At 70.3% G+C, this 56,053-nt stretch carries 55 protein-coding genes, 1 tRNA gene and 2 pseudogenes (2 of these 58 only partly in view); 38 read left to right on the top strand and 20 right to left on the bottom strand.

Going from position 1 to position 56,053, the window contains the following annotated elements; all coding sequences use genetic code 11:
- The 3 genes in view from ACZ63I_RS01705 to ACZ63I_RS01715 are tightly spaced (each overlapping or abutting the next) and all read right to left on the bottom strand, a layout consistent with a single transcriptional unit that may run on beyond the window.
- Positions 1-480, bottom strand: partial view of a C39 family peptidase gene (locus ACZ63I_RS01705; RefSeq protein ID WP_469334337.1) — the 5' portion only. The gene continues 132 nt to the left of window position 1, outside the view; only the first 480 of its 612 coding nucleotides appear in the window; it begins with the start codon at positions 478-480; its stop codon lies off the left edge, out of view.
- Positions 470-1,465, bottom strand: coding sequence for a threonine/serine dehydratase (locus tag ACZ63I_RS01710; RefSeq protein ID WP_469334339.1), 996 nt, complete (start codon positions 1,463-1,465; stop codon positions 470-472). The genes ACZ63I_RS01705 and ACZ63I_RS01710 overlap by 11 nt, the downstream gene beginning before the upstream one ends.
- Positions 1,462-2,418 (bottom strand): D-alanine--D-alanine ligase family protein, encoded by a 957-nt coding sequence (locus ACZ63I_RS01715; protein WP_469334341.1) that lies wholly within the window; start codon positions 2,416-2,418, stop codon positions 1,462-1,464. Before ACZ63I_RS01715 ends, ACZ63I_RS01710 begins: the two co-directional genes overlap by 4 nt.
- Before the next feature lie 134 nt (positions 2,419-2,552).
- Here ACZ63I_RS01715 and ACZ63I_RS01720 point away from each other — a divergent pair, with 134 nt between their 5' ends.
- On the top strand, positions 2,553-3,953 hold the full coding sequence (locus tag ACZ63I_RS01720) for a UDP-N-acetylmuramoyl-tripeptide--D-alanyl-D-alanine ligase (RefSeq protein WP_469334343.1): 1,401 nt from the start codon (positions 2,553-2,555) through the stop codon (positions 3,951-3,953).
- 237 nt (positions 3,954-4,190) lie between these two features.
- On the opposite strand, the gene ACZ63I_RS01725 is transcribed toward ACZ63I_RS01720, so the two are convergent.
- The 4 genes from ACZ63I_RS01725 to ACZ63I_RS01740 all read right to left on the bottom strand — a co-directional run bounded on the left by ACZ63I_RS01725 (position 4,191) and on the right by ACZ63I_RS01740 (position 5,966).
- Entirely contained in the window at positions 4,191-4,358 is a 168-nt protein-coding gene (locus tag ACZ63I_RS01725) for a hypothetical protein (protein ID WP_469334345.1), read from the bottom strand.
- 128 nt (positions 4,359-4,486) lie between these two features.
- The gene (locus ACZ63I_RS01730) at positions 4,487-4,798 is read right to left on the bottom strand and encodes a DUF6415 family natural product biosynthesis protein (RefSeq protein ID WP_469334347.1); all 312 of its coding nucleotides are present in this window, start codon (positions 4,796-4,798) and stop codon (positions 4,487-4,489) included.
- Between the two features lie 119 nt (positions 4,799-4,917).
- Positions 4,918-5,301, bottom strand: coding sequence for an ATP-binding protein (locus ACZ63I_RS01735; RefSeq protein WP_469334349.1), 384 nt, complete (start codon positions 5,299-5,301; stop codon positions 4,918-4,920).
- A 308-nt stretch (positions 5,302-5,609) separates the two neighbouring features.
- Positions 5,610-5,966: a DUF6415 family natural product biosynthesis protein gene (locus tag ACZ63I_RS01740; protein WP_469334351.1), complete on the bottom strand. Its 357-nt coding sequence runs from the start codon at positions 5,964-5,966 to the stop codon at positions 5,610-5,612.
- 162 nt (positions 5,967-6,128) lie between these two features.
- Here ACZ63I_RS01740 and ACZ63I_RS01745 point away from each other — a divergent pair, with 162 nt between their 5' ends.
- The 3 genes and pseudogenes from ACZ63I_RS01745 to ACZ63I_RS01755 all read left to right on the top strand — a co-directional run.
- Complete coding sequence (locus ACZ63I_RS01745; RefSeq protein WP_469334353.1) at positions 6,129-7,580, top strand: helix-turn-helix domain-containing protein; 1,452 nt, start codon at positions 6,129-6,131, stop codon at positions 7,578-7,580.
- A gap of 10 nt (positions 7,581-7,590) precedes the next feature.
- Positions 7,591-8,076: a hypothetical protein gene (locus ACZ63I_RS01750; RefSeq protein WP_469334355.1), complete on the top strand. Its 486-nt coding sequence runs from the start codon at positions 7,591-7,593 to the stop codon at positions 8,074-8,076.
- A 163-nt stretch (positions 8,077-8,239) separates the two neighbouring features.
- Positions 8,240-8,398: pseudogene (locus ACZ63I_RS01755) on the top strand (DUF5655 domain-containing protein); the annotation flags it as partial.
- Positions 8,399-8,627: 229 nt separating this feature from the next.
- On the opposite strand, the gene ACZ63I_RS01760 reads toward ACZ63I_RS01755, so the two are convergent.
- From ACZ63I_RS01760 to ACZ63I_RS01775, 4 genes and pseudogenes are all read right to left on the bottom strand, one after another.
- A complete protein-coding gene (locus ACZ63I_RS01760) occupies positions 8,628-8,816 on the bottom strand; it encodes a hypothetical protein (RefSeq protein ID WP_469334356.1) in 189 nt (62 codons plus the stop codon).
- A 472-nt stretch (positions 8,817-9,288) separates the two neighbouring features.
- Positions 9,289-9,468 carry a hypothetical protein gene (locus ACZ63I_RS01765; RefSeq protein WP_469334358.1) on the bottom strand — a complete coding sequence of 60 codons (180 nt, stop codon included), beginning with the start codon at positions 9,466-9,468 and terminating at the stop codon, positions 9,289-9,291.
- A gap of 622 nt (positions 9,469-10,090) precedes the next feature.
- Positions 10,091-10,753: pseudogene (locus ACZ63I_RS01770) on the bottom strand (zinc finger domain-containing protein); the annotation flags it as partial.
- 7 nt (positions 10,754-10,760) lie between these two features.
- A complete protein-coding gene (locus ACZ63I_RS01775; RefSeq protein WP_469334360.1) occupies positions 10,761-11,669 on the bottom strand; it encodes a helix-turn-helix domain-containing protein in 909 nt (302 codons plus the stop codon).
- 1,048 nt (positions 11,670-12,717) lie between these two features.
- Between ACZ63I_RS01775 and ACZ63I_RS01780 the strand changes: the two genes are divergently transcribed.
- From ACZ63I_RS01780 to ACZ63I_RS01800, 5 genes are all read left to right on the top strand, one after another.
- The gene (locus tag ACZ63I_RS01780; protein WP_469334362.1) at positions 12,718-12,984 is read left to right on the top strand and encodes a helix-turn-helix domain-containing protein; all 267 of its coding nucleotides are present in this window, start codon (positions 12,718-12,720) and stop codon (positions 12,982-12,984) included.
- Positions 12,981-14,189: a tyrosine-type recombinase/integrase gene (locus ACZ63I_RS01785; protein ID WP_469335515.1), complete on the top strand. Its 1,209-nt coding sequence runs from the start codon at positions 12,981-12,983 to the stop codon at positions 14,187-14,189. The genes ACZ63I_RS01780 and ACZ63I_RS01785 overlap by 4 nt, the downstream gene beginning before the upstream one ends.
- Positions 14,190-14,406: 217 nt before the next feature.
- Positions 14,407-14,730, top strand: coding sequence for a transposase family protein (locus tag ACZ63I_RS01790; RefSeq protein WP_469335517.1), 324 nt, complete (start codon positions 14,407-14,409; stop codon positions 14,728-14,730).
- Positions 14,731-15,026: 296 nt separating this feature from the next.
- The gene (locus ACZ63I_RS01795; RefSeq protein ID WP_469334364.1) at positions 15,027-15,497 is read left to right on the top strand and encodes a DUF4240 domain-containing protein; all 471 of its coding nucleotides are present in this window, start codon (positions 15,027-15,029) and stop codon (positions 15,495-15,497) included.
- A gap of 60 nt (positions 15,498-15,557) precedes the next feature.
- Complete coding sequence (locus ACZ63I_RS01800) at positions 15,558-16,250, top strand: hypothetical protein (RefSeq protein WP_469334366.1); 693 nt, start codon at positions 15,558-15,560, stop codon at positions 16,248-16,250.
- Positions 16,251-16,504: 254 nt separating this feature from the next.
- On the opposite strand, the gene ACZ63I_RS01805 is transcribed toward ACZ63I_RS01800, so the two are convergent.
- Positions 16,505-16,578 (bottom strand) — tRNA-Gly (locus tag ACZ63I_RS01805).
- 470 nt (positions 16,579-17,048) lie between these two features.
- Between ACZ63I_RS01805 and dcd the strand changes: the two genes are divergently transcribed.
- Together dcd and ACZ63I_RS01815 are read left to right on the top strand one after the other, a co-directional pair.
- Complete coding sequence (dcd, locus tag ACZ63I_RS01810; protein WP_041987775.1) at positions 17,049-17,624, top strand: dCTP deaminase; 576 nt, start codon at positions 17,049-17,051, stop codon at positions 17,622-17,624.
- Between the two features lie 7 nt (positions 17,625-17,631).
- Positions 17,632-18,129 carry a phosphoribosyltransferase gene (locus tag ACZ63I_RS01815; RefSeq protein WP_469334368.1) on the top strand — a complete coding sequence of 166 codons (498 nt, stop codon included), beginning with the start codon at positions 17,632-17,634 and terminating at the stop codon, positions 18,127-18,129.
- Positions 18,130-18,148: 19 nt separating this feature from the next.
- Here the strand turns inward: ACZ63I_RS01815 and ACZ63I_RS01820 are convergent, their stop codons facing one another.
- The 3 genes from ACZ63I_RS01820 to ACZ63I_RS01830 form a co-directional block, all read right to left on the bottom strand.
- Complete coding sequence (locus ACZ63I_RS01820) at positions 18,149-19,033, bottom strand: Yip1 family protein (RefSeq protein WP_469334370.1); 885 nt, start codon at positions 19,031-19,033, stop codon at positions 18,149-18,151.
- 225 nt (positions 19,034-19,258) lie between these two features.
- On the bottom strand, positions 19,259-21,553 hold the full coding sequence (locus ACZ63I_RS01825) for a (Fe-S)-binding protein (protein WP_469334372.1): 2,295 nt from the start codon (positions 21,551-21,553) through the stop codon (positions 19,259-19,261).
- Positions 21,554-21,652: 99 nt separating this feature from the next.
- The gene (locus ACZ63I_RS01830; protein ID WP_469334374.1) at positions 21,653-22,336 is read right to left on the bottom strand and encodes a sugar transferase; all 684 of its coding nucleotides are present in this window, start codon (positions 22,334-22,336) and stop codon (positions 21,653-21,655) included.
- 396 nt (positions 22,337-22,732) lie between these two features.
- On the opposite strand from ACZ63I_RS01830, the gene dnaK reads away from it, so the two are divergent.
- The 4 genes from dnaK to ACZ63I_RS01850 are packed head-to-tail and all read left to right on the top strand — an operon-like array spanning position 22,733 to position 26,971.
- A complete protein-coding gene (gene dnaK / locus ACZ63I_RS01835; RefSeq protein WP_041987787.1) occupies positions 22,733-24,589 on the top strand; it encodes a molecular chaperone DnaK in 1,857 nt (618 codons plus the stop codon).
- The gene (grpE, locus tag ACZ63I_RS01840) at positions 24,586-25,260 is read left to right on the top strand and encodes a nucleotide exchange factor GrpE (RefSeq protein ID WP_469334375.1); all 675 of its coding nucleotides are present in this window, start codon (positions 24,586-24,588) and stop codon (positions 25,258-25,260) included. The genes dnaK and grpE overlap by 4 nt, the downstream gene beginning before the upstream one ends.
- Before the next feature lie 45 nt (positions 25,261-25,305).
- Positions 25,306-26,496: a molecular chaperone DnaJ gene (dnaJ, locus tag ACZ63I_RS01845; protein WP_469334377.1), complete on the top strand. Its 1,191-nt coding sequence runs from the start codon at positions 25,306-25,308 to the stop codon at positions 26,494-26,496.
- Between the two features lie 4 nt (positions 26,497-26,500).
- The gene (locus ACZ63I_RS01850; protein ID WP_469334378.1) at positions 26,501-26,971 is read left to right on the top strand and encodes a heat shock protein transcriptional repressor HspR; all 471 of its coding nucleotides are present in this window, start codon (positions 26,501-26,503) and stop codon (positions 26,969-26,971) included.
- A 57-nt stretch (positions 26,972-27,028) separates the two neighbouring features.
- On the opposite strand, the gene ACZ63I_RS01855 is transcribed toward ACZ63I_RS01850, so the two are convergent.
- Both ACZ63I_RS01855 and ACZ63I_RS01860 read right to left on the bottom strand, forming a co-directional pair.
- Entirely contained in the window at positions 27,029-28,006 is a 978-nt protein-coding gene (locus ACZ63I_RS01855; RefSeq protein WP_469334380.1) for a helix-turn-helix transcriptional regulator, read from the bottom strand.
- 137 nt (positions 28,007-28,143) lie between these two features.
- The gene (locus ACZ63I_RS01860) at positions 28,144-29,127 is read right to left on the bottom strand and encodes a helix-turn-helix transcriptional regulator (protein WP_469334382.1); all 984 of its coding nucleotides are present in this window, start codon (positions 29,125-29,127) and stop codon (positions 28,144-28,146) included.
- Positions 29,128-29,254: 127 nt separating this feature from the next.
- On the opposite strand from ACZ63I_RS01860, the gene ACZ63I_RS01865 reads away from it, so the two are divergent.
- Entirely contained in the window at positions 29,255-29,566 is a 312-nt protein-coding gene (locus ACZ63I_RS01865) for a hypothetical protein (protein WP_469334384.1), read from the top strand.
- Positions 29,563-29,883, top strand: a complete 321-nt coding sequence (locus ACZ63I_RS01870; protein ID WP_041987799.1) for a hypothetical protein — start codon at positions 29,563-29,565, stop codon at positions 29,881-29,883. The genes ACZ63I_RS01865 and ACZ63I_RS01870 overlap by 4 nt, the downstream gene beginning before the upstream one ends.
- A gap of 121 nt (positions 29,884-30,004) precedes the next feature.
- Here the strand turns inward: ACZ63I_RS01870 and ACZ63I_RS01875 are convergent, their stop codons facing one another.
- Positions 30,005-30,427 (bottom strand): pyridoxamine 5'-phosphate oxidase family protein, encoded by a 423-nt coding sequence (locus ACZ63I_RS01875; protein WP_469334386.1) that lies wholly within the window; start codon positions 30,425-30,427, stop codon positions 30,005-30,007.
- 137 nt (positions 30,428-30,564) lie between these two features.
- Between ACZ63I_RS01875 and clpB the strand changes: the two genes are divergently transcribed.
- Complete coding sequence (gene clpB, locus ACZ63I_RS01880) at positions 30,565-33,207, top strand: ATP-dependent chaperone ClpB (protein ID WP_469334388.1); 2,643 nt, start codon at positions 30,565-30,567, stop codon at positions 33,205-33,207.
- A 224-nt stretch (positions 33,208-33,431) separates the two neighbouring features.
- Positions 33,432-33,959: a type III secretion system chaperone family protein gene (locus tag ACZ63I_RS01885; RefSeq protein ID WP_041987803.1), complete on the top strand. Its 528-nt coding sequence runs from the start codon at positions 33,432-33,434 to the stop codon at positions 33,957-33,959.
- A gap of 126 nt (positions 33,960-34,085) precedes the next feature.
- Here ACZ63I_RS01885 and ACZ63I_RS01890 read toward each other — a convergent pair whose 3' ends face one another.
- Positions 34,086-35,273, bottom strand: a complete 1,188-nt coding sequence (locus ACZ63I_RS01890) for a pyridoxal phosphate-dependent aminotransferase (protein ID WP_469334390.1) — start codon at positions 35,271-35,273, stop codon at positions 34,086-34,088.
- Positions 35,274-36,085: 812 nt separating this feature from the next.
- Between ACZ63I_RS01890 and ACZ63I_RS01895 the strand changes: the two genes are divergently transcribed.
- The 19 genes from ACZ63I_RS01895 (at position 36,086) to ACZ63I_RS01985 (ending at position 55,201) form a co-directional block, all read left to right on the top strand.
- A complete protein-coding gene (locus ACZ63I_RS01895; RefSeq protein WP_469334392.1) occupies positions 36,086-36,613 on the top strand; it encodes a DUF2617 family protein in 528 nt (175 codons plus the stop codon).
- A gap of 54 nt (positions 36,614-36,667) precedes the next feature.
- Positions 36,668-38,296 (top strand): polyamine aminopropyltransferase, encoded by a 1,629-nt coding sequence (locus ACZ63I_RS01900; protein WP_469334394.1) that lies wholly within the window; start codon positions 36,668-36,670, stop codon positions 38,294-38,296.
- Positions 38,297-38,329: 33 nt separating this feature from the next.
- A complete protein-coding gene (locus ACZ63I_RS01905) occupies positions 38,330-39,340 on the top strand; it encodes an SRPBCC domain-containing protein (protein WP_469334396.1) in 1,011 nt (336 codons plus the stop codon).
- A gap of 17 nt (positions 39,341-39,357) precedes the next feature.
- Entirely contained in the window at positions 39,358-40,155 is a 798-nt protein-coding gene (locus ACZ63I_RS01910) for an aldose epimerase family protein (protein ID WP_469334398.1), read from the top strand.
- A 105-nt stretch (positions 40,156-40,260) separates the two neighbouring features.
- Positions 40,261-40,800, top strand: coding sequence for an orotate phosphoribosyltransferase (pyrE, locus tag ACZ63I_RS01915; protein WP_469334400.1), 540 nt, complete (start codon positions 40,261-40,263; stop codon positions 40,798-40,800).
- Between the two features lie 201 nt (positions 40,801-41,001).
- Positions 41,002-42,033 (top strand): class II fructose-bisphosphate aldolase, encoded by a 1,032-nt coding sequence (fbaA, locus tag ACZ63I_RS01920; protein ID WP_469334402.1) that lies wholly within the window; start codon positions 41,002-41,004, stop codon positions 42,031-42,033.
- Between the two features lie 99 nt (positions 42,034-42,132).
- Complete coding sequence (locus ACZ63I_RS01925) at positions 42,133-43,314, top strand: MalY/PatB family protein (RefSeq protein WP_469334404.1); 1,182 nt, start codon at positions 42,133-42,135, stop codon at positions 43,312-43,314.
- Positions 43,315-43,380: 66 nt separating this feature from the next.
- Positions 43,381-44,874 carry an MFS transporter gene (locus ACZ63I_RS01930; RefSeq protein WP_469334406.1) on the top strand — a complete coding sequence of 498 codons (1,494 nt, stop codon included), beginning with the start codon at positions 43,381-43,383 and terminating at the stop codon, positions 44,872-44,874.
- Positions 44,875-44,885: 11 nt separating this feature from the next.
- Positions 44,886-45,299 (top strand): DUF3151 domain-containing protein, encoded by a 414-nt coding sequence (locus ACZ63I_RS01935; RefSeq protein ID WP_469334408.1) that lies wholly within the window; start codon positions 44,886-44,888, stop codon positions 45,297-45,299.
- 253 nt (positions 45,300-45,552) lie between these two features.
- Positions 45,553-46,209 carry a DUF3152 domain-containing protein gene (locus ACZ63I_RS01940; protein WP_469334410.1) on the top strand — a complete coding sequence of 219 codons (657 nt, stop codon included), beginning with the start codon at positions 45,553-45,555 and terminating at the stop codon, positions 46,207-46,209.
- A 96-nt stretch (positions 46,210-46,305) separates the two neighbouring features.
- Positions 46,306-47,154, top strand: a complete 849-nt coding sequence (locus ACZ63I_RS01945) for a tryptophan 2,3-dioxygenase (RefSeq protein WP_469334412.1) — start codon at positions 46,306-46,308, stop codon at positions 47,152-47,154.
- Positions 47,147-48,544 (top strand): kynureninase, encoded by a 1,398-nt coding sequence (gene kynU, locus ACZ63I_RS01950; RefSeq protein WP_469334414.1) that lies wholly within the window; start codon positions 47,147-47,149, stop codon positions 48,542-48,544. The genes ACZ63I_RS01945 and kynU overlap by 8 nt, the downstream gene beginning before the upstream one ends.
- A gap of 127 nt (positions 48,545-48,671) precedes the next feature.
- Entirely contained in the window at positions 48,672-49,166 is a 495-nt protein-coding gene (locus tag ACZ63I_RS01955) for a rhodanese-like domain-containing protein (RefSeq protein WP_469334416.1), read from the top strand.
- A 110-nt stretch (positions 49,167-49,276) separates the two neighbouring features.
- Entirely contained in the window at positions 49,277-50,161 is an 885-nt protein-coding gene (locus ACZ63I_RS01960; RefSeq protein WP_469334418.1) for an alpha/beta hydrolase, read from the top strand.
- Between the two features lie 48 nt (positions 50,162-50,209).
- Positions 50,210-51,112, top strand: a complete 903-nt coding sequence (locus ACZ63I_RS01965) for an NmrA family NAD(P)-binding protein (RefSeq protein WP_469334420.1) — start codon at positions 50,210-50,212, stop codon at positions 51,110-51,112.
- A gap of 806 nt (positions 51,113-51,918) precedes the next feature.
- Positions 51,919-53,256, top strand: coding sequence for a sensor histidine kinase (locus ACZ63I_RS01970; protein WP_469334422.1), 1,338 nt, complete (start codon positions 51,919-51,921; stop codon positions 53,254-53,256).
- Positions 53,253-53,912, top strand: coding sequence for a response regulator (locus ACZ63I_RS01975; RefSeq protein ID WP_469334424.1), 660 nt, complete (start codon positions 53,253-53,255; stop codon positions 53,910-53,912). Before ACZ63I_RS01970 ends, ACZ63I_RS01975 begins: the two co-directional genes overlap by 4 nt.
- A gap of 126 nt (positions 53,913-54,038) precedes the next feature.
- Entirely contained in the window at positions 54,039-54,632 is a 594-nt protein-coding gene (locus tag ACZ63I_RS01980; protein WP_469334426.1) for a Uma2 family endonuclease, read from the top strand.
- Positions 54,629-55,201, top strand: a complete 573-nt coding sequence (locus ACZ63I_RS01985) for a Uma2 family endonuclease (RefSeq protein ID WP_469334428.1) — start codon at positions 54,629-54,631, stop codon at positions 55,199-55,201. The genes ACZ63I_RS01980 and ACZ63I_RS01985 overlap by 4 nt, the downstream gene beginning before the upstream one ends.
- A 64-nt stretch (positions 55,202-55,265) precedes the next feature.
- Here the strand turns inward: ACZ63I_RS01985 and ACZ63I_RS01990 are convergent, their stop codons facing one another.
- A protein-coding gene (locus tag ACZ63I_RS01990; protein ID WP_469334430.1) for an ABC transporter permease crosses the window boundary here: on the bottom strand, positions 55,266-56,053 show its 3' portion. 844 nt of this gene lie beyond the right edge of the window; 788 of the gene's 1,632 nt are visible here — the last part of the coding sequence; the start codon falls outside the window, past its right edge — the gene reads right to left on this strand; it ends in the stop codon at positions 55,266-55,268.

The following is a 56,053-nucleotide window of genomic DNA, read 5'->3' on the forward strand; positions in this document are numbered from 1 at the left end:
GAGGACGAGGTGGCCGCCCTTGCCGGGGGCTGGGTTCTCGGGGCGGCGGATCTCCTTGTGGACGGAGGCCATGACGAGGCGCCCGTCGTCGAGGAGGGAGAGAAGGTCGGGCACCGTCAGGGTGGGGTGTACCTCTGCGCGCAGAGGGTGAACGTCCTGCACGTACTGGACGAAGGGGGCGTAGATCAGGCCGTGGATCGTCCCGGTGTCCGGGTCTTCGGTGTACGCGCCGTATTTGCGGGCTCCGTCGAGGAGTTCGAAGAGGGTGGGTGCGTTGCCGGTGCGGGCGAGGAGTGCCATGCGTAGGCAGGCGATGCCGCACATGTGGCCGCACCATCGGGCGTAGGTGTCGAGGTCGGGGGCGCCGGATTCGGCCCAGCGGCGATCAGCGTCGTGGGTGCGGCCTTCGTAGGCGAAGGCGGCGATCAGGTCCGGGCTGGCGTACTGGGTGATCGTGGGGAACGGGTGGTCATCGGGCACGTGAGGGTTCCTTCCGGTGGGCGCTCTGGCTGATCAGCCGGTGGAAGGTGGGCAGGTCCACACCACCGCCGGAGATCACCACCCCGATCATCCCCGACTCGTGGGGGACGAGGCCGGCAAGGACAGCGGCGAGGGCGCAGGCGCCGCTGGGTTCGGCTACGACTTTCAGGTGCCGGAACGCGAACGCCATGGCGGTGGTGATGTCGCGGTCGGTGACGGTCACGACGGCGTCGAGGAGGCGGGAGTTGACGGCCCAGGTCAGCGGTGAGGGGCTGTTGTGCCCGAGGCCGTCGGCGATGGTGGCGGGTACGTCGGGCAGGGCGATGCGCTGGCCGCAGCGCAGGGAAAGCAGCGTGTCGGCGCCCTCCTGCGGTTCCACGCCGATGACCCTGATGCCGGGGTAGAGGTGCTTGGCGATGGTGGCGGTTCCGGCGGCAAGGCCGCCGCCGCCGACGGGGACGACGAGTGTCTCGATCTCGGGGTGGTCGGTGAGGAGTTCCAGCGCGGCGGTCCCGGCACCGGCCATGACGTGCCGGGAGTTCGCCGAGGGGACGACGGCCAGGCCGTCACGGGCAGCGATCTCGGCGACGAGGGCGTCGCGGTTCTCGGAGTCCCGCCGATAGGTGACGACTTTGCCACCCAGCGCGCGGATGCCTTCGACTTTCGGGGCCGGGGCGTCGGCGGGGATGACGACCGTGGCCGGCACTTCGAGGAGCCGGCCGGCGAGGGCGAGTGCCTGGGCGTGGTTCCCGGAGGAGGCACCGATCAGGCCCCCGGCGCGTTCGGCCTTCGGGAGGGATGAGGCGTGGTGGTATGCGCCGCGGAACTTGAAGCTGCCGGTGCGCTGGAGGCTTTCGGCCTTGCACACCACCGGCCAGCCCGCGGCCTGGTCGAGGGAGAGCGCGGAGAGGGCCGGGGTGCGGGCGGCGACCGGGGCGAGGTTGGCGGCGGCGTCCTCGACGTCGCGGGCGGTCAGTTCGGTCACGGCCGGTACCCCGCGTGGGTGGTGGCGGTGGCGAGGATCGTGCGCACGAGTTGGTCGTAGTCGATGCCCGCCGCGTCCGCCATGGTGGCGAGGTTCCCGGTGCGGGAGAGGCCGGGCAGGGTGTTGATCTCCAGCCAGACCGGTCCGCCCGGGGTGATGATGAAGTCGGAACGGGAGTATCCGGTGCAAGCGAGGGCTCTGTGCGCGGTGAGCGCGGCGTCGGTGATCGCGTCGAGAGTGGTGGCCGGGAGTTCGGCCGGGCACCGGTAGCGGTATCTGTCCTTGTCGCGCTTGGTGGCGTAGTCGTAGAACTCGGCGCCGACAGGCAGGGTCTCCAGCGGCGGCAGCGCCGCGGGTGTGCCTTCGACCTCCAGGATGCCGCAGGTTACCGGTGTGCCCGTGGTGAACGGCTCGGCGAACCAGCCGTCGTCGGCCTTCACCCCGGACAGCGCTGCGGCGAGTTCGACGTCGTCATGACAGACCGTCATTCCGATGCTGCCGCCTTCGGAAAGGGGCTTGAGAATCAGCGGGAAGACGATCGTGCCGGTGATGGCCCGCGTGATCGTGTCGCGGTCGCGGGGCGGGAGAACCACGGACGGCAGGACCGTAACGCCGGCGGCGGCAGCGACGGTCTTGGCGAGCGTCTTGTGCATGCCGATGGCGGACGCCGTCACGCCCGAGCCGGTGTAGGGGATGTTGAGAGATTCCAGTAAGCCCTGGAGCTTGCCATCCTCGGCGTACTGTCCGGCGATGGCCAGGAACGCGACGTCGGCGCTGCGGATCTGGTCGGTGAAGGTGGTATCGGCGGCGTCGAGCAGCGTGGCGCTGTAGCCCTGTCGGGCGAGGGATTCCTGGGCGGCGCGGCCGGACAACAGAGACCGCTCCCGTTCGGTGGACCTCCCGCCGGACACGACGGCGATTCGGGCGGCGGGTTCGAGAGACTGCGTCGTCATCAGTTAGTGCTCCTGTTTCGGGGTGGTCTGGCCGGTCTCGGATGTGCCAGCCGGTGAAGGCGCTACGGTCGGAGGACTGAGCCGAGCGGCTGTCTGCCGTGCCGGGCAAGTCCTGCTGATGCGGAGTTCGTTACGTGATCCCTTTTTCGCTCGAAGCCGTCGCGACCGCCGTCGGCGGCCGTCTGTGTGACGTACCGGATTCCTCCGTGCTGATGACGGCGCCCGCGGTCGTCGACTCGCGCACGGTCGAGCCCGGTGGACTGTTCGCCGCGCTGCCTGGTGAGCAGGCAGACGGGCACGCCTTCGCGGTGAATGCGGTGAAAGCCGGTGCGGTGGCGGTCCTCGCCACCCGTCCCGTCGGTGTCCCGGCCGTGGTCGTCGATGACGTGCTGGACGCGCTCGCGGCACTGGCCCGCGCCGTGCTGGGCGCCGTGCCGGAAGCGACCGTGATCGGGCTGACCGGCTCGGCGGGCAAGACCAGTACGAAGGACCTGATCGCCCAGGTGCTCCCGGAACTCGGTGAGACGATCGCGACGGTGAAGTCGTTCAACGGTGAGATCGGTATGCCGCTGACGGTGACGCACGTGAGCCGCGGCGTTCGTTACGTCGTGCTGGAGATGGGCGCCCGTGGCGTGGGTCACATCACCCACCTGACACGTATCGCCCCGCCCACGGTCGGCCTGGTCCTCAACGTGGGGACCGCCCACGTCGGCGAGTTCGGCGGCCGTGAGCAGATCGCGAAGGCCAAGGGCGAACTCGTCGAAGCACTTCCGGCGGACGGACTGGCTGTCCTCAATGCCGACGATCCGCTGGTCGCCGCCATGGCGTCGCGTACCCGCGCCAGGGTGCTCACCTTCGGTATCGAGAACGAGGCCGATGTGAGGGCCGTGGACGTCGCCCTCGACACCTCGGGCCGGGCCTCGTTCACCCTGACGGCCACCGGCGCCAAGGCGCGGGTCGACCTGTCCCTTTACGGCGAGCACCACGTGGCGAACGCACTTGCTGCCGCCGCCGTCGCGATCGGGCTGGGCGCCGGCGTGGAGAAGACGGCGGCGGCGCTCTCCCGCGCGGTCCTGGTGGCGTCGGGGCGCATGGAGGTCACCGACAGGCCCGACGGAGTGCGAGTCATCAACGACGCGTTCAACGCGAACCCCGACTCGATGAAGGCGGCATTCAGCACCCTGCAGTCCATGGCGGACGGGCGCCGGACCATCGCGGTCCTGGGAGAGATGAAGGAACTCGGCGCCGACGGAAGCGACGAACACCGCCACGTCGGCCGTCTCGCCGCCGCGGCAGGCATCCACGTACTCATCGCGGTCGGCGACGACGACGCGCGGACGATGGCCGACGCCGCCCAGCAGGAGAACCCGCAGTTGGAGGTGGTGGCCGCCCGCGACCGCGACCACGCCCTGACCCTGGCTAGCGACCTGATCCAGCCCGGGGACATCGTCCTGGTCAAGGGCTCGCACAGCGTCGAGCTGGAGCACACGGCAGAACGTCTGGCCCATGCCGGCACGGTGACCCACGGACGCTAAGAGTTGGGACATCAGAAGCGCTGCCATTCGGCGTTGACGTTGTATTCGTGGCCAAGGACGGCGGTCGGTTCGCCGTCCTTGGAGCGGGCGGCCGAATTCGTCCGTGATGCCACGACCTTGGCTCGGACGGCGACCACGTGGGATGGGGCGCGGCGTGACAACGGGACTCCTGTGTCGTTGGTTGTCGGTGCCCCCGGTTGTGAGGGGAGCGAGAGCGGGTTCGGCGGGTGTGCTGAGCTACTTCTTCTTGTCCGTCTTGTCCGTCTTGTCTTTCGTGGCGGCGGCTCGGCGTTCTGCGCGGTTGCCGTTCGCATTGGGTGTTGCTGCGGCCGATGACTTGTTCTTGCGGACGGACACGCCGTCCGAGGCGCCGGCGGTACCGACGTTGCGCTTGAACCTGCTCATCCATCTGCTCCTTGGTGTGTGGTGTGGTGGGTAACCGGCATTGGTTACAACGGGGTTGGAGGTTTCTGCGTGGGCTGTGGAGGGGGGGGAGGACTCGCGGCATGGGGGCTGCTGGAAGCGGGAGGTCTTCATGCGATTTCCTTGACGCTCTTGGTCTCCGCGAGCCGTTCCAGCAGGTCGTTGACGACCCCAGCCATTCGTCGAAGGTGGCCGAGGGCCTGGCGGTAGCCACCCGGGAGGACCTCGGGGTGCAGTGTGTGTGCACGCCGAAGAAGACCGCGCACCTGGGCGTCCCCGTCGCCAGCGGCGTTGGCGATGGCGACGAGCTGCATGAGATCGGCGCGCAAGCGCTCGGCGATCTCTCCGAACTCGCTCTCGCGGGGGTTCTGGTCGCCCAGGACGTCACCGACGTCGTCCACGATCTCCTCCAACGGCTTCACATCACGAAGCAGGCAGGCGATACGAGCCAGGCCCTCAGCATCGACGGTTGGCGACCACTGCCCGGCCGGCGGTAGTACGGGTCGGCTGATCTCGGCGAGGGCAGTAGAGGAGGAGCGCATCAGCAGCGCCTGACGGCGTATGTGCACCAGGTGCAGGTGCCTTTACGGCCCCAGTCGCTGGCGAGATAGGTGACGAGCTGCATGCCGCGTCCGCCCTCGTCGTCCGGACCCGCCTCCCGTACCTCCGGAGCGCCGGACGAGTGATCATCGACCTCGATCAGAATGTCACCAGAGGTGTCACAAGTGACCTGGCACAAGATGGAGTTGACGTTGCCGTGGACGATGGCGTTGGTGACGATCTCGCTGACCAGCAGCTGCACCGTCCCGACCACGTCCCGGTCCCTGACGCCGGCCCTTCCGAGCACAGCCGCCGTCATCCGACGCGCGGCCTTCACACGCCTCGGATCGGCATCGAACGACATCGCACTGTGCGCACTCCTCATCGGCTCTCCAATTCGCCGTCTCGCTACCCGCCGGGATCGTGTCGAGGCGGGCCGGTAAACGCCGGGAGAGGAGGGCGGTAGCGCGGTGTGCCCGAGGCGTCCGACGCATAGGAATTCCCTCCGAGTTCGTCCAGGGCCGAGCTCTCACCGGGACACGGGTCGCGTTTTTCTGGCGTCGCTGTCGCCTGCCGCAGCGGTCGCTCAGTTCCGCTGTCGGCCGTGCGGGGCAGGGCGTTGTGCTGTTGGTCTACTACCGCCTCTGCCCGGCACCGTGCAGACCTCGGCGCTGATCCAGGAAGTCATGATCTTCATCCGGGTATCGCCAGGCGCTGAAAGTGGCGGCACAGCTCATCGACTGAGCGGGCGAGAAGTGTGGCGTGCCGTACAGGTCCGAGCGAGCAGGGGCCGGCCGCCAGACGCCGCCGGGCTTCACCGATTCCCGCTTGGGCACACGCCACGTCTCGTGGCCCAGCTACGTCACACCGCTGTGCCAACTCCGGGATGAGCAGGTTGAGGTGCCCGCGAAGTTGGAGAGTGAGCGAGCTCAGTGCCTCGCCGGAGGGAGCCTCGGCGCCGTCGTTGAGCAGAGCGGCTGCAGCGGCGGTCATCGTGGAGATGTCGAGCGGGACCGTGCTCTGCGTCGCAGGATAAGTGGTCTCGTCCATGGCATGCTCCCCGGCTCGTCGGTTTGTGCGTTGTGCAATCAGGTTCGACCGGAACGCGCAACTGCGGGATGACCGGCGGGGGTTACCGAGGCGGTAATACACTCGTTGACGCTCCAGCAAGACGCGCTCGCGTGCGTAGGATCACCCTGGAGGTCGGCTCACATGGACGCCACGACACCTGGCCCGCTCGCCCCCGACGTTCTCGACAGAGCAGACGTACGAGCAGCCCTCGCGGAGCACGACTTCGCGGCCGTCTTCACCTTGATCAAGAAGTGGGGCGGTCTTTCCCAGAACCGCATCGCATCCGCCTGCCAACTCACCCCCGGCAAGGTGTCCACGATCGCCAGCGGCAGCCAGCGCGTCACCAGCTTCGACGTGGTGCGGCGGATCGCCGACGGACTACGCATCCCAGGGCACATGCTCGGGCTCGCACCGCGCCCCTGGGAGCACCAGCAGCAGACCCAGCTCCCGCCAGAGTCGCCGGGCGCACGATCGGCAGCCAGCGAGGTCCCGTGGAGGCCGGATGCCACAATCGACCTGGCAGCGAACCTGACGAGGAGCGATCTCGTGATGGACCGTCGCGCAATCACGCGCGCCCTTGCCGGAGCGGCTGTAACCGGCGGCGCGCTGCTCGAATCCTTGGAGGGCTGGCTCCAGCCGGCTGCCGCACTGGCCGCACCGGCCCGGCGTGGCCGACTCGGACTTCGCGAGACAGACGAACTGGAGACCACCGCACGCGCGTTCCGGCAGTGGGACCATCGGTACGGCGGCGGGCTCCGCCGCAAGGCGGTCCTCGGGCAGCTTTCCGAGGTGGCCGGCGCGCTCGACGAGCACCAGGCACCCGAGGTGGAGACGCGCCTCTACCGGATCATGGCGCAGCTCGCCGGAACCGCGGCGACCATGGCATGGGACAGCGGTCTCCACCGACGGGCGCAGGAGTACTACCGCCTGGCTCTGCGATCGGCGCACGCAGGTGCCGACCCGGTGTTCGGTGCCAACGTCCTTGCCGGCATGGCCCGTCAGATGCTCTACCGTGATCGCCCGGACGACGCGCTTCAGCTCATCCAGCTTGCTCAGGAAGGTGCCCGGGACGTGATCGGGCCTCGCGTGCGGGCCATGCTCCACACGCGCGAGGCGTGGGCGTACGCCGCACAGGGCCGCACCGCCGGATTCCAACGGGCCACCGCGAAGGCGGCCGAAGCCCTCGCCGACGCGTCTTCCAGTGAAGAAGAGCCATACTGGATCGCCTACTTCGGCGAGGCCGAGCTGGCGGGAGTCACCGGCGGCCGACTGCTCGATCTCGCGCGTCAGGATCCCCGGCAGCACGCGGAACGGGCGGCCGATGAAATCCGTACGGCGCTCTCTTCGCGTGGCCCGGAAGCAGGCCGCTCTCATGCGCTCGACCGGATCGGCCTCGCCGAGTGCCGTTTCCTCGTCGGGGACGTCGGCGGCGGCGCGGAGGAGACCCACCGCGCGGTCGCCGCCGCGAGGCTCACCCAGTCCGGCCGGGTCCGTACGCAGCTCGGGCAGCTTTACCCGTACACCGTGGGCCACCAGGCGTCGCGGCCAGTGCGCGAGGCGCGCGATAGTATCCGCGACCTGCTGTCGAGCTGAGGAGAGCGGCGTGACGACGCTGGCCGTGACCGGACACATGGACCTGACCGAGGAGAGCGTGCCGTTCGTACGGTCCGCACTACGTCACCTACTGGAGTCGTACCGCGAGGATTTGACCGGGGTGTCGTGCATCGCCGCCGGGGCCGACGCGTTGTTCGCGGAGGAAGTCATTGCGATCGGTGGCCGGCTTGTCGTCGTGATCCCCTCCCGGGACTACCGGGCGAAGAAAGTGAAGCCCGACCATGCGGCGGTCTTCGACCATCTCGTTGAGACTGCCGCGGACGTGGTGACGTTGCCTCACGAGACAGCGAATCGGGCGGCGTACGAGGCGGCGAACAGTGAACTGCTGACGCGCGCAGACCGGCTTGTCGCGGTGTGGGACGGAACTCCGCCGTCGGGCAAGGGCGGGGGCACCGCTGACACCGTCGAGGAGGCGCGAGCGGCGGGGCTGGGCGTAGACGTCGTGTGGCCTGACGGGGCGGCACGCCGGGCGTGACGAGAGAGCGCCTCGTCCGGTCCGGAGACTGGTTAAGGGGTGCAGGTGCAGTTTCGCTGTGGACCGCCGTGTAGGCGAGGCGGCTGCCTGATCGGCTACTCGGGTCGGTGCTGGATGTCACCCAGCGGGGGGCACGATTCCGCGCCGATGATCTGTGCCCTTGCGGCCGGGCGATGCTCGCGCGGCGGAGGATGCCCAGGGCACGTCGACGGCGGTTCTGGCGAGCGCGGTGAACGAGGCACTCCTCGGGCTCGGGGACCGTGTGCACCGTATTCAGCGCAAGCAGTACCGGGCCTATCAGCGTCTGCGGAACTTCGCGTGCCAGGGTCAGGGAGCCCTCGACGACCCGTTCGGCCAGTTCGGGGTCCTCCTGCCGTAGCCGGGTGAGCTGGACTTCTGCTGAGTTGGCCTTTCGCCATGCTGGCGAGGCCATGCGAGATTCCCTGCCGTTCAACGGTTGAACGGCAGGGCCCTTCAACCGTTGAACGGCCGTGCTGGTCAACCGTTGAACTGACCGATGGTCCGGGATTCCGGCTTGTGGACGCTGGGAATCACGAGCCGTGGTGTTCGACAAGCCGGGCGGCGGCTTGACGTGTGGTGTCGGCGGCATGCCGTACCGCAGCGATGGCTGCTTCGAGTTGGGGCGCGTCTGCACCGGAGTTGGGGGCCTCGACGGCCTGGTTGAGGTTGCTGCCGGCCCAGCCGAGGCGGCGTCGGCTGTCGAACAGGGCTGTGATCATGTCGCGTTCGTCGGCGATTTCGGCGCTGGTGCGGTCGAGGTCGCGTGCGGCGGCGAGTGCGGAGCGGGCAAGGAATCCGGCGACGGACAGATTGCACTGGGCGGCGGCGGACCTGATCAGAGTGAACTCGCCTTCGTTGAAGCGTGTGTTGGGCTGGTGCAGGCGCTTCTTCTCGCACGGTTGGCGCGGGCGCTGGCGGGCGCGAGGAGCGCGCTGACGGCGTGCTCGGCGGGCAGTCTGCTTATCCTCCTGTCCAGGCTTCGATCCGCCCTCGGTCGAAGCCTGCGGGACCTGCGCCCCCCGGTGCAGGTCCCCTCCCGCCCCCTTGGGGGCGGGTTCGGCGGAAGCTACGCTTCCGCCCCAACTTGCTCGCTCCGAGACCGAGTTGGAGTTTCCCTGGCCGGGCTGGTGGGCGGGGGGCTTCTGCGCGCTAGTCATCGGTTCGGTACCTTGTCGTGCGTGGTTGTGGATGTCAGGTGGTGGCTTCGATGCATAGTTCCTGCATGACAAGGCCCAGGCGGTCGTTCCCGCTGCCATTGAGGCCCTCGTTGCGGAGGATCTCCCGCAGTTGAACCCCGGTGACGGTCTCGTTGCCGTCCCGCCCCAGCAGCGCCGAAACCTGGGGCCGGACCCGCGAGACGAGCTGCTTCACCGACGGCGCCGGTCCCTCGACGCGCCCTTCGCCTGCTTCGTTAAGGGCCGGTTTCCCTTGCCCTTCGCCCCCTGCTTCCGCCGCGCGGGGACCGCGCGAACGCACTCTCGGTCCCCGTGATCCTCGTTCCCCGTCTCGGTCCCCACGCGTGTGGTTCTGCGGTCCCGGTTCCCGTGACGCACGGTCCCCGTGACGGCGAGAAGCTGGTCCCGGTCCCCACGGCGGACGGTCTCCGCGCTGGTGCTATTGCGGTCCCGGTCCCCGCAGTGAGCTGCGGCAGGCTGCTACGTACTCGCCCGACCAGCGGATTCGTGAGCCAGTCCGGCGCTTTCGCCAGGACGCTGCCCGGTCCCCGCGTCATGCTTTTCGCTTTCGGGGACCGGTCCCCTCTCGGTCCCGGCTGCCCGGTCCCCGGTGGGTTCGGTGTCAGCGCGGGGACCGGCGCCGGGGACCGAGGTGCTCTGGGCCCGAAGTGAGGGGACCGCCACTCCTGCCGCATCAGCCTGCTCGTCCTGCCTCGTGGTCCATGGGGAGGGGACGGCGACGCTGGCGAGGTCGGGTGCGTGTCTGCGGACGGCGAGCCGGTCGAGGAGTTCCGCGCGCCGCGCAGGGGCGGTGTGTTGCGTGCGGCGAGGTCGAGACGGCTCGGATGGGCTGTGTCGCGGGGGACGTTGCCCCTGGCTCCGCCATCGGGGCCGACGCGCCTGCTGCGGCAGGGCTGTCCCTTGGCGGCGTGGCACCACTCGCAGCGGACACCGAGGGCGTCCGGTCGGCCCTGTGCGATGGCTGTCTCGCGGGCCGCGCGGATGGGCCGGTAGGGGACCAGTTGCGTGCGGACGGCCGGGGGTATGCACGAGCCGATCTCCCGCAGCCGCGCTTCCAGGTCAGGGCGTGCCCCGCCGCTGGTGATGGCCTGGCGCTGGGTGGGCTCGGCGCTGCCGTTGGCCACGGCCCGCCTGGTGCGGGCCAGTTCGGCGGTCCAGGCAGCCTGGTCGTTCGGATCGGCGGACGGGGTGGGGTCGGTGTGCCGCTGGAGACGGTCGCGGCGGTAGCCGTTCCACCGGCGGGCGATGTCCGCGGGGAGGATCGGGTAGGGCGAGTTGAGGATGTGTTCCCGTGCGACGAGGCGGGTGTCCCACCCGTGCCCGGTGTCCAGTGGCACCTCGCCGAGCAGGTGGTGCCACTGGGCAATCTGGTCCCGGGCTTCCCCGGTGTCGGTGCGGATGAGCCGCGGGTCGAGCCGGCCGATGTAGGCCAGCAGAGCGCCGACTTCGTTGGGGATCACCGGGGTGCTACTCCGTTCCGGTCGGCTCGTCGAGGGCGGCGAGCAGGGCGGCGGTGTGGGCCTCGGCGCGGGTCAACCCTCCGGCGGAAGAGGGGCCTTGGCCGGGTGTGACGTAGAGGTTCGGGCGACTGGGATTGGGGCTGTGCTCGCGGGCGATCCAGGACCGCCAGTCGGCCGCCCACGCTCCTGCCGTGCGGGGCTGGAAGTCAGCACGGTGAGCACGCCACTTCGCGTCAGCGGCGGCGAGGCCGTCCTCGCCGAGGCGGTCGAGGTGCCCCTGCCGGCTGGCCCAGGCGTGGGTGTCCGGGGTGACCTGCCACTCGCTGGCCGAGGTGACGGCGGTAGCACTACTGCTGCTGTACCTACTTCGGTTCACCTTCGGTTTACTACGGTTCTGGGGGTCGGATTCAGACCCTTGAAGGGGTCGGGATCCGACCCGTCGGGGGGTCAGATTCCGATGTGAGGGGACAGATTCCGACCCGGGCGGAATCTGACGAGGAGGGTCGGATTCCGACCCGTCCCTGGGCCAGATTCCGTACTTCCGCAGTCGCTTTCCGTCCACCTCAGGCTCCGGATCGGAGGCAGCCGGCGGCTCGACATACGCCTCGGGGGCGTCCTTCGTGGCTGCGGCGAGTTTGGTGAGCCATGCGGCAGTGCGCGGCAGCCGGTAGACCGTGCTGCGCTGCGGGCCGACGAAGGTGTCCAGCGTCTGCAGCTCGCCGCTCTCCGCGAGGGCGGTCAGAGCGCTGCGCACGGCGTTGCGGCTTGCGTTCGTCCGCTGCATGAGAGAAGCGATCGAGGCCCAGGCGATGCACTGCTCGTCCGGCACCCGGTCGGCGATCGACAGCAGGACCAAGCGCGCGGTTCCCCGGCTGGAGCTGCGCTCCCACACCCATTCACGCGCGTCTTTGCTCATCGGCCGCCCCGGCGGCCGTCAGCGGTCGAACCAGGCGGCGAGGTGGGGCGGGTCGCCACGGTGGCCTGGACGTTCGGCCGTTCAGCCTCCGGGAGCGGTTCTCCTGTGCGCGGTTGCTCTCTGCGGGCGGGCAGGTGGCCGGCCCTCGGGGTACGGGAGGCGGCTACGGCGGGCTGGGCCGTAGGGTCGGGCATGGCGGTTCCTTACCCGGTGGCCAATGGGCTGGCACCCATGGCGCACCGTCGTGTTCGTCGCGGAAGGGCGAATCGGCAGGGGACTTGGTGGCTCCCGGTGCTCTGCGCGCCGGGAGCCGGCCTCATTTCCGGGCGGGCGAATCCAAGAAGCCACACCTACGCCGCAAAAGTCCAGCATTCACCGGAGAAAGCGGACAGCTGTCGGCGAACACCTGCTGCGGGGGCCTCTCGATAACGGTAGACCAGAATCTCCGGTTGACGAAAAAGCCCGGCACCGGCAAAGCCAGAAGCATCACACCGCAGAAACCTTGCGCGGCCGCCGTGGCCCGAGCTACAGCACATAACTCCACGTCAGGCCACACGCAAACAGCTGCCGACGACAACCTTCTCCCGCCACGGAGTGGCCGGCTCAACTCACCGGTGACATTGAAACGGGGCGCAACATAGCCGCAGAACGCCGGTTAACCAAACCGGCGAACGCGAGGTACACATTTGGTCATGAGAAACAGACCCGCTCCAATAAGCTCGCTACGAGTACCGGCCGCCCGAACCATTGAATTCCTCCGCCCGCAAAAGGCATCGGCCGGCGTCAACTCGCCGATCGAGCAACAGCTTTGGGCCGCCTGTTGACCCGCACCGTCGCGTGCCGCATCGAACGCACACGACGCCCCGGTATCGACGACCTCGTCGTCATTGCAGGCGCGTTGCGCGTCTCGCCCCTCGCACTCCTGTGGGAGCCGACCGCCCCCTAGCCGGGTCGGCCCTCACCGTCCTTCCGCGATCAACACCCAAGGCGCCGCCCAGGGATGCCAGTCCCGCGCGCCGGAACAGGACCGTTCTTGAACCGTTTCGACATGCCCTCGCACGGGCCCTCCGTCCGGACCGCTGCCTGGAAGGAGGTGAGCAACGAACCCGATCGCCTCCTCACCGTGGCTGACGCCGCCGAACGGCTCGGTACCGGTGAGCGGTTCATACGCCGCCTGATCCACGAGCGTCGTATCCGCTACGTCAAGATCGGCAAGTACGTCCGCATCGCCGAGAGCGTCCTTCGCGACTACGTGGGCGAGCGGACCGTCGAGCCCGTCCGCAGTACGCGGTCCCGTCACGGGAGAGCGGTCTGACCGCCCGCGCCCGTGGGGCTTCGCGTCGCCGCTTCGGCGCGATACGCAAGCTGCCGTCCGGCCGGTACCAGGCCCGGTACCCCGGCACCGACGGCGTGTTGCGCCCAGCTCCCGATACGTACGAGACGAAGCGCGACGCCGAGGTCTTCCTCGCACAGATCCAGGCCGACCAGACGCGTGGCGACTGGATCGACCCGGCCGACGGCGAGGTGCTGTTCGCCGAGTACGCCACCCGCTGGATCGACGAACGGGGCCTCGCACCCACGACGGACGAGCTGTATCGCCGGCTCCTGCGACTCCACCTGGAGCCGACGTTCGGTGCTCTGTATGTCAACGCCATCAGCCCGGCCCGCGTCAGGTCCTGGCGCGCGGAGCGGCTGCGGGCCACGGGCAGGACCACGGTCGCCAAGTCGTACCGGCTACTGAAAGCCATCATGGAGACCGCGGTCGACGACGACATGATTCGCAAGAATCCGTGCCGTATCCGCGGCGCGGGACGCGAAGAGGCCGACGAACGTCCCGTCGCGACGGTGGCCCAGGTCTTCGCCCTTGCCGATGTCATCGGTCTGCGCTGGCGGCTGTTGGTCCTCCTCGGCGCGTTCGCCTCGATGCGTCCGGAGGAACTCGCCGAACTCCGCCGAGACGACATCGACCTCGACGCCGGCTCTCTATGGGTACGCCGTGCCGCGCCCGAGTTGAACACCGGCCACCGCGTCATCGGCGACCCCAAGTCCCGTGCCGGCAAACGGGAGATCGTCCTACCCGCCTTCCTGTACGAAGACCTCCGTCGTCACCTGGAATGGTTCGCCGAGCCAGGACCCGACGGGCTGGTCTTCGTCGGAGAGAAGGGCGCGCCCCTGCGCGGTACGACCTTCGGGCGCAAGTGGCGAAGAGCCCGGGACCAAGCGGGCCTACCCGGGGGCTTCCGCTTCTACGACCTGCGGCACACCGGCAACACCCTCGCCGCCGACACCGGGGCCAAGCTGAAGGACCTCATGGTCCGCGCGGGCCAGTCCTCCGAGAAGGCGCAGCTGATCTACCAGCACTCCACCAAGGAGCACCAGCGCCGGCTCGCCGCTGACATCGACCACGACGTCCGCCGCCAGACACAGCGACCCCACCAGAGCAGCGGCGGAGGTGCGACCATTCATCCTCTTGTGCCACGCCCACCTGCGTCTGGCACGCCGCTCGCGCGACGTAGATAGCCCGGTCGGCGCGGATCCGTGATGGTGGGGCGACCGGCCTCTGGTACATGGGCCAGTTGAGGGTTCTGGCACACATTCCGTGAGGGCGATCACGGGCGTCTGCCACGGTGACGTCGCGTCATCTGGGACTGTGGTGCGGTGTGATGACCTCATAGGGGTGCTGTTCCCGCAGTTCAGGTCGGCCTTGGTGGAGCGGGTGTTCACGGAGCGCGGTGTGGTGCACATCGTTGCGAGAACCCTCGATGGCACGGCTTGGTGCACGGACTGCGAGTCTCTGTCGAGTCATGTGCACAGTTGCTACGATCGCCAGCTGGCCGACACTCCGGTCGGTGACCAGCCGGTGGTGATCGCACTGACCGTGCGGCGGCTGTACTGCGATATCGCCTTGTGCGGGCGTCGTACGTTCGTTGAGCAGGTCGCGGGTCTGACGTTCAGGTACGGGAGAAGGACTCCGGCCTCGCATCGTGTCCTGACGGTCGTTGCAGTTGCCCTCGCAGGCCGGGCCGGACACGCTGCTGCGGGCGATCATGGCCGTGCCTGATCCGCTCCGGTCAGCACCTCAAAGGCTGGATCATCGCTGTCCGCACCGCGGACCTGACCCGTCTGCATGCCTTCACCACAGGTCTGGAGAAGGACTGGGATGCCGTGCTCCAGGGCCTGAGTACACGCTGGAACTCCGGCCCGTCGAGGGCCGCGTAAATCAGATCAAGCTGGTCAAACGCCAGATGCTCGGACGCGCCAAGCTCCCCCTGCTCCGCAAACGCGTCCTTCTCACAGCCGCAGCAAACCGGTGACCCGGAGCCAGGAGTGTCAGACCACTGCGGCATGCTCGCCGGCATGAACGAAGACGCCTTCTGGCAGCTCATCGAGGACTGCAGGCCCACGGAACCTGACCCGGACGCCGAAATCCTTGCAGCCACGCTCACCGAGCGGCTTGCCCAGTCTCCGTTGTCGCTGGTCATCGGCTTTGCCGAACAACTGTCGTGGGCGCTCTACCGGCTGGACCGCAAGGAGTACGGACACGACCTGAGCGGAGATGTCTTCCTCTACACCCGAGCCGCGGTCGTCGCCGCCGGCCGCACCGAATTCGACAGCGTCCTCCAGGACCTATCGGCCTTCACTCCTTACGCCGCCGACCTCATCTGGGCCGAGCCCCTGCTCTACACCCCGGACCGGGCATACAAACGCATCACCGGGGAGGAGTGGGACCGCGATACCCGCTACTCCTACGAATCCCGCTCCAACACGGAGGGCTGGGCTGATCAAACGCCATGGCCTGCGGGTGGTGACGAACTCCAGCGTCGTTGATCGTCCTCACGGAATGTGTGCCAGAACCCAGTTGAGACGCCGTCTGTCAGAGGCAGCGGATTGGATCAGCGCATGACCTCATACGACGTCGCGCGTCGACTGCCTGCCATCGGTGACCTGCGGAACCTGTCCCGTTCGTTGGCGGTGCTCGACACGATCCTCAGCCCTGACTGGGAGTACCGGTACTTCTCCTTCAACTCCGCCTGGGCGGACGGTGAGGAGATGGCCTCGATGCGCAACGGCTCGGGGGACGAGTACTCCATCGTCTTCTCGGCGGCAGGTGCCTACGTGCGCGGCTTCGATCACGAGTCGCCGATGAGCCTGGGCGCAAACGACGGTGCGGTCTGGCCGGGCGTGATCGACGGTGTTCCCTCGGCCTTCCGCTCGTGTGTGGAGGAGCCGGCTTTCAGCAACGGGGACCATGTGCCGGCCGTGACGGCCTGCATATGGCGAGAGACGGCCGACACTCGGTGGAGACACGGAACGATTGACTTCCCAGCAGGCTACGACGACCCCGACGGCGCGAACCGGCTGTTCCGCCTCCTCGCCGACCCTTCTCCCAAGGCGTACCAGCGATTCGCCGAGGACTACTACGAGGTCCCCGTGAACCTCGCAGCGGTCGGCCACGTGTACGCGTTGCGACCGCTGACCCCCGCGCTCGTGTCGGGCCTGAACGCGGCGACCATCCTGTCGGACGTGGCTGAGGAAATCCGAGGGATTGGCTATCCGGGGCCGGAGCGCAGTCCCTTCTGAGCGTTGCACGCGTCAGGGAGAACCTTGCGAACGGTTCCTTGTGCCCCGCTCAAGGCTCACCTGCGGCCTGTGATGCAGGTCACTTAAAGTGCGTCTCGCTAAATGAGATGACGAGGCGTCCTGTGTCGTCCAACGGGGCCCGTCAGCGTCATTCGGCCTGGTCGGAGGGGCCGTTATGGCACGCGAATGGCACGAGCCCTAGAAATGGTCTAGACAACAAAGGAGGCCCAAGTCGCTGACTTGGGCCTTCGTCGTGGAGCGGGTGACGAGAATCGAACTCGCGCTCTGAGCTTGGGAAGCTCATGTTCTACCATTAAACTACACCCGCGCGGACAGCCTGATGGGGCGTCGCGTCGTCGCATACTCTACCTCACCCCTCGGTTCCCGGTGCAGTCCGGGGCGGGGGGTGCGTGTTGTTCGGGGGGTGGATGGGGGCGGTGGGGGCGGGAGTTGGGGCGTAGGTTGGGTGTCGGAGTGCCGGGGCGTTCGGTGTTCCCTTCATCCCCTAATGTGGCGTTCGTCCGCGTTTGCTTGGGGAAGGGAACCGATGGATTTGATGGAGCGCACCGTCGTCCGCTGTGCCGATGGGCATGTGTTCAGTACTGCGTCGTTCCCGATGCAGCAGCTTGAGGCCGGGCGGATCGGGCCCGGGCGGCTTATTCGGTGTCCGCGGTGTGCTCGGTTGCGGCATGCCGTGCCTGTGGAGGTTCGGCGGGGCTGAGGCGCGGTGGCGCCGGTGTGGGGTGCGTGGGCCGGCCGGATTCGGGTGGTCCGCGTGTTCCCCCGTATCCTCGGGGCGTGCTTCTCTCCGACAAGGACATCCGGGCCGAGCTCGACTCCGGACGCGTACGCCTCGATCCGTACGACGCCTCGATGGTGCAGCCGTCGAGCATCGATGTGCGGCTCGACCGGTTCTTCCGCGTGTTCGAGAATCACCTGTATCCGCACATCGATCCCGCCGTCGAGCAGGCCGATCTGACGCGGTTGGTGGAGCCCGAGGGGGACGACGCGTTCATCCTGCATCCCGGGGAGTTCGTGCTCGCGTCCACGTACGAGGTCATCTCGCTGCCCGACGACATCGCCTCCCGGCTGGAGGGGAAGTCCTCGCTCGGGCGGCTGGGGCTGGTGACGCATTCGACCGCCGGGTTCATCGACCCCGGGTTCTCCGGGCACGTCACCCTTGAGCTGTCGAACATGGCCACGCTGCCCATCAAGCTCTGGCCGGGGATGAAGATCGGGCAGCTCTGCCTGTTCCGGCTCAGTTCGCCGGCGGAGTTCCCGTACGGTTCCGAGCGCTACGGCTCGCGGTACCAGGGGCAGCGGGGGCCCACGGCCTCGCGGTCCTATTTGAATTTTCACCGAACTCAGGTGTGATGGTCGCATGAGTCAGCAGCGGGAGAATCTGTCGTACGAGAAGTTCGGCCGCGCCGTGCGTGAACTCGCGCAGAGCGTCGCCGACGACGGGTACGAGCCCGACGTCGTGCTGAGCATCGCCCGCGGCGGGGTGTTCGTGGCCGGCGGGCTCGCGTACGCGCTCGACTGCAAGAACATCCACCTGGTCAACGTGGAGTTCTACACCGGCGTCGGAACCACCCTCGCGATGCCCGTGATGCTCGCGCCCGTGCCCAACGTCGTCGACTTCTCCAACAAGAAGGTCCTCATCGCCGACGACGTCGCCGACACCGGCAAGACGCTCAAGCTGGTGCACGACTTCTGCCGGGCGCATGTCGCCGAGGTGCGCAGCGCCGTCATATACGAGAAGCCGCAGTCGTCGGTGAAGTGCGAGTACGTGTGGAAGCGCACCGACGCGTGGATCAACTTCCCCTGGAGCGTCGAGCAGCCTGTCGTGCGGCGTACCGGACAGGTGCTCGACGCCTGAGGGGTTTCCTCGGGGTTCCCTACAGGGTGCCCAGCTTGATCAGGGAGAGCAGCGCGATCAGCTCGATCGCCGACGCGCCCAGCGCCTTCGGCCACGGCAGGTCGTGCGACTTGCCCACCATCGCCGTGAACAGCGCGCCCGCCCCGATCCACGTCAGCCAGCCCAGCACCTGGACGATGCTGTTCTCGCCGCCCAGGAAGACGCCCACGATCAGGCGCGGGGCGTCGGTGATCGACATGATCAGCATGGACAGGCCCACCGTCGGCTGCCACGCGCCGTCGCCGCCGAGCTGGCGGGCGAGCGTGTGCGTCACCACGCCCAGGATCAGACCGCCCACCACGAACGCCACGGCCGTCGTCAGGACGTACGGGATCGCCGTCGAGAGCGTCGCGCTTATGGCGTCCTCGCGGGCCGTGTCGAAGCCGAAGAGCGCGAGCAGCCCGTAGAGGAACGTCACCGTCAGCGCGGGGCCCCACACCGGGTAGTCGCGCATCTGGAGGAACGTCATGCGCGGCCGCAACACGATGCCGCTCAGCAGGTCCCGCCAGCCCAGCCGCGGGCCCGACGGCGCCGCAGCGGCGCCCGCGCGGTACGTCGCGCCGTCGCCGTACGGGTCGTCACCGATGCTGAACGCCTGTGTGTGACCCGGGTTGTTGGCGTACGGGTCCACGCCGCCGCCCTGCTGCGGGTGCTGCGGGTGCTGGGGCTGCTGGTACGGGTCGCCGAAGTACTCCGGCTCACCGTTGTAGCCCCCCTGCCCCGGCGGCGGCCCGCTCTGCGGCCACTGCTGCTGGCCGTACTGAGGCGGCGCCTGCCGCCCGTACGGCTGCTGCTGTTGCTGCCGTTGCGGGTGTTGCTGCGACGTGCGGTTGTCCCGGCCGCGTCCGTTCCTGAATCCAGCCACGCAATCGAACGTACCCGCTCCCGGCGGGCCCAGCGGGCGCGGACGGCGAACGCGCGTACCTTTGCGGCCGACCTGTGACATCCCCTAGGGGGACACCGGGGGGACCCTGGGGGGCTGCCAGGGCGTCGCCGAGGGGCTACTCGCCCACACGTAACGCGGCCGGGCCCGCTCCCCATCCAGGCCCGGCCGTCCCCACCACGAGCTGGTTACTGCACCACGAGCCGGCTACTGCGCCGGCTCCGGTTCCGCCACCTTCTCCGTCTCCGGCTCCGCCGGCGTCCGCACCGAGTCGAGCAGCAACTGAGCCACGTCGACCACCTGGAGCGACTCCTTCGCCTTGCCGCCCGTGGCGGAGCCACTGTCCGGTGCGGCCTTCTTGGCGTTGACCGAGTCGGTCAGCATCACCAGGCAGAACGGGCACGCCGTCGACACGATGTCCGGGTTCAGCGACAGCGCCTCGTCCACCCGCTCGTTGTTGATGCGCTTGCCGATCCGCTCCTCCATCCACATCCGCGCGCCGCCCGCGCCGCAGCAGAAGCCCCGCTCCTTGTGGCGGTGCATCTCCTCGCTGCGCAGTCCCGGCACCTTCGCGATGATCTCGCGCGGCGGGGTGTAGATCTTGTTGTGCCGGCCCAGGTAGCAGGGGTCGTGGTACGTGATGAGCCCCTCGACCGGGGTCACCGGCACCAGCTTCGCCTCGTCCACCAGGTGCTGGAGCAACTGGGTGTGGTGGATGACCTCGTACTCGCCGCCGAGCTGCGGGTACTCGTTGGCGATGGTGTTGAAGCAGTGCGGGCAGGTCGCGACGATCTTCTTCGCCGACCTGGGCTTCTTCGACTCGGCCGTGGCACGGCCCTCGTCGTCCAGCTCCTCGCCGAAGGCCATGTTCAGCATCGCCACGTTCTCCTGGCCGAGCTGCTGGAACAGCGGCTCGTTGCCCAGGCGCCTGGCCGAGTCGCCCGTGCACTTCTCGTCGCCGCCCATGATCGCGAACTTGACGCCCGCGATGTGCAGCAGCTCCGCGAAGGCCTTCGTGGTCTTCTTCGCCCGGTCCTCCAGCGAGCCCGCGCAGCCGACCCAGTACAGGTAGTCGACCTCCGACAGGTCCTCGATGTCCTGGCCGACGACGGGCACCTCGAAGTCGACCTCCTTCGTCCACTCCAGCCGCTGCTTCTTCTGCAGCCCCCAGGGGTTGCCCTTCTTCTCCAGGTTCTTGAGCATCGTCCCCGCCTCGCTCGGGAAGGCGCTCTCGATCATCACCTGGTAGCGGCGCATGTCGACGATGTGGTCGATGTGCTCGATGTCGACGGGGCACTGCTCCACGCACGCGCCGCAGGTGGTGCAGGACCACAGCACGTCCGGGTCGATGACGCCGTTCTCTTCGAGCGTGCCGATCAGCGGGCGTTCGGCCTCGGCGAGCGCCGCGGCCGGTACGCCGGCGAGCTGCTCGGCCGACGCCTTCTCCTCGCCCTCCATGGTCTTGCCGCCGCCCGCCAGCAGATACGGGGCCTTGGCGTGCGCGTGGTCGCGCAGCGACATGATCAGCAGCTTCGGGGAGAGCGGCTTGCCGGTGTTCCAGGCGGGGCACTGCGACTGGCAGCGGCCGCATTCGGTGCAGGTGGAGAAGTCGAGGATGCCCTTCCAGGAGAAGTGCTCGATCTGCGAGACGCCGAACACGTCGTCCTCGCCCGGGTCCTCGAAGTTGATCTCCTTGCCCGCGGAGACCATCGGGAGCAGCGGGCCCAGCGCCGTACCGCCCTGCGCGTCGCGCTTGAACCAGATGTTCGGGAAGGCCAGGAAGCGGTGCCAGGCGACGCCCATGTCGGTCTTGAGCGCGACGGTGATCATCCAGATGAACGAGGTCGCGAGTTTGATCAGCGCGACCACGTAGACCAGGTTCTGCAGGGTGCTCAGGCTGAGTCCCCGGAAGGCGGCGACCAGCGGGTACGACACGACGTACGCGGCGCCGTAGCTGTCGGTGTGGTGCAGGGCGCCTTCGAGGCCGCGCAGCGTCAGGATGCACAGGCCGATGATCAGGATGACGGCCTCGACGAAGTACGCCTGGCCGAAGTTGGATCCGGCGAAGCGGGACTTGCGGCCCGCGCGGCCGGGCAGCGAGAGCTGGCGGATGACGATGAGCGTCAGGATGCCGAGCGTGGTGAGGATGCCGATGAGTTCGACGAACACCTCGTACGGGGTCCAGTCGCCGATGACCGGCAGCAGCCAGTCGGCCTGGAAGAGCTGGCCGAAGGCGTTGATCAGGGTCAGTACGAGGGTGAAGAAGCCGACCGCCACGAACCAGTGCGCGACGCCGATGACGCCCCACTTGTTCATCCGGGTGTGGCCGAGGAACTCCTTGGCCACGGTCAGGGTGCGCCGGCCGGGTTCGTCGGTCCTGGTCCCTGCCGGTACGGGCTGGCCGAGCTGGGTGAAGCGGTAGATCTGCGCGATGGCTCGGGCGAACAGCGCGACGCCGACGACGGCGAGTACCAGCGACACGATGATCGCGGCGAGTTGCATGGGGGCTCCTCGGGCCTGCGAGGTGGGAAATCCCGCGAGCTGGGAAATCCCGCACGCTACTAAGCGGTAACTTAATCAGTCCGTCCTGAGCGTACCCACTTATCTCACCGCGATGTAGCGGCGCAACCGGTGATCTGTGTCGCTCAGTGCGGCATGGGTGCTCATTTGAGCACATCGGACTTCGGTGGCGTGACGCGCCTCGGCGCGGGCGGGTCGGGCGAGCTGGAGCGCCGGTACCGAGCGGGCCAGGATCAGCAGGTCAAGACCGATCCAGTGGTGCTCGACGTAGTGCTGGTCGAGCAGCGGCGCCTCGTCCCAGGGCAGCGCCGAGTGCCGCCGCACCTGGGCGAGGCCGGTCAGCCCCGGCCGTACGCTCTGCCGCCAGCGCGGCGCCGCGCCCGGCGAGCCGACGACCAGCGGCGCCGGTCCTACGAGCGACATCTGGCCGCGTACGACGTGGGGCAGCCGGGAGAGCAGGTCGAGCCGGAACCGGCGGGTGCGCAACGAGCGGACGATGAAGGGGTGGCCGTCGCGGCCGGTGCGGTAGTCGCTCGCGAGGATGCCGCCGGGCGGCCGGGTCGCGGCGACGGCGAGCGCGGCGACGGCGAGTACGGGGGCGGAGACCGCCAGCAGGACGGAGCCGAGCGTCAGATCCAGCAGCCGTTTGGCGTCCGGCAGGCGCCGTTCGGGGGTCGGGAGAAACCGCTTGGGGGTCGGGAGCAGCCGTTCGGGGGTCGGGAGGAACCGTTCGGAGGTCGGGAGGAACCGTTTGGCGTCCGACAAGATCCGTGCGGGGTCCGACCGGAGCCGTTCCGGGGCCGGCCGGACTCCTCTCGGGGCCGGCCGGAATCCTTTCGGGGGCGGCGGGCACCCTTTGGGGTCTGCCAGGAACCGTTCGGGGGTCGGCGTTCGTTTGTCGTAACGACCCATCCGGAATCGAGCCATAAGCCGTACCTGCCTGTTCTGTCCTGTTTGTGGGACTTGTCATAGAACGATCGCACGGCGATACGGCTCGGCCCGGGTTAGCGGCCATTCCGGGGCCGTGTCAGGGCAGGTCAGCTCCGGTGCTGCGGGGTGGCGGCACAATAGTTGAGCCCCCTTGGCTCATGTCCTTTGACTCTCGCGGATCTGTCGTGCATCCTTGAGCCTGTTCCACTCAAGTCAGTTGGAGGAATCGAAATGGCACGTGCGGTCGGCATCGACCTGGGCACGACTAACTCCGTCGTCAGCGTTCTCGAAGGCGGCGAGCCCACCGTCATCACCAACGCCGAAGGCGCCAGGACCACGCCGTCCGTCGTCGCCTTCGCCAAGAACGGCGAGGTGCTCGTCGGCGAGGTGGCCAAGCGCCAGGCAGTCACGAACGTCGACAGGACCATCCGGTCGGTCAAGCGCCACATGGGCACCGACTGGAAGATCAACCTCGACGGCAAGGACTTCAACCCGCAGCAGATCTCGGCCTTCGTGCTGCAGAAGCTGAAGCGGGACGCGGAGTCGTACCTGGGGGAGAAGGTCACCGACGCGGTGATCACCGTCCCGGCGTACTTCAACGACTCCGAGCGCCAGGCGACGAAGGAGGCCGGCGAGATCGCGGGCCTGAACGTCCTGCGTATCGTCAACGAGCCGACGGCGGCCGCCCTGGCCTACGGCCTGGACAAGGACGACCAGACGATCCTGGTCTTCGACCTCGGTGGCGGCACCTTCGACGTGTCGCTGCTGGAGATCGGTGACGGCGTCGTCGAGGTGAAGGCCACCAACGGTGACAACCACCTCGGTGGTGACGACTGGGACCAGCGCGTCGTCGACTACCTGGTGAAGCAGTTCGCCAACGGGCACGGCGTGGACCTGTCCAAGGACAAGATGGCTCTCCAGCGTCTCCGCGAGGCCGCGGAGAAGGCGAAGATCGAGCTGTCGTCCTCGACGGAGACCACGATCAACCTGCCGTACATCACGGCGTCGGCCGAGGGGCCCCTGCACCTCGACGAGAAGGTCACGCGCTCGCAGTTCCAGCAGCTCACGTCCGACCTGCTGGACCGCTGCAAGACGCCGTTCCACAACGTCATCAAGGACGCCGGCATCCAGTTGTCCGAGATCGACCACGTGGTGCTGGTGGGCGGTTCCACCCGTATGCCGGCCGTGGCCGAGCTGGTCAAGGAGCTGACCGGCGGCCGTGACGCCAACAAGGGCGTCAACCCGGACGAGGTCGTGGCCATCGGTGCCGCGCTCCAGGCCGGTGTGCTCAAGGGTGAGGTCAAGGACGTCCTGCTCCTCGACGTGACCCCGCTGTCCCTGGGTATCGAGACCAAGGGCGGCATCATGACCAAGCTCATCGAGCGCAACACCACGATCCCGACGAAGCGCTCCGAGATCTTCACGACGGCCGAGGACAACCAGCCGTCGGTGCAGATCCAGGTCTACCAGGGCGAGCGCGAGATCGCGGCGTACAACAAGAAGCTCGGGATGTTCGAGCTGACCGGTCTGCCGCCGGCCCCGCGCGGCGTGCCGCAGATCGAGGTCACCTTCGACATCGACGCGAACGGCATCATGCACGTCGGCGCCAAGGACCTCGGCACCGGCAAGGAGCAGAAGATGACCGTCACCGGCGGCTCCTCGCTGCCGAAGGACGAGGTCGACCGGATGCGCCAGGAGGCGGAGCAGTACGCGGACGAGGACCACAAGCGCCGCGAGTCCGCCGAGACGCGCAACCAGGCCGAGCAGCTCGTCTACCAGACGGAGAAGTTCCTCAAGGACAACGAGGACAAGGTCCCCGGTGACGTGAAGACCGAGGTCGAGGAGTCCATCGCCGAGCTGAAGGAGAAGCTCAAGGGCGAGGACACCGCCGAGATCCGCACGTCGACCGAGAAGGTCGCCGCCGTCTCGCAGAAGCTCGGCCAGGCCATGTACGCCAACGCGCAGGCGGACGGCGCCACGGAGGCCCCGGCCGACGGCGGCACCGAGCAGCAGGCCAAGCAGGACGACGACGTGGTCGACGCCGAGATCGTCGACGACGAGCGCGACACGAAGGGTGGGGCGGCGTGACCGAGGAGACTCCGGGCTTCGACGAGAAGCCCGACGTCCCCTCCGGCGCCTCCTCGGATGACGCCACGCCGCACGCCGCCGAGCCGGACTCCGACAAGGAGCCGGGCCCGGCGGCCCCGGCCGGGGACGCAGCACAGCAGATCGCTCTGACAGCCCAGTTGGACCAGGCCCGGATGGCGCTCGGTGAGCGCACGGCGGACCTCCAGCGGCTGCAGGCGGAGTACCAGAACTACCGCCGTCGGGTGGAGCGGGACCGGATCCAGGTCAAGGAGATCGCCGTCGCGAATCTGCTGACCGAACTCCTCCCCGTGCTCGACGACATCGGCCGGGCGCGTGACCACGACGAACTCGTCGGCGGCTTCAAGTCCGTCGGTGAGTCGCTGGAGAACGTGGCGGCCAAGCTCGGACTGCAGACGTTCGGCAAGGAGGGCGAGCCCTTCGACCCGACGATCCACGAGGCGCTGATGCACTCGTATGCGCCGGATGTCACGGAGACGACGTGCGTCGCGATCCTGCAGCCTGGGTACCGGTTCGGCGAGCGGACCATCAGGCCCGCGCGGGTCGCGGTGGCCGAGCCCCAGCCGGGGGCCCAGCCGAAGGCGGCCGACGAGCAGGGCAACCCGGCCGGTGACGTCGACAGCAAGGAGAGCGGTGGCCCGGACGAGGGCTGACGCGGTAGTGACAGCAGTGACAGGCGGAGAGGAGGGACGTCGGGAATGAGCACGAAGGACTTCGTGGAGAAGGACTACTACAAGGTTCTCGGCGTCCCCAAGGACGCCACAGAGGCCGAGATCAAGAAGGCGTACCGGAAGCTCGCCCGCGAGTTCCACCCGGACGCCAACAAGGGCGACGCCAAGGCCGAGGACCGCTTCAAGGAGATCTCCGAGGCCAACGACGTACTGGGCGACGCGAAGCGCCGCAAGGAGTACGACGAGGCGCGCGCCCTGTTCGGCAACGGCGGCTTCCGTCCGGGCCCCGGCGCGGGCGGCGGTTCGTTCAACTTCGACCTGGGGGACCTCTTCGGAGGCGGCCCGCAGGGCGGCGGCGGACAGCAGCCCGGCGGCGCCGGCGGTTTCGGCGGCGGCCTCGGGGACGTGTTCGGCGGTCTGTTCAACAGGGGCGGCGCGGGCACGCGTACGCAGCCGCGCCGCGGCCAGGACATCGAGTCCGAGGTGACGCTCAGCTTCACCGAGGCGGTCGACGGGTCCACGGTCCCGCTGCGGATGTCCAGCCAGGCGCCCTGCAAGGCGTGTTCGGGCACCGGCGACAAGAACGGCACCCCCAGGGTCTGCCCGACCTGTGTCGGCACGGGCCAGGTCTCGCGCGGCACCGGCGGCGGATTCTCGCTGACCGACCCGTGCGTGGACTGCAAGGGCCGCGGGCTCATCGCCCAGGACCCCTGCGAGGTCTGCAAGGGCAGCGGGCGCGCCAAGTCGTCGCGGTCCATCCAGGTCCGCATCCCGGCGGGCGTCAGTGACGGGCAGCGGATCAGGCTGCGCGGCAAGGGCACCCCGGGCGAGCGGGGCGGCCCGGCCGGCGATCTGTACGTGGTCGTGCATGTGCACGCCCACCCGGTGTTCGGCCGCAAGGGCGACAACCTCACCGTCACCGTGCCCGTCACCTTCGCGGAGGCGGCGCTCGGCGGCGAGGTGAAGGTGCCGACCCTGGGCGGTCCCGCAGTGACCCTGAAACTCCCGGCCGGCACCCCCAACGGCCGGACCATGCGCGCCCGCGGCAAGGGCGCGGTACGTAAGGACGGCACGCGCGGCGACCTGCTGGTCACCGTCGAGGTGGTCGTCCCCAAGGACCTCGGCGCGCAGGCACGTGACGCGCTGGAGGCCTATCGGAAGGCGACCGGAGACGAGGACCCGCGGGCGGAGTTGTTCCAGGCCGCGAAGGGAGCATGACGTCATGGACAGGGACGGTCGGCGCAGCCGGCCCTCGGCGTTCACGAGGGCCTACGAACTGACCGAGGAGACGCCGGTGTACGTCATCTCGGTGGCGGCCCAGCTCTCCGGTCTGCACCCGCAGACACTCAGGCAGTACGACCGGCTCGGCCTGGTCTCCCCGGACCGCACGGCGGGCCGGGGCCGGCGTTACTCGGCCCGCGACATCGAACTGCTCCGCCAGGTGCAGCAGTTGTCGCAGGACGAGGGCATCAACCTCGCCGGTATCAAGCGCATCATCGAGCTGGAGAACCAGGTCGCCGCGCTCCAGGCCAGGGTCGCCGAGCTGGCGGCTGCCGTGGACGGCGCCGCTGCCGCGATGCAGCAGCGCGAGGCGCAGGTGCACGCGTCGTACCGCCGGGACCTCGTGCCGTACCAGGACGTGCAGTCGGCGTCGGCGCTGGTGGTGTGGCGCCCGAAGCGGGCCACGGACTGAGCCGCCGCCCGGACAAGCGAACGGCTACTGGACTGGGCCCCGCCACCACGGCGGGGCTCAGTCCAGTTCGCGTTCCTCGCACGTCGCCCACCAGTGGGTGAGCTGGTAGACCGTACGGAAGCCCAACCGCCCCCGCAGGTCCGTCAGATGGGCGTTGACCGTACGGGCGCTGTAGCCCAGGGTCTTGGCGATCTGCTGCTGGTCGTGGCCCGCGCACAGTTCGCGCAGGATGGCGCGCTGGAGCTGCGTGCTGACCACGGGGGCGCCGGACGGCGCGGGTGCCAGCCACTCGTCGGCCCGTACCCACTGCTGCTCGAAGACATCGGCGAGGAAGGCGCAGACGGCGGGGTCCCGCACCTGCCAGGCCCCTTCGGCGGCCGGGCGGCCCTCCAGCCGGTCCACCAGGAAGGCCAGTCTGCGGTCGAAGATGATCATCAGCAGGAACGGGCTGGCCAGCGTGCGGAACTGGCCGCCCTTCGGCCGCAGCGTCCTGACCCGCTCGTGGACGGCCGGGTTGGTCTTGTTGCTCGCGCGGTAGAGCGTGCGGACCGACACGCCGCGCTCCAGCAGCTCGGTGTCCCGGCCCTCCGCCAAGGCCAGAGAACGGCGCGTACGGGGCCCCGGCTGGGCGCAGAGCATTTCCTCCCGCGCGCTGTCGCAGGCGGCAGCTATGGACCGGTTGACGGCGTCCTTGCCCTCCACGAAGAGCGCGCCGGGCGAAGGAGCGGCACCGGGGCGGGCTGCGGCGTGGCGTGCGCGCAAGTCGTCCACGGCGGAGTGCAGTTCGGCGACGAGTCCGACGGAGTGGGTCAGGGCGTCCCGTACGGATCCGCGCAGCCGGTGCTCCACGTTGTCCAGGTCCAGCACGCTGACGAGGCCGCTCGCCGGGTCCGTACGGGCGATTCCGCGGCTGTGCAGGGCCGCGAGGCCCTCGGTGTCGGGCGGTACGTTCTCACCGGCCGCCAGGCGCGCGTACAACTCCCGTGCCGCGAGGGGCAGCAGGCTGTCTCGCGCGGGCTCGGCTTCTCGCGCCATCCGCCGTTGTCCCCACCTTCCAAAACCGGAACTTCTGACGTGCGAAGCGTCCGCCGTCTTGCCGTCGGGTCGCCGGTCGTGAAGCGTAGCTCCACGTGAAACGGGTCAGCCCCCGGTGGCACCCGCCGGCACCCCCCTCAGTTCTTCTCGTCAAGGATCCCCGACTGCGCTATCAGGAAACCGAGTTGTGCGCGGCTGCCGCTGCCGAGCGAGGCCGCGAGCTTCGCGATGTGCGCACGGCAGGTGCGGACGTTCATGCCGAGCCGCCGGGCGATCGTCTCGTCGACCAGGCCCTCGATGAGCAGCTTCGCGATGGACCGCTGGACGTCGGTGATGCCCTCGGGGTCGGGGGCGGAGGCGATGGGTTCGAGCAGCGGGGTGGCGCGCTGCCACAGGTGCTCGAAGACCTTGGTGAGGTACGACACCAGGCCGGGGTGGCGCAGTTCGAGCGCGACCGTGTTGTCGTTGCGGGCCGGGATGAAGGCCACGGTGTCGTCGCAGATGATCAGCCGCTCCACGAGCTGTTCGAGCGTGCGTATCTCGATCTTCGTGCCGGCCATGTGCTCGACGTAGGCGAAGGTGCTCTGGGTGTAGCGCACCGTGTGCTGGTACAGCGTGCGCATGCTGATGCCCCGGTCGACCAGCGGTTTCTGCCGCGCTATCGCCTGGCTGAGCACGTTCTCGCTGCGCCCGCCGCCCGGCTGGATGGTCAGCACTTCCGTCCTGCTCTCGGCGGCGGCCACATCGAGCGCGTTGTTGATGCGGTTGGACCCTTCGAGCACCGTGATGGCGTGGATGTTGGGCGGTGCCTGCGCGCTGAGGACGATGAACTGCTCGAAGGAGTCGGCGAGGTCGACCGTCTGCCGGCGGCGCTCCTGGATCTCCCGCTCGATGGGGTGCAGCCGCTGCGCCAGTGCGGTGGCGGGAGCGACCGGACGCAGCCAGTCGGGGTCGTCGGGATCCGGGTGCAACAGGGCGAAATCGATCAGGCAAGGGGCCGATTCGACCTCGTGCCTACCGATACGTCCGGAGCGCAGAGCCTGGGTGTAGATCCGTGTCCCCTCGGCACACAGTTCCGTAAGAGCGTGCCGATGTGTCTCATTTGAGTAAGTCGTACTCAATTCTCCACCCCTCAGGTTGCTGTACCTGCAGGAACATGATGCATCGCTCCTGTGGCGTTGGGGTCTACCAATGAGTCATTGTCGTGACGGACGGGGAGAGGAACTACTTAGTGAGGACGTAGCCGTTATGGGCAGGAGATTGCTTCGTTCGGCGCTGGTCGTCGCCTTTGCCGCTCCGGTGGCACTGGGCGGACTGAGCGCGCTCGACATGGGCTGGGGCAGTGCTCCGGCTGGTGTCCGGGTCGCGGCGGAGCAGACGCACGTGTCCGGAGCGGTCACGACGCTGGGCACGGCGGACATGGGCTGGGGCCACCGCGCGGCGGCCGCCGTGCCGGTGACACCGCCGGACATGGGCTGGGACACCACCCCCGCCGATGTCGCGCCTGTCACACCGCCCGACATGGGTTGGGACACCACCCCGGCAGACGTAGTCGCATGAACGTCCCATCGGATGACCGGGTCCTCCGGCGCGAGATGGCTACCGCCTATCGCTCCGGATGGCACTTCATCGATCTCGTCACCGCGATCTCACACCGCGGCGAATCGGTGACGGTCACCCTCTTCGGCGAACCGATCGTCGTCGTACGCGAAGAGGACGAAGAGGTACGTGCCTACCGCCTCCTGCGAAGGCCGCGGGGCGCGCCGCAACCGGTGCGGTGTGTCATCAGGTACGACATGATCTTCGTCAACCTCGACCAGCGTGACCACCAGCTCGTCGAGCCACAAACCAACACGGCCACCCCCCGCAGTGCCTGAACGATTCCCCCGTCGTTCAAGATCGTTCAGGCGCTTCCCCCACACAACGGCGCCATCGTGGACCTGAAACACGATGGCGCCGTTGTGCTGCCCGCGTTCACTTCGCGGCCGGTGGCCGGTTTCAGCCGCGCCCCATCGTCCGGTCGACGGTGATCTCGATGACCACCCGGTCCGGGTTGGGCGAGGGCGTGCGCCCGTAGCGCGCCGTGTAGCGGCCCACCGCTTCGGCGACGGCGCCGGCGTCCGTACGTACCGTCGCGCGCCCTTCGAGCGTCGACCAGCGGCGTCCCTCGGCCTGGCAGACGGCGACCCGCGCGCCGCTCGCCGCCGACTGTGCCGCCAGTACGTTGCGGACCTTCTTGCTGTGCTTGTTCGCGATGACGCGCGCGATCCCCGCCTCTTGGTCGTACGTGACGCCCACCGGGACCAGATGCGGGGTGCCGTCGGGGCGCGCCGTGGTCAGGGTGCAGACATGGCGCTCGCTCCAGAAGGCGAGGAACTCCGGGCTGTGTTCGCGACTGTGTTCGCGCTGGTCGTCGGACATGCGGCAAATCGTAGGCGGGGAAGGCCGCCGTTTCAGGCTTGAGTGGAATAGACTCAACTTTGCGTACGCTGAGACTGTCAGGCCCAGTGGAGACGTGGACACCCCAGCAAGATCCGCGCAAGGAGGAGAGAGCGCACGTGGACGCCGAGCTGACCAACAGGAGCCGGGACGCGATCAACGCGGCCAGCAGCCGCGCCGTATCGGCAGGACACCCCGATCTGACCCCAGCACATCTGCTGCTCGCCCTGCTCGAAGGGCAGGACAACGAGAACATCATCGACCTGCTGGCGGCGGTCGATGCCGACCTGGCCGCTGTACGGTCAGGGGCGGAACGGCTGCTGGCCGGACAGCCCAGCGTGACCGGCTCCACCGTCGCGCCGCCGCAGCCCGACCGGGAGACGCTGGCCGTCGTCGCCGACGCCGCGCAGCGCGCGAAGGAGCTGGGGGACGAATACCTCTCCACCGAGCATCTGCTCATCGGGATCGCCGCCAAGGGCGGTCGCGCCGGGGAACTGCTGCAGCAGCAGGGGGCCTCGGCCAGGAAACTGCTGGACGCGTTCGAGAAGGCAAGGGGAGGGCGCCGGGTGAGCACACCCGACCCGGAGGGTCAGTACAAGGCTCTGGAGAAGTTCGGCACCGATTTCACCGCCGCGGCCCGCGAGGGCAAGCTGGACCCGGTCATCGGCCGGGACCACGAGATCCGGCGCGTGGTGCAGGTGCTGTCACGCCGTACGAAGAACAACCCGGTGCTGATCGGCGAGCCCGGCGTCGGCAAGACGGCCGTCGTCGAGGGGCTGGCGCAGCGCATCGTCAAAGGCGACGTACCGGAGTCGCTGAAGAACAAGCGCCTGGTCTCGCTCGACCTCGGCGCGATGGTCGCCGGCGCCAAGTACCGGGGCGAGTTCGAGGAGCGGCTGAAGACCGTCCTCTCCGAGATCAAGGAGAGCGACGGGCAGATCATCACCTTCATCGACGAGCTGCACACCGTCGTCGGCGCGGGCGCGGGCGGTGACTCCGCGATGGACGCGGGCAACATGCTCAAGCCGATGCTGGCCCGCGGCGAGCTGCGGATGGTCGGCGCGACGACGCTGGACGAGTACCGCGAGCGGATCGAGAAGGACGCGGCGCTGGAGCGGCGCTTCCAGCAGGTGCTGGTCGCCGAGCCGAGCGTCGAGGACACCATCGCGATCCTGCGCGGGCTCAAGGGCCGCTACGAGGCCCACCACAAGGTGCAGATCGCTGACGCGTCGCTGGTCGCCGCCGCCGCGCTGTCCGACCGGTACATCACCTCGCGCTTCCTGCCCGACAAGGCCATCGACCTCGTGGACGAGGCGGCGTCCCGGCTGCGGATGGAGATCGACTCGTCCCCGCTGGAGATCGACGAGCTGCAGCGCTCCGTCGACCGGCTGCGGATGGAGGAGCTGGCCCTCAAGAACGAGTCGGACCCCGCGTCCAAGCAGCGCCTGGAGAAGCTGCGCCGCGACCTCGCCGACCGCGAGGAGGAGCTGCGCGGCCTCAACGCCCGCTGGGAGAAGGAGAAAGAGGGCCTCAACCGCGTCGGTGAGCTGAAGGAACAGCTCGACGACCTGCGCGGCCAGGCCGAACGCGCCCAGCGCGACGGCGACTTCGACACCGCCTCCAAGCTGCTGTACGGGGAGATTCCGGGCCTGGAGCGCGAGTTGGAGGAGGCGGCGGAGGCGGAGCAGGAAGCTGCTCTGGACACCATGGTCAAGGAGGAGGTCGGCCCGGACGACATCGCGGACGTGGTCGGCGCCTGGACCGGTATCCCGGCCGGCCGGCTGCTGGAGGGGGAGACGCAGAAGCTGCTGCGGATGGAGCAGGAGCTGGGCAAGCGGCTGATCGGCCAGACCGAGGCCGTACGGGCCGTCTCCGACGCCGTGCGCCGCACCCGGGCCGGCATCGCCGACCCGGACCGCCCGACCGGCTCGTTCCTCTTCCTCGGCCCGACCGGTGTCGGCAAGACCGAACTGGCCAAGGCGCTCGCCGACTTCCTCTTCGACGACGAGCGGGCCATGGTCCGTATCGACATGAGCGAGTACGGCGAGAAGCACTCGGTGGCCCGGCTCGTCGGCGCGCCTCCCGGCTACGTCGGGTACGAGGAGGGCGGCCAGCTCACCGAGGCCGTCAGGCGCCGCCCGTACTCCGTCGTCCTGCTGGACGAGGTCGAGAAGGCCCACCCCGAGGTCTTCGACGTCCTGCTCCAGGTCCTGGACGACGGCCGGCTCACCGACGGGCAGGGCCGTACGGTCGACTTCCGCAACACGATCCTGGTCCTGACGTCGAACCTCGGCAGCCAGTACCTGGTCGACCCGCTGCCGTCGGAGGAGACCAAGAAGCAGCAGGTGCTGGAGCTGGTCCGGTCGTCCTTCAAGCCCGAGTTCCTGAACCGGCTGGACGACCTGGTGGTCTTCTCGGCCCTGGCCAAGGAGGAGCTGGCGGAGATCGCCCGGCTCCAGATCGACCGGCTCGCCAAGCGCCTCGCCGAACGCAGGCTCACCCTGGACGTCACCCCGGAGGCGCTGTCCTGGCTGGCCGTGGAGGGCATGGACCCGGCGTACGGCGCGCGGCCGCTGCGCCGGCTGATCCAGACGGCGATCGGCGACCAGCTCGCCAAGGAGATCCTGGCGGGCGAGATCAAGGACGGCGACACGGTGCGGGTGGACCGGTTCGACGACGGGCTGATCGTGGGCCCGACGACGGGGGCCGATGCGCCGCCCGCCACGGAGGCCCCGGTGGAGAGCCCGCCGAAGACGCTCTGACGGCGGCCGCCGCGAGGCGCGGCCGCCGCGAGGCGCGGCCACCACGGGGCGCGGCCACCACGGGTCGGACACAGCCCGACACGGGCCGCATGCTCCGGGTGGGCCTGGGCAGGCGACGGGAGACTGTCCCTGCCCCGGCCCACAGCCGAGCGGCGCCGACCGGGCTTGCCACTCCCCGCCCGCGATGGGGGAGGATGGCAGGAACCGTACGAAGGGAATTCTCGGTGAGCATCGACCCGTCCTCGATTCCGAATTTCGGGGGCCAGCCCCAACCGCAGGCTGCAGGACCGGCGGGCCCCGTCGTCCCCGACCAGGATCTGGTCAAGCAGCTCCTCGAACAGATGGAGCTGAAGTACGTAGTCGACGACGAGGGTGACCTCGCGGCGCCGTGGGAGGAATTCCGTACGTACTTCATGTTCCGCGGCGAGGACGACCAGCAGGTCTTCTCGGTGCGGACGTTCTACGACCGGCCGCACCCCATGGGTGACAAGGCCAAGATCCTCGACGCGATCGACGACTGGAACCGCCGCACCCTGTGGCCCAAGGTCTACAGCCACGTCCACGAGGAGGGCGACGGCCCGCCCACCGTCCGCCTCATCGGCGAGGCCCAGATGCTGATCGGCACGGGCGTGAGCCTGGAGCACTTCGTGTCCTCCACGGTGAGCTGGGTCCGCGCCTCCATCGAGTTCGACAAGTGGCTCGTGGAGCAGTTCGGCCTGGAACCGGGCGACGAAAAGCCCGAAGACGTCTGACCGACGCGGAACCACACCCCGGCCGGGGCGCCGATCACCACGATCGGCGCCCCGGCCGGGTTTTTTCCGCCCGAATCCTTTCCGCCCGAATCCTTTCCGCCCGGTTCGTTTCGGCCCGTGGTCCGCTCAGGGCGCGAGTGTCTTGAGGCGGGTGGCTGCTTCCGTCAGGACGTCGGTGCGTTTGCAGAAGGCGAAGCGGACGAAGGGGGCTCCCTGGTCGCGGTGGTCGTAGAAGACCGCGTTGGGGACGGCCACCACGCCGCAGCGGTCCGGGAGGGCTCGGCAGAAGGCGAAGCCGTCCGTTTCGCCCAGGGGGCGGATGTCGGTGGTGACGAAGTACGTGCCGGCCGGGCGGTAGACGTCGAAGCCGGCCGCTGTCAGGCCCGCCGACAGCAGGTCGCGTTTGGCGCGGAGGTCGGTGCGGAGGTCGTCGAAGTAGCTGTCAGGCAGGCGCAGGGCCTCGGCCACGGCGTACTGGAAGGGGCCAGCCGAGACGTACGTCAGGAACTGCTTGGCCGCTCGTACCGTCGTGACCAGTTCCGGGGTGCTCGTCACCCAGCCGACCTTCCAGCCGGTGAACGAGAACGTCTTGCCGGCCGAGCTGATCGTGACCGTGCGCTCGCGCATGCCGGGGAAGGTGGCGATCGGGAGGTGTTCGCCGTCGAAGACCAGGTGCTCGTAGACCTCGTCGGTCACCACCAGCAGGTCGCGCTCGACGGCGAGTTCGGCGATCGCGGCCAGTTCGGCGCGGGTGAGGACGGTGCCGGTCGGGTTGTGCGGGGTGTTGAGCAGGATCAGCCGGGTGTTGTCGGTGACCGCGTCCCGCAGCTCGTCCAGGTCCAGGTGGTACGCGCCGTCGCGGGGGCGCAGCGTGACGGGGACGCGTACGCCGCCCGCCATGCCGATGCAGGCCGCGTACGAGTCGTAGTACGGCTCAAGGGCGATGACCTCGTCGCCCGGCTCGACCAGGGCGAGCAGCGCGGCGGCGACCGCCTCGGTGGCGCCCGCGGTGACCAGGACCTCGGTGTCCGGGTCGAACGCCAGGTCGTAGCGCCGCTGTTGGTGGTCGGCGACGGCGGCGCGCAGCTCAGGGACGCCGGGGCCCGGCGGGTACTGGTTGCCCTTGCCGTCGCGCAGGGTGCGTACCGCGGCCTCCCTGATCTCCTCGGGGCCGTCGGTGTCGGGGAAGCCCTGGCCGAGGTTGATCGCGCCGGTGCGCACGGCGAGCGCGGACATCTCGGCGAAGATCGTCGTGCCGAACTCGGTGAGTCGGCGGTTGAGCAGCGGGCGCCGTCCCGGATCGCGTGCGGTCATGGCGGCCATCCTGTGCCGAACCTCTGTAGTTGCTCAAGTCAGCTTTCGGTGCGCCGGGCCCTGGGGACAACCCAGTCAGTCAGGAAGCCGGCCCGATCCGGAGCCGGTACGGCGGGGTCACGGGGGCTTCGCTGCGGGGGGACGGAAGGACGGTGAGGACGATGGCACTGGGACTGGTGGTAGTACTGGTCGCGGTCGCGTTCATCGGATTCGTGGCGAAGCTCGGCGGTCGCGACAGTTCGCGGCGCGGGCCGATGAGGAAAGGCGCGAAGCGCCGCTCAAGTAACCGGAGCTGGTGGGCGGGGAGCGGGTCCGGCGCGGGGGCGTCGTACTACACCCAGAACGACGCGGGCTCCGGCGGGCATGCGGGCGGTCACTCCGGTGGCCATTCCGGTGGTCATTCCTGCGGCGGTGGTCATTCCTGCGGTGGCGGCTCGTCCTGCGGGGGCGGTTCGTCCTGCGGCGGCGGCGGGGGATGCGGCGGAAGCGGCTGACACGGGGCAGCCGATCCGCGGTGCCGAGGACGACGCCCGGCGGAGGTCAACCTCCGCCGGGCATCGCCCTGTCGGGGTGCCGGCGGCGGGGAACAGATGAACCGCACCACCCCCGAGGGGATGGAAACCCCGTCAAGTTGGGTAAAAACGCTGTGAGCCCGGCACACTTCATGATTCCCTCGCAGTTGAGAGCCTCCAGCCCTCGGACCTCACGCGGAGCCGAGCAGGCGATCTCCCCACAGTTCCCTCGCTAGTTCGTCGCTCATCCTTCCGGGATGCCGCCGGTCCATCCGTCAAGCGTGTCTGCGGAGCCGACCCATGCTCACGACCCTCAATACCGCCTACACCGACACCCGCGCCGCCGATCTGGCCTGGGCGTTGGGCCGGGATCCGCTGCCGGCGCTCGCCGTCCTCGATCTCGACCTGAGCGGAGCGAGACTCCAGCTCAGACTGCTCGGCGCCTCCCACCAGGTCCTGCTGGAGGAGCGGCGCGGCGCCTGTTCGGAGACCGTCGCCTGCATCCCCGGCAGCAGTACGCCGCTGCCGCTCGGTGTCTCCGAGCGACTCGGCGAATGGGAGTACGAATTCGCCGCCCGCGTCGAGACGCTGTCGACCGGCTCCTTCGCCGGCCGGGCGCAGGAACTGCTCGCGCTGGTCGCCGACCACCCGAACGGGCTCGCCGGCACCTTCCCCGGCTCGCCGCACGCCTTCACGGCGATGCTGGCGCAGCGCGACGAGGACGGCTCAGGCGGGGTGCGGTGGCGCACGTGGCACGCGTACCCGCAGGAGGGCCAGCTCGTCGTCACCCGCACCCGGCTGGGCGCGCGTATGCCCGCGATGCTGTAGTTACACCCTTGTGGGTGACAAACGGCACGTGCATCGTGACGTAGCGTTACCGACATGATCGAGCAGGTCGAGCACGTCGAGCAGATGGAGCAGCCCGGGGGGTCGCCGTCCCGCGGTGGGGCGCGGCTGCCCGTGCGCGCCGACGCCGGCCGGTTCCTGATCCTCATGGTCGTCTTCGTCTGCGCCGCCTGCGGACTGGTGTACGAGCTGGAGCTGGTCGCCCTCGCGTCGTATCTGATCGGCGATTCCGTCACGCAGGCCTCGGTCGTGCTGTCCACGATGGTCTTCGCGATGGGGATCGGCTCGCTGCTCGCCAAGCGGCTGCGGCTGCGCGCCGCCGTCGGCTTCGCCCTGGTCGAGTCCGCCCTCGCGCTGCTCGGCGGCTGCTCGGCGATCGTGCTCTACGCGAGCTTCGCGTGGATAGGCGAGTCCCGGATCGCGCTCGTCGGCTTCTCCCTGGGCATCGGCGTGCTCATCGGCGCCGAGATCCCGCTGCTGATGACGCTGATCCAGCGGGTCTCCAGACAGGACCCCGGCGGGACCGTCGCCGACCTGTTCGCCGCCGACTACGTGGGCGCGCTCGTCGGCGGACTCGCCTTCCCGTTCCTGCTGCTGCCCTGGCTCGGCCAGCTCACCGGCGCGCTGGTGACCGGCGCCGTCAATGTCGTCGCGGGCGGCGCGCTGGTGCTCTGGGTCTTCGGCCACGACCTGACGCCCCGCTCGCGCTGGCTGCTGCTCACCGCGAACGTGCTGGTGCTGTCCGTGCTGGGCGCGGCGATGTGCCTCGTCGGCGACTTCGAACGGGCCGCGCGGCGCGCGGTCTACGGCGACCGGGTGCGCGTCGCCGTCCACACCGACGTGCAGGAGGTCGTGCTCACCGGCAGCAGGCGCGGACCGCTCGACCTGTATCTGGACGGCCGGCTGCGGGTCAGCGGGCGCGACGAGTACCGCTACCACGAAGCCCTCGTGCACCCGGCGATGCGCGGGCCGCACGCGCGCGTGCTGATCCTCGGCGGCGGCGACGGACTCGCCGCCCGCGAGGTCCTGCGGTACGGCGACGTCCGCTCGGTCACCCTCGTCGAGCTGGACCCCGGCGTGGTCCGGCTGGCCCGTACGGACCCCGCGCTGACCGAGCTGAACGCGCACGCGTACCGCGATCCGCGGTTGCACCCGGTGAGCGCCGACGCGTTCGCCTGGCTGCGCGACGACCGGCGCGAGACGTACGACGTGATCATCTCGGATCTGCCCAACCCCGGGATCACCCCCAGCACGAAGCTGTACTCGGAGGAGTTCTACGGACTCGCGAGCCGGGTCCTCGCCCCCGGCGGCAGGCTCGCCGTCCACACAGGCTCGCTCAGCGGCCAGCCACGGGCGTACTGGACCGTGGACGCGACGCTGCGCGCCGCGGGCTTCAGCACCAGCCCCTATCGCGCCACAGGACGGGACGCGGGCTTCGCCGCCGGGCCCGATCGGGCGAAGCCGGGCCGGCAGGTCGCGGGCGACTGGGGATTCATCCTCGCCTCGAAGGCCCCGCACCCGCCGCCGCTCGGCCTCGCCCCCGGCGCGCCACGGCTGCGGTCGGTCTCGGGCCCCGTGCTGCGGGCCGACGGCAGGGCGGCCGAGCGCACCCGGCTGCCGGGCCTCGCCCCTTCGACGCTGGTGCATCCGCGCTACACGGGCTGACGGGGGACGACCGGCTGAGTAGGCTCGTTTGTCATGGACCATGAGGTGTTCGTTCCGGTTCCGGCAGAGACCCTCCGGCAGACGCTGCGGGACCCCGCCCGGGTCGCAAGCTGTCTGCCAGGGCTCCAGCAGGACGCCGACGATGCGGCGGGGCAGCTCGCCGGCCGCCTCAAGGTGCGTATCGGCGGCCACACCATCACCTACCGGGGCACCCTGACCGTCACGGAGCAGGACGGGGTCTTCTCGCTCGTCGGCGAGGGCACGGAGGCGCGCGGCTCGGGCTCCGCCCGGGTGACGCTGACGATCCGGCCCACGGAGGCTCCGGAGCAGGGCGGCACGCTGCTGGCCCTGCGGGGCGAGACGGACGCCAAGGGCCGGCTGTCCGAGCTGCCGCCCGACAAGGCGGAGGCGGCCGGGCGCCGGCTGCTGGACCGGTTCGCCGCGCGGCTGACGGAGGAGTCGACGGACGGGACGGCCGGGGGCGGGGGCGGAGTCGGGTCTGCGGCAGGTGCCGGCGCCGTACCGGAGCAGGCCGCCGAAACCGATGCCTCTGCCGATGCCGGTGCCGGTGCCGGTGCCGGTGATTCGCCGGCCGACCTCACGGCGGCCGACGACGTGGACGAGCCCGGGGCCGGTGCCGCCGAGGTCCCCGGCGAGATCCCTGACATTCCCGGCGAGCTTCCGGGCGAGATTCCCGAAGTCCCCGACGCGCCACGGGACTCCGTCTTCGACACGCCTGTGCCGCAGCCGCCCCTCGACGGCGAGACCACCTCGGGCGAGGGCGACTTCCACCTCCCGGACGACCTCGACGGCGGGGCGTTCGACTCCGACGAGCCGCCCGCCGAGGCCGCGCACGCCCGGCGCACCATGATCGGCCGCAGCGCCGAGGAGGTCGACCACGCGCCGCCGCGCGGCCGTTACGCGCCCGTGCCGGCCCCCGAGGCCGTCGGCGCGCGCGCCACCCTCCGCTGGGTCGGGCCGGCGGCCGCGCTCGCGCTCGCCTCGGCCGTGGTGGTCGGACGGGCGCTCAGGCGCCGCAGGTAGCCGGGTAACCTCATGGCGTGAGCAGCGAAGAGAGCATCCGGCTGGCGGCGGGCGACGCCGAGTTGACCATCGATCCGGCCAACGGCTGCCGGATCAGCGGCCTGCGGGTCGGCGGCACCGAACTGCTGCGCCAGGGCGAGCGGTTCGGCTGCTTCCCGATGGTGCCGTGGTGCGGGCGGATCGGGAACGGCCAGTTCCGCAACGGCGGGGTGACGCATCAGATGCCCCTCAACTCTCCGCCGCACGCCATTCACGGCACCGGCCGCGACACCGCCTGGCGCACCGAGCGCCGGGACGAGAGCGCCGCGGTGTGCACGTACGAGCTGGCGGAGCCCTGGCCGTACACCGGCAAGGTCACCCAGACCTTCCACCTCACCGACGACTCCCTCACGCTCGGCATGGGCGTCGAGACGTACGACACGTCGTTCCCCGCGCAGGCCGGCTGGCACCCGTGGTTCCTGCGCGACCTCGGTGACGGGGGTGAGAAGGCGCGGCTCGACTTCACCGCCGGCTGGCAGGAGGAGCGGGGCGCCGACCATCTGCCGACGGGCCGCCGGATCGATCCGCGGCCGGGCCCGTGGGACGACTGCTTCGGCTTCCCCGACGGCGTCGATGTCACGCTCACCTGGCCGGGGCGGCTGGAGCTGAAGGTGACCAGCCGCGAGGAGTGGGCCGTGCTCTACGACGAGCAGGACGAGGCCGTCTGCGTGGAGGCCCAGACCGGGCCGCCGAACGGGCTGAACACGCTGCCCCGGCTCGTCACCCCCGTCGAGCCGCTGGAGATCACCGCGACCTGGAGCTGGCGCCGGCTCTGACCGGTGGGGCGGCGAGGCGGCGACCGGTAGGGCGGCGAGGCGGCGACCGGTGGGGCGGCGAGGCTCCGACGGCCGGGCCGCGGGCCCGGTCGTAAGCTCAGGGCCATGACTGACGTACGGGCCAAGCTGCTCCAACTGATCAAGGACATCGCCGTGGTGCACGGCAAAGTGACCCTCTCCTCCGGGCTAGAGGCCGACTGGTACATCGATCTGCGCCGGATCACGCTGGACGGCCACGCCGCCCCGCTGGTCGGCCAGGTCATGCTCGACGCCACGGCGGAGCTGGACTTCGACTGCGTGGGCGGTCTGACGCTCGGCGCCGACCCCGTCGCGACCTCGATGCTGCACGCGTCGGCCGCCCGCGGGAAGCGGCTGGACGCCTTCGTCGTCCGCAAGGCGCAGAAGGCGCACGGGATGCAGCGCCGGATCGAGGGCACCGACGTCAAGGGCCGCCGCTGCCTGGTCGTCGAGGACACGTCGACCACCGGCGGCTCGCCGCTGACCGCCGTCGAGGCCGTACGGGAAGCCGGCGGCGAGGTCGTGGCGGTCGCGGTCATCGTGGAGCGGGGCGCGGCCCCGGCTGTCGCGGAGGCCGGACTGCCGTACGTGAACGTGTACTCGGTCGAGGAGCTGGGACTCGGCTGACCCGGTCCACCTGGCCGGCCCCGCCGCCTCGGTCGACCTGGCCGAGCTGGTCATTTCGTACGGCCGGGGCTGTTTCACGTGAAACAGCCCGGAGCCAGGTGGAGCCCGTACGAGAGTCTGGAAAGATGGGGGTGACGATGATGTCGCCGCCCAGGTCAGGGACAAGCACCGCACACCCATAGATCGCATAGGAGCCGACCCATGCCCATCGCAACCCCCGAGGTCTACAACGAGATGCTCGACCGGGCGAAGGCAGGCAAGTTCGCCTACCCGGCCATCAATGTGACTTCGTCCCAGACCCTGCACGCCGCGCTGCGCGGTTTCGCCGAGGCCGAGAGTGACGGCATCATCCAGATGTCCACGGGTGGTGCGGAGTTCCTCGGCGGGCAGTACAACAAGGACATGGTGACCGGCGCCGTCGCGCTCGCCGAGTTCGCGCATGTCGTCGCGACCAAGTACGACATCACGGTCGCGCTGCACACCGACCACTGCCCCAAGGACAAGCTGGACGGCTATGTCCGCCCGCTGCTCGACATTTCCGCCGAGCGCGTCCAGGCCGGCCGCAACCCGCTCTTCCAGTCGCACATGTGGGACGGCTCGGCCGAGACCCTGGCCGACAACCTCGCCATCGGCGAGGAGCTGCTCGCCAAGGCCGCCGCCGCCAAGATCATCCTTGAGGTCGAGATCACCCCGACCGGCGGCGAGGAGGACGGCGTCAGCCACGAGATCAACGACTCGCTCTACACGACGGTCGACGACGCGCTGCGCACCGCCGAGGCGCTCGGCCTGGGCGAGAAGGGCCGCTACCTGCTGGCCGCCTCCTTCGGCAACGTCCACGGTGTCTACAAGCCGGGCAACGTCGTGCTCCGCCCCGAGCTGCTGAAGGACCTCCAGGAGGGCGTCAGCGCCAAGTACGGCAAGCCGGCCGGCAGCGAGCCGTTCGACTTCGTCTTCCACGGCGGCTCGGGCTCGTCCGCCGAGGAGATCGCCACCGCGCTGGAGAACGGCGTCGTGAAGATGAACCTCGACACCGACACCCAGTACGCCTTCACCCGCCCCGTCGTGGACCACGCGTTCCGCAACTACGACGGTGTGCTGAAGGTCGACGGCGAGGTCGGCGACAAGAAGACCTACGACCCGCGCACCTGGGGCAAGCTGGCCGAGGCCGGCATGGCCAAGCGCGTCACCGAGGCGTGTGCCGCGCTGCGCTCCACCGGCACCCGGCTCAAGTAGCTTCCCGCAGGCTCTGCCGGGGAATTGAGCAAGAGACCCGCACACCGGGCCCGGCGCCTTCTGGCGCCGGGCCCGCGCCATGTCCGCTGGAGGATCACCATGGGCTACGACTTCGACACCCCCGTCGACCGGCACGGCACCTGGTGTGTCCAGTGGGACGGCGTCGCCGAGCGGTTCGGCGTGGACGGGCTGCTGCCGTTCACCATCTCCGACATGGACTTCCGGTCGCCGCCCGAGGTGCTCGACGCGCTCCAGCGCCGCGTCGCACACGGGGTGTTCGGCTACACGGACTGGCGCAACGAGGACTTCCTGTCCGCGATCGCGCACTGGTCCAAGACCCGGTACGGCACCGACATCGCCGCCGACGGCGCCGTCGCGACCAGCCGCGTGGTGTACGCGCCGTCCGTGCTCAACCAGCTCTCGCAGTTGCTGCGGATGTGGACCGAGCCGGGGGACGGTGTCGTCGTCCACACCCCCACCTACGACGGCTTCCGCAAGGCCCTGACCGGACTCGGCCGCGAGCTGCGCGGCGTACCCGTCGGTGACACGGCCGCCCTGGAGCGGCAGCTCGCCCGCCCCGACAGCAAGATCCTGCTGCTGTGTTCGCCGCACAACCCCACCGGGCGGGTGTGGACGGAGGCCGAGCTGACGCTGTTCGCGGAGCTGGCGGCGGCGCACGGCGTCGCCGTCGTCAGCGACGAGATCCACGCCGACTTCGTCCACCCGGACTTCGCACCGCCCGGCACCCGCCATCTGCCGTGGACCCGGTTCGGCAGCGGCCGGTGGGCGCTGATCACGGCCGCCACGAAGTCGTTCAACTTCGCCGCGCTGAGCGGCTCGTACGGCATCATCGGCGACCCCGACGACCACGCGGCCTTCCTCAGCCGCATGTACACCGGCGAAGGGCTCGCCTCGCCCGCCGTCCTCTCGCTGACCGCGCACATCGCCGCGTACCGCGCGGGCGCCCCCTGGCTGGACGCGCTCAACGCGTACGTCGAGGACAACCTGCGCATGGTCGCCGACCGGCTGGCCGCCGCCTTCCCGGAACTCGGCTGGCGGCCGCCGCAGGCCGGCTATCTCGCCTGGCTCGACCTGCGGCCCCTGGGCATCGACGACGACGCGCTCCAGCGGGAGCTGATCGAGCGCCAGAAGGTCGCGATCATGCCGGGCTCGGTCTACGGGTGCAACGGCTTCCTGCGGTTCAACGTGGGCTGCCCGCGCGCCAAGGCCGAGCAGGGCATGGACGCCCTCATCAGGGCCCTGCGACGGCTCAGGCCCTGAGCCTCGACGCCGCCTCCCCGGCCCTGACGGGGTCCCTTTGGGTACGAGGAAGAGGATGATGCGCCCATGGATATCCGCCTGTCATCGGCCAAGGGCCGTTGGGTCATCCTCACGACGGTGCTCGGCTCCAGCATGGCGCTGCTGGACTCCACCGTCGTCAACGTCGCGCTGCCGCACATCGGTGACGACCTGCACGCCGATCTGCCGGCGCTCCAGTGGACCGTCAACGCGTACATGCTCACGCTGGCCGGGCTCATCCTGCTCGGCGGCTCGCTCGGTGACCGGTACGGGCGGCGGCGGGTGTTCGTGTTCGGCGTCGTCTGGTTCGCGCTCGGCTCGCTGCTGTGCGGCATCGCGCCGAACGTGGGGGTGCTGATCGTGGCGCGCGCCCTCCAGGGCATCGGCGGCGCGCTGCTCACCCCGGGATCCCTGGCGCTGATCCAGGCGAGCTTCCACCCCGACGACCGGGCGCGGGCCGTCGGCGTCTGGTCGGGGCTCGGCGGGGTCGGCGCCGCGATCGGGCCGTTCGTCGGCGGGTGGCTGGTCGACGGACCCGGCTGGCGCTGGGTGTTCCTGATCAATCTGCCGCTGGCCGCCGTGTGCGTGCCGGTCGCGCTCCGGCACGTACCGGAGTCCCGGGACCCGGCGCACCACGGCCGGTTCGACGTGGGCGGCGCGGTGCTCGCCGCTGCGGCGCTCGGACTCGTCACCTACTCGCTGATCGCCAAGGTCTGGTGGGCGGGGGTGCTGGGCGTGCTCGTCGGCGCGGTCTTCGTGCTGGTCGAGAAGCGGCGGCCGGACCCCATGCTGCCGCTCGGCATCTTCAGGTCGCGCCAGTTCACGGCGGTGAACCTGGTGACGCTGTGCGTGTACGCGGCGTTCGGCGGGTTCTTCTTCCTCGTCACGCTCCAGCTCCAGGTCGTCGTGGGCTACTCGGCGCTCGGCGCCGGTACGGCGCTGCTGCCGACGACCGTGCTGATGCTGCTGTTCTCGGCGCGCTCCGGGCAGCTCGCTTCGAAGATCGGGCCGCGTATCCCGCTGACGGTCGGGCCGCTGCTGTGCGCCACCGGCATGCTGCTGATGCTGCGCGTCGGCGAGCACGCCTCGTACCTCCCCGACATCCTGCCCGCGCTGGTGGTGCAGGGCGTCGGCATGGTGACCCTCGTCGCGCCGCTGACGGCGACGGTCCTCGCGTCCGTGGAGACCGGCCGGGCGGGTCTCGCCAGCGGCGTCAACAACGCGGCCGCGCGCGCCGCGGGACTGATCGCGGTCGCCGCGCTGCCGCTGCTGGCGGGCATGGGCCCCGAGGCGTACCACTCGGCGAAGGAGTTCGGGGACACGTTCCGCCGGGCGATGCCGATCTGCGCCGGGGTGCTGGTGGTGGGCGCGGTGATCGCGTTCGCGACGGTACGTACCCGGTTGCTCGAACCCGACGAGCCGCACGGGCGGAGCGAGCCGGAGTGCCGGATCCACTGCGGGGTCGCCGGGCCGCCGCTCGAACCGGTGCGGCGGCTCCGGGCAACCGGCGGACCTGGCCGCGAATCGGTCCAGGACCTGTGACACTAGAGCCCATGGCCATTCACAAAGACCTCCTGGGGGGACCGCCCCCCACCGAGCTGCCCGACGACCCCGAACCGCGCGAACTGCTCGCGAACGGGACGTCGCCCGCCGATGTCGCAGCGAAGTACCCGACCTCCTCACTGGCCTGGGCCCGGCTCGCCGACGACGCGTTCGAGGGCGGCCGGGTCGTCGAGTCGTACGCGTACGCCAGGACCGGCTACCACCGCGGGCTCGACGCGCTGCGCAGGGCCGGCTGGAAGGGCCACGGCCCGGTGCCGTGGGAGCACGAGCCGAACCGCGGCTTCCTGCGCGCCCTGCACGCGCTCGCGCGCGCCGCGCAGTCGATCGGCGAGCAGGAGGAGTACGAGCGCTGCTCGACGTTCCTGCGCGATTCGTCGCCCGCGGCTGCCGACACCCTGGGCTGACCGGCGGCTGACGCGCCGTCCTGCCGGACCGCTGACCGGCTGACCGGCGGGTCGAACGGCTGACCGGCTGACCGGCCGGTCGATCGGCTGCAACGAAGATCGTTCCTGAACGGTTGCGTGATCAACCTATCGAGGGCCCCGCCCGTCTTTTCATCCGGGCGCGGGCCTTCGGTCCGTTCAGGGGAGGTCCGGCATGGTCGGCATGGGGAACGAGTCTCGGGCAGTCCGATGGCGCGCGGTGCGGCGACGGGGCGTGGCCCGCCGCACGCAGGCCGTGCGCTGCGGTCTGCTCGCCCTGCTGTGCCTGCTCGTCGTCACCATGTGCGGCGGGGCGCATGCCGCGCTGCCGGGCGGCGGGCAGCAGCCGGTCTTCGTCACCGCCCGGTCGGACGGCGCCCCGACGGGCTCCGGCCCGCTGCGCCGCTACTCCGTCGAGGTCGAGGAGGGCGCCGGGATATCCGCCGAGGCCGCGGCTGCCGACATCGAGCGCATCCTCGCCGACCCGCGGAGCTGGGCCGCGCACGGCCGCGGCACCTTCCAGCTCGTCTCCTCCCGGGCCGACTTCACCATCAGGATCGCCACTCCCGCCGGCGCGGACCGGCTCTGCCTCGCCCAGGGCCTGGACACCGGCGGCGAGCTGAACTGCGAGACGACGGCCGGTGTCGTGGTGAATCTGCGGCGCTGGACACAGGGCTCGCCGACCTTCGACGGGCCGCCCGCCGCGTACCGGCATCTGATCATCAACCACGAGGTCGGACACGAGATCGGCATTCGCCAGCATCTGGGCTGCGCGGGCCCCGGCAAGCTCGCGCCGGTGATGATGCAGCAGATCAAGGGGCTCGACGGATGCCGCGCCAATGCCTGGCCCTACGACGACTACGGCACGTACATCACAGGTCCGGCGCGCTGAGCTGCCTGCCTTTATGATGCGAAGCAGGGGACCGGGGCTCCGAAACCGAAGGGATGGGGCGGACCGCTACCCGGAAGCGATTCCGAGGAGACAGCCATGCCGCACGACCCGACGCCGGAACCGGCGCAGGACCCCGAGACCCCCAATCTGGACTTCGCCGGCACCACGCCGTACGAGGACTACGTCCAGGCGGACACCCTCACCCATCTCCAGCATCTGCTCTCCGACGACCCCGGCGAGATGGTCTTCCTCGTCACCACCCAGGTCATGGAGCTGTGGTTCACGGTCATCGTCCACGAGTGGGAGACCGCGTCGCGCGCGCTGCGCGAGGACCGTACGCAGGTCGCCGTCGACGCGTTGAAGCGCTCCGTGCGCGAGCTGGAGGCGCTCAACGCCTCGTGGAAGCCGCTCGGCCAACTGACGCCCGCTCAGTTCAACTCGTACCGCGGCTCGTTGGGCGAGGGGTCCGGCTTCCAGTCGGCGATGTACCGGCGGATGGAGTTCCTGCTCGGCGAGAAGTCGGCGGGGATGCTCGTACCGCACCGGGGCGCGCCGCGCGTGCACGCCGAGTTGGAGAAGGCGCTGCACGAACCGAGCGTGTACGACGAGGTGGTGCGGCTGCTCGCCCGGCGCGGGCTGCCCGTACCCGCCGCCGTCCTCGACCGCGACCTGTCGCTCAAGTACGAGCCGTCGCCCGAGGTCGAGGCGATCTGGGCCGGTGTGTACGCCGACCCGGACCAGCATTCCGAACTGATCAGACTGGGAGAGGCGTTGACGGACGTCGGCGAGTTGGTGTGGCGATGGCGCAACGACCATCTGGTGGCGACCCGCCGCGCGATGGGCTCCAAGACCGGCACGGGCGGCTCCGCCGGGGTCGCCTGGCTGGAGAAGCGCGCCACGAAGAACGTGTTCCCCGAGCTGTGGACGGCGCGCAGCCATGTCTGACTCCCGCGCGGCCGATCCGGCCGTCCCCGCCCCCGGCCCGGCCGCCCCCGCCGCCCTCGCCGCCCCCGGCCGGGCGGCCTCCACCGTCCCCGGCCGGGCGGCCTCTACCGTCCCCGGCCGGGCGGCCTCCACCGTCCCCGGCCGGGCGGCCTCCACCGTCCCGCCCGTCCCGGCTGCCTCCGCCCTCGCGGCACGCGCCGCCGAACTCGACGCCGCCGACGAACTCGCCTCCTGCCGTGAGCTGTTCGCGCTCGAACCGGACGCGGTCTATCTCGACGGCAACTCCCTCGGCGCGCTGCCGAGGAACGTTCCCGAGCGGGTCCAGGACGTCATCACCCGCCAGTGGGGCGAGCTGCGCATCCGCTCCTGGGACGAGAGCGGCTGGTGGACGGCGCCCGAGCGGATCGGCGACCGCATCGCGCCGCTCGTCGGCGCGGGTCAGGGCCGGATCGTGGTCGGTGACTCGACCAGTGTGAACGTCTTCAAGGCGCTGATGGGCGCCGTACGGCTGCTCGACCCCGCCGACCCGGCGCGGGACGAGATCGTCGTGGACGCCACGACCTTCCCCACCGACGGCTACATCGCCCGCTCGGTCGCACGGATGACCGGCATGCCGCTCGTCCCCGTCGACCCGGCCGAACTGCCGGGCTCGCTCGGCCCCCGTACGGCCGTCGTCCTGGTCAACCACGCGGACTTCCGCACCGGCCGGCTGCACGACCTGGCCGGACTCACCGAGGCCGTGCACGAAGCGGGCGGCCTCGCCGTCTGGGACCTGTGCCACAGCGCGGGCGCGCTGCCGGTCGGGCTCGACGAGCACGGCGTGGACCTCGCGGTCGGCTGCACGTACAAGTTCCTGAACGGCGGCCCCGGTTCGCCCGCCTTCCTGTACGTCGCCGAGCGCCACCAGGAGCGGTTCGACTCGCCGCTGCCCGGCTGGAACTCGCACGCGGACCCGTTCGCGATGGCGCAGGACTTCACGGCGGCGGACGGCGCCGTGCGGGGCCGGGTCGGTACGCCCGACATCCTCTCCATGCTGGCGCTCGAAGCGGCGCTCGACGTGTGGGACGGCGTGAGCATCGACGCCGTACGGGCCAAGAGCCTGGCGCTGACGGACTTCTTCCTGGAGTGCGTGACGGCGTACGCCCCCGCGGACAGGGTCAGTTCGCTGACCCCGGCCGCCCACGCCGAACGCGGCAGCCAGGTCGCCCTGCGCTGCGCCGAGGCGCCGGCCGTGATGGCCGCGCTCATCGAGCGCGGGGTGGTCGGCGACCTGCGCAGGCCGGACGTGCTGCGGTTCGGCTTCACGCCGCTGTACGTGGGGTTCGCGGACGCGGAGCGCGCGGCGCGGACGCTGGGCGAGGTGCTGCGGGAGATCCCGGCGGCGGGTTAGGGCCTCTCAGGGTTGGCGGGGTGTGGCGGTGCGGTGTGCGGTGCGGTGCGGGGTGTGGCGGGATCTTGATGAGTGGCGGCGTTCCCGCCACTCGCCGGAGGTGGCCGCGGTCGGCAGGATCGTCGCTATGACGAACACACAGTTCACCCCGCTCACCCCGCCCGCTTCCACGGTCACCGCCGTCCCGCCCGCCGAATCCGCCGCCGCCCTCGCGCACTTCGCCGCCCGGCTGTCCTTCGAGGCGGACGTCAGTGACGTCCACGCCGACCTGGAGGCGCACGCCCCCGGCCTGGTCGTCGTCGACTCGCGCAGCACCGAGGCCTGGGACCAGGGGCATCTGCCGGGCGCCGTCCATCTGCCCACCGCCGAGATCGCGGCTCGCGCCGCCGACGTCGTACCGGCGGGCGCGGTCGTCGTGACGTACTGCTGGGGCCCCGGCTGCAACGGCGCCACCCGCGCGGCGCTGGCGTTCGCCCGGCTCGGCATACCGGTCAAGGAGATGATCGGCGGGTACGAGTACTGGGTGCGCGAGGGCTTCGCCGTACGGACCGCCGACGGTGTCGAGCGGCGGCCCGTGGACGAGCTGACCGCGCCGCGCGGCGCCATCTCCTGCGGCTGCTGACAGCGGGAAGCGGCCCGCCCCTGCCTGGACGCTGCGAGTGCCCCCGCGTGGCTGATACCGTCCCCGCTGGTCAGATCAATTCGGCCGCCGTACCGAAAGGTTGGAGCACCATGCCGGATCCAGCGGGGCGCGATCCCGTCGCTCTCGACGCCGCCGAGAGCGAGTCGCTCTTCTCGCATCCGGCCGTCCTGCCCGATGCGAGCGCCGCGTACGGCGAGCACCCCGATCAGGTGATCGACTTCTACGCGCCGCGCGGCGGCCAGGAGCGGGTGCCGCTCGTCGTCGTGCTGCACGGCGGCGCCTGGCGCTCACCGTACGACCGCGTGCACCTGTCCCCGTTCGCCGACTTCCTCGCGCGGCGCGGTTTCGCCGTCGCCAACGTGGAGTACCGGCGCGGCTCGGGGCTGCCGCACCAGGACACCGACGCACCGGTCGCCGGGCGCTGGCCCGAGACGTTCGACGACGTGGCGGCGGCGCTGGACGCGCTGCCCGCGCTCGTCGGCGCCGCCCTGCCGCAGGCCGACGTACGGCGGACCGTGCTGACCGGGCACTCCGCCGGCGGCCACCTCGCGCTGTGGGCCGCCGCCCGGCACGTACTGCCCGAGGGCTCGCCCTGGCGGCTGCCCGCCGCGCCGCCGCTGCGCGGGGTCGTCGCGCTGGCGCCGATCGCGGATCTGACGAGCGCGGTCGACCTCGACGTGTGCGGTGGGGCGATCGGGCAACTGCTGGGTGACGGGCCGGAGTTCAAACGGCGCAAGGAGAGCGCGGACCCGGCGGCCCTGCTGCCCACCGGGATCGCCACCGCCGTGGTGCACGGCAGGGAGGACATCACCGTGCCGTCGGCCGTGTCCGACGCGTTCGTGGCGGCGGCGGCAGGCGCGGGGGAGATGGTCGGGCTGACGCTGCTGGACGACGTCGGCCATTTCCCGCTGATCGACCCGGCGGCCGACGCGTGCGCGGTGGTGGCGGAGGAGCTGGCGCAGCTCGCGTGGTGAAGCCGGTGGCGGACGGAATGTGACCGCAAGTCTTCCTATGGTGTCTGCATGACGAACCACGCGAATGCGACCAGCGGTACTCATAACGGCAAAACGGATGACCCCCAGACCGTCCTCGTCACCGGAGCGACCGGCACCGTCGGCCGGCAGGTCGTCGCCGAGCTGCTGGGCCGCGGCCACACCGTACGCGCGCTGACCCGTGACCCGGCGCGGGTGGCGGCGGCCGGTCTGCCGGCCGAGGTCGAGATCGTACGGGGCGACCTCACCGACCCCGCGGGCCTCGGGCCCGCCCTGGACGGCGCCACCGGACTGCATCTGATCACCTTCGGCGGCGACCTCTTCGCCTCGCTGGAGACCGGACTTGAGATCGCGGAACTGGCGGAGAAGTCGGGGGTGCGCAGGGCCACCGTCCTGTTCGGCGGCGGTCAGACCCCGCTCCAGCAGGCCGTCGAGGCCAGCGGGCTCGACTGGACGGTGCTGATGCCGGTCGAGTTCATGGCCAACGCGCTGGAGTGGGCCGACACGATCCGCACCGAGGACACCGTGCGCGAACCGTTCGCCGACCGGCAGAGCGCCATGGTCCACGAGGCGGACATCGGCGCCGTCGCCGCGGTCGCGCTGACGGAGGAAGGCCACGCGGGCCACCGGTATCTGCTCACCGGGCCCGAGGTGCTGACCGTCCGCGACAAGACGGAGGCGCTGGCGGCGGCGCGGGGGCGGGCGATCACGCTCGTGGAGCTGACCGAGTGGGAGGCGCGCGAGCGCTGGATCGCGGACGGGAAGCCGCGCGAGGTGGTCGACTTCCTGCTGGGCGTCTTCGCGGACACACCTCCGGAGGGACGCACGGTCGTGCGAACGGTGGAGGAGGTCACGGGCCGCCCGGCCCGCACGTTCGCGCAGTGGGCGCGCGAGCACGCGGCGAAGTTCGGGGGCGCGGGCGGTGGGGCGTGACGGAGGGGTGAGGGTGCGCCGGGCGGCGTGACGTGTGGGCAGGCGGGGGCGGTGCCATGACGTACGCGGGCCGGTGTCTGGCACCGGCCCGCATGCGCCTATGCGCAGAGGTGCGTACCGAACGGCTGGCGTGCAGCCCCGGGGCCTGGCTCTGCTCGCGTGGCGCGTGTGCCCGGTGTCTGGCACCGGCCCGCACGCGGGGTGCTGTGGACGATCTCCGGGTGGTGCCCGGTGCGTCGGCCCGCGTGACGCGCCGCGCACCGGCGCGTACCGGGCTGCGTGGCGTGTGCGTCCCGCGTCTGGCACCGGCCCGTACGCCGGGTGCTGTGGACGATCTCCGCGTGGTGTCCGGTGCGTCGGACCGTGTGACGCGCCGCGCAGAGGTGCATACCGAACGGCCGGCGGGCAGGCCTCGGGGCCTGGCGCCGCTCGCGTGGCGCGGGTGGCCGGGGGCCCCTGGCGTGGGGCGTGGGGCGTGGGGCGTGGGTGCTTCGGGGGCGTGACGTGTGCGGCCGGTTCTGGCACCGGGCCGTGCGTCGGCCCGCGTGACGCGCCGCGCACAGGCGCGTACCGGGCTCGTGGCGTGTGCGCCCGGTCCCGGGCGGGGCTCGGCGTCGTCCCGTACGGGGCCCCGGCGCCCGGCACCCGCCCGCGTGACGCGATTCACGCGCGCGTACCGCCGGCCCGCGTCGCGCGTGGCGGGGCTGAGGGGGGACGTGTCCGCGCCACGTAGTACCTGGGACGGAGGCGGCAGGATCCGCTTCGCTGGTGACGACCCCGGCCGCCCCGGCCCCTACCGTTGCAGTGTGACCGAGACAGATACCGGGAAGACCCGGAGCCCCGAGTTCCGCCTGGCCGCCGACACCGTCGCCGGTCTGCGCCAGGGCCTCTTCCACGACGCCTTCGCCTACCGGCCGCTCGCGCCGCTGCGGGCGGACGGCCCGATCGTCCGCAGGCTGCCGCCCCGGATACGCGAAGGCGCCGTCTGGACGCCGCACGCGGTGATCATGTTCGGCGCGCTGGTGGTGCTGCTCGGCGGCTTCGCCGCCGGCTCGCCGATGGTCGGCCTGCTCGCCGCCGCACCCGTGCTGCTCACGCTGGCCAGGCCGGTGGGTGCCTGGTGGCTGGCGCTCGGGGTCTCGGCGGTGACGTACCTGTTCTACCCGGACGGCGGGATGCCGTGGACGCCCGCCCCCTTCGTCGCGTACCTGATCGTGATCACCGTGGTCGCCGCCCGTACCCGGCCGCGTACCGCCGCCTGGATGTGGGTGCTGACCGCGGTGTACGGGCTGTTCTCCGAGGCGTTCCTCGGGCGGGGGTACTACGGCTCGTCGACGGCCGCGCCCATGCTCTTCCTCTCCGCGCTCGCCCTGCTGACGGTCACGGCGCTGCACATCCGCAGGAACGCGGTGCGGGAGGTCGCGGCCCAGCAGAGCGTCACCGCCGTCGAACGCGACCGGCGCACGCTGCTGGAGGAGCGCACCACCATCGCGCGCGAACTGCACGACGTGGTCGCGCACCACATGTCGGTCGTCGCGATCCAGGCCGAGGCGGCTCCGTACCGCGTCGAGAACCCGCCGCCCGAGCTGGAGCAGGCGTTCGCCACGATCCGCGAGAACGCGGTGGCGGCGCTGACGGAGCTGCGCCGCGTCCTCGGTGTCGTACGGGCGGAGGACTACCAGGCGCCCGACGCCCCGCAGCCCACCCTGGCCGAGCTGGACGGGCTGCTGGCGAACGTCGGCGAGGCGGGTCTGACCGTACGCAAGACGATCACCGGTGCGGTGCGGGAGCTGCCGCAGGGCGTGGAGCTGTCGGCGTACCGCATCGTGCAGGAGGCGCTCAGCAACACGCTCCGGCACGCGCCGGGGTCGACGGCGGACGTCGAGGTCAGCTACGTGCTCGGCGGGCTCGGCCTGCGGATCGTGAACACGCCGCCGCAGGGTCCGGTCAAGCCGTCGCCGGGGGCGGGGCACGGGATCACCGGGATGCGGGAGCGGGTGACGATGCTGAACGGCGAGATGACGGCGGAGCCGACGCAGGACGGCGGGTACGAGGTCACGGCGTTCATCCCGGTCCCGAAGGCCGAGCGGGACGTGAAGGCCGAGCGGGACGAGAGCGCGCAGCGCGGGGAGGCGTCGTCATGACGATCCGGGTACTGATCGTCGACGACCAGGTGATGGTCCGCGAGGGCTTCTCCGTACTGCTGAACGCGATGCCCGACATCGAGGTGGTGGGCGAGGCGGTGAACGGCCGCGAGGCCGTCACCCAGGTCGCCGCGCTCCACCCCGACGTGGTGCTGATGGACATCCGCATGCCGGAACTGAACGGCATCGACGCGACCCGCGAGATCGTCGCGGCGGATGCGGCGGCGAAGGTGCTGGTCCTGACCACCTTCGACCTGGACGAGTACGTCTACCAGGCGCTGCGCGCGGGCGCTTCCGGCTTCCTGCTGAAGGACGCGTCGGCGCGCCAACTGGCCGACGGCGTACGGGTGGTGGCGTCCGGCGAGGCCCTGCTCGCCCCCACGGTCACCCGCCGCCTGATCACGGAGTTCTCCCGCCTGGCGGAAACCCCCCGCGCCCCGGCGCTGGCCCGGGTCGGCGATCTGACGGAGCGCGAGACGGAGGTGCTGGTGCTGATCGCCCAGGGCCTGTCGAACGCGGAGATCGCGGAGCACCTGGTGGTGGCGGAGTCCACGATCAAGACGCATGTGAGCCGCGTCCTGGTGAAACTGGGCCTGCGCGACCGCACGCAGGCGGCGGTGTTCGCGTACGAGGCGCGGCTGGTGACGCCGGCGTGACGGGGGCGGGTAAGGGGGCGGGCCTTCGGGGCCGTCGCCACCCGAATGGGTGATCGTCTGGCATATGCCAGAAGCCACGTGCCGAATGTGATCATGCTGGTGCCTACCTGACAGGAGGGCATCACCATGGTCACCATTGAGGTGGACGAGTTCGAGAAGGTCGCCAAGTTCGCCGCCGCAGAGACCGATACCGTCAGGCTGGAATTCATCGGTGGCCGGATCGGGGTCAGGAAGGCGGCCGACGGCGACCACGGGACGGTCGTCATGTGGCTGATGCGCCGGTGCGTGCAGGCCCGGCCGGATCTGAACCTGAACCCGCTCCAGGGACTCAAGGTCGAGAAGCACGGCCGGGGCCGTGCCCGGCCTGACGGATCGCTGGTTCCCACAGGGCATTTCGCCGGGCAGGGGGAGTGGGCCGACCCTGATGGAGTGCTGATGACCCTGGAGGTGACCTCCTGCGAAGCGGACACCGGCCGACGGGACCGCGAGGAGAAGCCGGTCGCTTACGCGGCCGCCGGCATTCCGGTGTATCTGCTGATCGACCGCGACACACGCGTCATCTGCGTGCACAGCGATCCCGATCCGGCCACGGGCAGCTACCGGCGCACGCGAAAGACCCGCTTCGGGGAGAGGCTCGTACTGCCGGACCCCGTCGGTTTCGAGCTCGACACGGAGACGCTTCCGGGTTCGTCGACGGCCGGACCGGGCGCGGGCGTGTGACGGACGGCAACCACAGGGAGATCGTCCGGTGGCTGCAGGAGCGCTGCGCGCGGGCGCGGGCCGACCTGTGGCTCTATGCCGACGGGAAGCTCGGGCTGCGGGTCGGGGCTGATGGCGGGGACCGGGTCAAACCCACCGCGGTGCTGGCCCCGGACGGCACCTTCGCGGGGCAGGGCGAGTACGCGGGCGTGGCCGGTGTGCTGATGACCGTCGAGGTCACCTCGTACGACGCCGACGCCGACGCCGACGCCGAATCCGACACCGACGCCGAATCCGACACCGACGCCGACGCCGACGCCGACACCGACGCCGACGCCGACGCCGACGCCGAATCCGAATCCGAATCCGCCAGGCTTGACCGGGAGGGGAAGCCGGTCGCTCACGCGGCCGCCGGGATTCCGCTCCACCTGCTGATCGACCGCGACGCGCGCGCGGTCACCGTGTACAGCGATCCGGCGCCAGGCGGCTATCGGTGCGTCGACACGGCGGCGTTCGGTGGCAAGCTCGTCCTGCCGGATCCGGTGGGGATCGAGCTGGATACCGAAATCCCCAAGGAGTACGTGCCCTGACGAGGTCGGCGCGCCGGTGAACTTGTCCACAGCCTGTGGACAAGTTCACCGTCGGTACGGCTGCTCAGGTCTGCACGTCCCGCCGTCGCAGCCCCGCCAAGCCCCCCGCCACCCCCGCCACCGCGAGCGCCGTCAGTGTCAGTACCGGTGTCCATGCCATCGCCGTGCCCGGGAGCTTCGGGAGGTGGCCGAAGGGGGACAGGTTCAGCACCGACCGGGGCAGGTCGAGTGCCGGGCCGAGCCAGCCCAGGGCCAGGGCGAGGCCCGCCACCGCCCAGCCTGCCGGGGCCGCCTTCGGGGCCACTCCGTAGAGCAGTACGGCGAGTGCGGCCAGCGTCCAGATCGCCGGGAGTTGGACCAGGGCGGCGCCCAGGATCGCGGGGAGGTCGTGGCCGTAGCCGAGGGACAGGCCGAGGCCGCCCAGCAGCATGATCGCGGCGGCTCCGCCGAACGCGATCAGCAGATGCCCCGCCGCCCAGCGCAGCCGGCCGACCGGGCCCGCGAGGAGCGGCTCCGCGCGCTGGGTCGTCTCCTCGCCGTTCAGCCGCAGCACCGAAGAGACCGCGTACAGCGCCGCGACCATCCCGAGCATGCCAACCATCGCGGCCAGGAACGAGTCCGTCAGCCCCTGCTGGCCGCCCATCCTCGCGATGATGTCCCTCGTCTGCTGGTTGTCGCCGACCAGATCGGCCGCGCCGTCCGTGATCCCGCCGAAGACGACCCCGGCGGCCAGGAACCCCGCGCCCCAGCCGAACAGCGAGCCCCGCTGGAGCCGCCAGGCCAGTCCGCCCGCCGTGGACAGCCTGCCTTCGGCGGGGCCGGGGCGGGCCGGCAGGAACGACATGCCGAGGT

Source organism: Streptomyces sp. NPDC087906 (assembly GCF_055584925.1).

Bases quoted from the DNA above. Each gene is read 5' to 3' on its own strand.
- ACZ63I_RS01715 (WP_469334341.1), bottom strand. From the start codon at position 2,418: ATGACGACGCAGTCTCTCGAACCCGCCGCCCGAATCGCCGTCGTGTCC.
- ACZ63I_RS01725 (WP_469334345.1), bottom strand. From the start codon at position 4,358: ATGAGCAGGTTCAAGCGCAACGTCGGTACCGCCGGCGCCTCGGACGGC.
- ACZ63I_RS01735 (WP_469334349.1), bottom strand. From the start codon at position 5,301: ATGAGGAGTGCGCACAGTGCGATGTCGTTCGATGCCGATCCGAGGCGT.
- ACZ63I_RS01740 (WP_469334351.1), bottom strand. From the start codon at position 5,966: ATGGACGAGACCACTTATCCTGCGACGCAGAGCACGGTCCCGCTCGAC.
- ACZ63I_RS01745 (WP_469334353.1), top strand. From the start codon at position 6,129: ATGGACGCCACGACACCTGGCCCGCTCGCCCCCGACGTTCTCGACAGA.
- ACZ63I_RS01760 (WP_469334356.1), bottom strand. From the start codon at position 8,816: ATGATCACAGCCCTGTTCGACAGCCGACGCCGCCTCGGCTGGGCCGGC.
- ACZ63I_RS01775 (WP_469334360.1), bottom strand. From the start codon at position 11,669: ATGAGCAAAGACGCGCGTGAATGGGTGTGGGAGCGCAGCTCCAGCCGG.
- ACZ63I_RS01780 (WP_469334362.1), top strand. From the start codon at position 12,718: ATGCCCTCGCACGGGCCCTCCGTCCGGACCGCTGCCTGGAAGGAGGTG.
- ACZ63I_RS01795 (WP_469334364.1), top strand. From the start codon at position 15,027: ATGAACGAAGACGCCTTCTGGCAGCTCATCGAGGACTGCAGGCCCACG.
- ACZ63I_RS01815 (WP_469334368.1), top strand. From the start codon at position 17,632: ATGAGTCAGCAGCGGGAGAATCTGTCGTACGAGAAGTTCGGCCGCGCC.
- ACZ63I_RS01825 (WP_469334372.1), bottom strand. From the start codon at position 21,553: ATGCAACTCGCCGCGATCATCGTGTCGCTGGTACTCGCCGTCGTCGGC.
- dnaK (WP_041987787.1), top strand. From the start codon at position 22,733: ATGGCACGTGCGGTCGGCATCGACCTGGGCACGACTAACTCCGTCGTC.
- dnaJ (WP_469334377.1), top strand. From the start codon at position 25,306: ATGAGCACGAAGGACTTCGTGGAGAAGGACTACTACAAGGTTCTCGGC.
- ACZ63I_RS01850 (WP_469334378.1), top strand. From the start codon at position 26,501: ATGGACAGGGACGGTCGGCGCAGCCGGCCCTCGGCGTTCACGAGGGCC.
- ACZ63I_RS01855 (WP_469334380.1), bottom strand. From the start codon at position 28,006: ATGGCGCGAGAAGCCGAGCCCGCGCGAGACAGCCTGCTGCCCCTCGCG.
- ACZ63I_RS01865 (WP_469334384.1), top strand. From the start codon at position 29,255: ATGGGCAGGAGATTGCTTCGTTCGGCGCTGGTCGTCGCCTTTGCCGCT.
- ACZ63I_RS01870 (WP_041987799.1), top strand. From the start codon at position 29,563: ATGAACGTCCCATCGGATGACCGGGTCCTCCGGCGCGAGATGGCTACC.
- ACZ63I_RS01875 (WP_469334386.1), bottom strand. From the start codon at position 30,427: ATGTCCGACGACCAGCGCGAACACAGTCGCGAACACAGCCCGGAGTTC.
- ACZ63I_RS01890 (WP_469334390.1), bottom strand. From the start codon at position 35,273: ATGACCGCACGCGATCCGGGACGGCGCCCGCTGCTCAACCGCCGACTC.
- ACZ63I_RS01895 (WP_469334392.1), top strand. From the start codon at position 36,086: ATGCTCACGACCCTCAATACCGCCTACACCGACACCCGCGCCGCCGAT.
- ACZ63I_RS01900 (WP_469334394.1), top strand. From the start codon at position 36,668: ATGATCGAGCAGGTCGAGCACGTCGAGCAGATGGAGCAGCCCGGGGGG.
- ACZ63I_RS01905 (WP_469334396.1), top strand. From the start codon at position 38,330: ATGGACCATGAGGTGTTCGTTCCGGTTCCGGCAGAGACCCTCCGGCAG.
- pyrE (WP_469334400.1), top strand. From the start codon at position 40,261: ATGACTGACGTACGGGCCAAGCTGCTCCAACTGATCAAGGACATCGCC.
- fbaA (WP_469334402.1), top strand. From the start codon at position 41,002: ATGCCCATCGCAACCCCCGAGGTCTACAACGAGATGCTCGACCGGGCG.
- ACZ63I_RS01925 (WP_469334404.1), top strand. From the start codon at position 42,133: ATGGGCTACGACTTCGACACCCCCGTCGACCGGCACGGCACCTGGTGT.
- ACZ63I_RS01930 (WP_469334406.1), top strand. From the start codon at position 43,381: ATGGATATCCGCCTGTCATCGGCCAAGGGCCGTTGGGTCATCCTCACG.
- ACZ63I_RS01935 (WP_469334408.1), top strand. From the start codon at position 44,886: ATGGCCATTCACAAAGACCTCCTGGGGGGACCGCCCCCCACCGAGCTG.
- ACZ63I_RS01945 (WP_469334412.1), top strand. From the start codon at position 46,306: ATGCCGCACGACCCGACGCCGGAACCGGCGCAGGACCCCGAGACCCCC.
- kynU (WP_469334414.1), top strand. From the start codon at position 47,147: ATGTCTGACTCCCGCGCGGCCGATCCGGCCGTCCCCGCCCCCGGCCCG.
- ACZ63I_RS01955 (WP_469334416.1), top strand. From the start codon at position 48,672: ATGACGAACACACAGTTCACCCCGCTCACCCCGCCCGCTTCCACGGTC.
- ACZ63I_RS01960 (WP_469334418.1), top strand. From the start codon at position 49,277: ATGCCGGATCCAGCGGGGCGCGATCCCGTCGCTCTCGACGCCGCCGAG.
- ACZ63I_RS01965 (WP_469334420.1), top strand. From the start codon at position 50,210: ATGACGAACCACGCGAATGCGACCAGCGGTACTCATAACGGCAAAACG.
- ACZ63I_RS01975 (WP_469334424.1), top strand. From the start codon at position 53,253: ATGACGATCCGGGTACTGATCGTCGACGACCAGGTGATGGTCCGCGAG.
- ACZ63I_RS01980 (WP_469334426.1), top strand. From the start codon at position 54,039: ATGGTCACCATTGAGGTGGACGAGTTCGAGAAGGTCGCCAAGTTCGCC.